Source organism: Caldimonas brevitalea, from assembly GCF_001017435.1.
Lineage (GTDB): Bacteria > Pseudomonadota > Gammaproteobacteria > Burkholderiales > Burkholderiaceae_C > Caldimonas > Caldimonas brevitalea.
Map to the genome: position 1 here is coordinate 56322 of NZ_CP011371.1, position 55890 is coordinate 112211.

At 68.5% G+C, this 55890-nt stretch carries 50 protein-coding genes and 1 riboswitch (2 of these 51 running past the window's edge); of the genes, 23 read left to right on the forward strand and 27 right to left on the reverse strand.

Going from position 1 to position 55890, the window contains the following annotated elements; all coding sequences use genetic code 11:
- On the forward strand, positions 1-865 hold the 3' portion of the coding sequence (locus AAW51_RS00260; RefSeq protein WP_047193017.1) for a Bug family tripartite tricarboxylate transporter substrate binding protein. Its footprint begins 104 nt before the window's first position; 865 of the gene's 969 nt are visible here — the last part of the coding sequence; its start codon lies off the left edge, out of view; the stop codon is at positions 863-865.
- Between the two features lie 94 nt (positions 866-959).
- Here AAW51_RS00260 and AAW51_RS00265 read toward each other — a convergent pair whose 3' ends face one another.
- On the reverse strand, positions 960-1967 hold the full coding sequence (locus tag AAW51_RS00265) for a Bug family tripartite tricarboxylate transporter substrate binding protein (RefSeq protein ID WP_083437960.1): 1008 nt from the start codon (positions 1965-1967) through the stop codon (positions 960-962).
- Between the two features lie 266 nt (positions 1968-2233).
- Between AAW51_RS00265 and AAW51_RS00270 the strand changes: the two genes are divergently transcribed.
- Positions 2234-3655 (forward strand): YbaY family lipoprotein, encoded by a 1422-nt coding sequence (locus AAW51_RS00270; protein ID WP_083437961.1) that lies wholly within the window; start codon positions 2234-2236, stop codon positions 3653-3655.
- Positions 3656-3679: 24 nt separating this feature from the next.
- Positions 3680-4300, forward strand: coding sequence for a GNAT family N-acetyltransferase (locus tag AAW51_RS00275; RefSeq protein WP_047193019.1), 621 nt, complete (start codon positions 3680-3682; stop codon positions 4298-4300).
- A gap of 34 nt (positions 4301-4334) precedes the next feature.
- Here AAW51_RS00275 and AAW51_RS00280 read toward each other — a convergent pair whose 3' ends face one another.
- On the reverse strand, positions 4335-5444 hold the full coding sequence (locus tag AAW51_RS00280; protein ID WP_047193020.1) for an alkene reductase: 1110 nt from the start codon (positions 5442-5444) through the stop codon (positions 4335-4337).
- 426 nt (positions 5445-5870) lie between these two features.
- Here AAW51_RS00280 and AAW51_RS27695 point away from each other — a divergent pair, with 426 nt between their 5' ends.
- Entirely contained in the window at positions 5871-9119 is a 3249-nt protein-coding gene (locus tag AAW51_RS27695; RefSeq protein ID WP_053013214.1) for a PAS domain S-box protein, read from the forward strand.
- Between the two features lie 23 nt (positions 9120-9142).
- Here AAW51_RS27695 and AAW51_RS00290 read toward each other — a convergent pair whose 3' ends face one another.
- From AAW51_RS00290 to AAW51_RS00300, 3 genes are all read right to left on the reverse strand, one after another.
- Positions 9143-10411 (reverse strand): solute carrier family 23 protein, encoded by a 1269-nt coding sequence (locus tag AAW51_RS00290; RefSeq protein ID WP_047193021.1) that lies wholly within the window; start codon positions 10409-10411, stop codon positions 9143-9145.
- Between the two features lie 633 nt (positions 10412-11044).
- The gene (locus tag AAW51_RS00295; RefSeq protein ID WP_047193022.1) at positions 11045-11248 is read right to left on the reverse strand and encodes a hypothetical protein; all 204 of its coding nucleotides are present in this window, start codon (positions 11246-11248) and stop codon (positions 11045-11047) included.
- Entirely contained in the window at positions 11245-11514 is a 270-nt protein-coding gene (locus tag AAW51_RS00300) for a hypothetical protein (RefSeq protein ID WP_047193023.1), read from the reverse strand. Before AAW51_RS00300 ends, AAW51_RS00295 begins: the two co-directional genes overlap by 4 nt.
- Positions 11515-11781: 267 nt before the next feature.
- On the opposite strand from AAW51_RS00300, the gene AAW51_RS00305 reads away from it, so the two are divergent.
- Positions 11782-12285 carry a DUF456 domain-containing protein gene (locus tag AAW51_RS00305; protein ID WP_238947712.1) on the forward strand — a complete coding sequence of 168 codons (504 nt, stop codon included), beginning with the start codon at positions 11782-11784 and terminating at the stop codon, positions 12283-12285.
- A 42-nt stretch (positions 12286-12327) separates the two neighbouring features.
- Here the strand turns inward: AAW51_RS00305 and AAW51_RS00310 are convergent, their stop codons facing one another.
- From AAW51_RS00310 to AAW51_RS00330, 5 genes are all read right to left on the reverse strand, one after another.
- Positions 12328-13224 (reverse strand): alpha/beta hydrolase, encoded by an 897-nt coding sequence (locus AAW51_RS00310; protein WP_053013216.1) that lies wholly within the window; start codon positions 13222-13224, stop codon positions 12328-12330.
- 226 nt (positions 13225-13450) lie between these two features.
- Entirely contained in the window at positions 13451-14074 is a 624-nt protein-coding gene (locus AAW51_RS00315; protein ID WP_047193024.1) for a TetR/AcrR family transcriptional regulator, read from the reverse strand.
- Between the two features lie 113 nt (positions 14075-14187).
- Positions 14188-15897 carry an ABC transporter ATP-binding protein gene (locus AAW51_RS00320; protein WP_047193025.1) on the reverse strand — a complete coding sequence of 570 codons (1710 nt, stop codon included), beginning with the start codon at positions 15895-15897 and terminating at the stop codon, positions 14188-14190.
- A gap of 46 nt (positions 15898-15943) precedes the next feature.
- Entirely contained in the window at positions 15944-16987 is a 1044-nt protein-coding gene (locus tag AAW51_RS00325; RefSeq protein WP_047193026.1) for an ABC transporter permease, read from the reverse strand.
- On the reverse strand, positions 16984-17922 hold the full coding sequence (locus AAW51_RS00330) for an ABC transporter permease (RefSeq protein WP_047193027.1): 939 nt from the start codon (positions 17920-17922) through the stop codon (positions 16984-16986). Before AAW51_RS00330 ends, AAW51_RS00325 begins: the two co-directional genes overlap by 4 nt.
- A 346-nt stretch (positions 17923-18268) precedes the next feature.
- On the opposite strand from AAW51_RS00330, the gene AAW51_RS00335 reads away from it, so the two are divergent.
- On the forward strand, positions 18269-20104 hold the full coding sequence (locus AAW51_RS00335; protein ID WP_238947713.1) for an ABC transporter substrate-binding protein: 1836 nt from the start codon (positions 18269-18271) through the stop codon (positions 20102-20104).
- Between the two features lie 109 nt (positions 20105-20213).
- Positions 20214-20723, forward strand: coding sequence for a flavin reductase family protein (locus tag AAW51_RS00340; RefSeq protein WP_047193029.1), 510 nt, complete (start codon positions 20214-20216; stop codon positions 20721-20723).
- Here AAW51_RS00340 and AAW51_RS00345 read toward each other — a convergent pair.
- Positions 20704-21174: a tautomerase family protein gene (locus tag AAW51_RS00345; RefSeq protein ID WP_047193030.1), complete on the reverse strand. Its 471-nt coding sequence runs from the start codon at positions 21172-21174 to the stop codon at positions 20704-20706. The two genes, AAW51_RS00340 and AAW51_RS00345, sit on opposite strands and share 20 nt — an antisense overlap.
- 132 nt (positions 21175-21306) lie before the next feature.
- Between AAW51_RS00345 and AAW51_RS00350 the strand changes: the two genes are divergently transcribed.
- From AAW51_RS00350 to AAW51_RS00375, 6 genes are all read left to right on the forward strand, one after another.
- Positions 21307-22236 (forward strand): LysR family transcriptional regulator, encoded by a 930-nt coding sequence (locus AAW51_RS00350; RefSeq protein ID WP_047193031.1) that lies wholly within the window; start codon positions 21307-21309, stop codon positions 22234-22236.
- Between the two features lie 32 nt (positions 22237-22268).
- A riboswitch (FMN riboswitch) is annotated at positions 22269-22428 on the forward strand.
- A 146-nt stretch (positions 22429-22574) separates the two neighbouring features.
- Complete coding sequence (gene ribB / locus AAW51_RS00355) at positions 22575-23258, forward strand: 3,4-dihydroxy-2-butanone-4-phosphate synthase (protein ID WP_047193032.1); 684 nt, start codon at positions 22575-22577, stop codon at positions 23256-23258.
- Positions 23259-23350: 92 nt separating this feature from the next.
- Complete coding sequence (trxC, locus tag AAW51_RS00360; RefSeq protein WP_047193033.1) at positions 23351-23770, forward strand: thioredoxin TrxC; 420 nt, start codon at positions 23351-23353, stop codon at positions 23768-23770.
- Positions 23771-23884: 114 nt separating this feature from the next.
- Positions 23885-24784, forward strand: coding sequence for a DMT family transporter (locus AAW51_RS00365; RefSeq protein WP_047197213.1), 900 nt, complete (start codon positions 23885-23887; stop codon positions 24782-24784).
- Positions 24785-24821: 37 nt separating this feature from the next.
- Positions 24822-26444: an MFS transporter gene (locus AAW51_RS00370; protein ID WP_047193034.1), complete on the forward strand. Its 1623-nt coding sequence runs from the start codon at positions 24822-24824 to the stop codon at positions 26442-26444.
- A 6-nt stretch (positions 26445-26450) separates the two neighbouring features.
- Positions 26451-27365 carry a M48 family metallopeptidase gene (locus tag AAW51_RS00375; RefSeq protein WP_417903591.1) on the forward strand — a complete coding sequence of 305 codons (915 nt, stop codon included), beginning with the start codon at positions 26451-26453 and terminating at the stop codon, positions 27363-27365.
- A 131-nt stretch (positions 27366-27496) separates the two neighbouring features.
- Here the strand turns inward: AAW51_RS00375 and AAW51_RS00380 are convergent, their stop codons facing one another.
- Both AAW51_RS00380 and AAW51_RS28695 read right to left on the reverse strand, forming a co-directional pair.
- Positions 27497-28135, reverse strand: a complete 639-nt coding sequence (locus AAW51_RS00380) for an MBL fold metallo-hydrolase (RefSeq protein WP_047193036.1) — start codon at positions 28133-28135, stop codon at positions 27497-27499.
- Between the two features lie 103 nt (positions 28136-28238).
- The gene (locus AAW51_RS28695) at positions 28239-28709 is read right to left on the reverse strand and encodes an SWIB/MDM2 domain-containing protein (RefSeq protein ID WP_083438635.1); all 471 of its coding nucleotides are present in this window, start codon (positions 28707-28709) and stop codon (positions 28239-28241) included.
- 571 nt (positions 28710-29280) lie between these two features.
- On the opposite strand from AAW51_RS28695, the gene AAW51_RS00395 reads away from it, so the two are divergent.
- Both AAW51_RS00395 and AAW51_RS00400 read left to right on the forward strand, forming a co-directional pair.
- Positions 29281-29859, forward strand: coding sequence for a DJ-1/PfpI family protein (locus tag AAW51_RS00395; protein ID WP_047193039.1), 579 nt, complete (start codon positions 29281-29283; stop codon positions 29857-29859).
- A gap of 169 nt (positions 29860-30028) precedes the next feature.
- Entirely contained in the window at positions 30029-30400 is a 372-nt protein-coding gene (locus AAW51_RS00400; RefSeq protein ID WP_047193040.1) for a ribbon-helix-helix domain-containing protein, read from the forward strand.
- Positions 30401-30436: 36 nt separating this feature from the next.
- Here the strand turns inward: AAW51_RS00400 and AAW51_RS00405 are convergent, their stop codons facing one another.
- Both AAW51_RS00405 and AAW51_RS00410 read right to left on the reverse strand, forming a co-directional pair.
- Entirely contained in the window at positions 30437-31120 is a 684-nt protein-coding gene (locus AAW51_RS00405) for a Fe2+-dependent dioxygenase (protein ID WP_047193041.1), read from the reverse strand.
- Positions 31121-31206: 86 nt separating this feature from the next.
- Positions 31207-33468 (reverse strand): TonB-dependent receptor, encoded by a 2262-nt coding sequence (locus AAW51_RS00410; protein ID WP_238947714.1) that lies wholly within the window; start codon positions 33466-33468, stop codon positions 31207-31209.
- A gap of 317 nt (positions 33469-33785) precedes the next feature.
- Here AAW51_RS00410 and AAW51_RS00415 point away from each other — a divergent pair, with 317 nt between their 5' ends.
- Complete coding sequence (locus AAW51_RS00415) at positions 33786-34265, forward strand: DUF2846 domain-containing protein (protein WP_083437962.1); 480 nt, start codon at positions 33786-33788, stop codon at positions 34263-34265.
- Between the two features lie 84 nt (positions 34266-34349).
- On the opposite strand, the gene AAW51_RS00420 is transcribed toward AAW51_RS00415, so the two are convergent.
- The 3 genes from AAW51_RS00420 to AAW51_RS00430 are packed head-to-tail and all read right to left on the reverse strand — an operon-like array spanning position 34350 to position 37958.
- The gene (locus AAW51_RS00420) at positions 34350-35894 is read right to left on the reverse strand and encodes an ATP-binding protein (RefSeq protein WP_083437963.1); all 1545 of its coding nucleotides are present in this window, start codon (positions 35892-35894) and stop codon (positions 34350-34352) included.
- A 43-nt stretch (positions 35895-35937) separates the two neighbouring features.
- Positions 35938-36648, reverse strand: coding sequence for a response regulator (locus tag AAW51_RS00425; protein ID WP_047193043.1), 711 nt, complete (start codon positions 36646-36648; stop codon positions 35938-35940).
- The gene (locus AAW51_RS00430) at positions 36645-37958 is read right to left on the reverse strand and encodes an ABC transporter substrate-binding protein (RefSeq protein WP_083437964.1); all 1314 of its coding nucleotides are present in this window, start codon (positions 37956-37958) and stop codon (positions 36645-36647) included. Before AAW51_RS00430 ends, AAW51_RS00425 begins: the two co-directional genes overlap by 4 nt.
- Before the next feature lie 299 nt (positions 37959-38257).
- Here AAW51_RS00430 and AAW51_RS00435 point away from each other — a divergent pair, with 299 nt between their 5' ends.
- From AAW51_RS00435 to AAW51_RS00450, 4 genes are all read left to right on the forward strand, one after another.
- Positions 38258-39520 (forward strand): ABC transporter substrate-binding protein, encoded by a 1263-nt coding sequence (locus AAW51_RS00435; protein ID WP_083437965.1) that lies wholly within the window; start codon positions 38258-38260, stop codon positions 39518-39520.
- A gap of 138 nt (positions 39521-39658) precedes the next feature.
- Entirely contained in the window at positions 39659-40573 is a 915-nt protein-coding gene (locus tag AAW51_RS00440; protein ID WP_047193044.1) for a carbohydrate ABC transporter permease, read from the forward strand.
- A gap of 11 nt (positions 40574-40584) precedes the next feature.
- On the forward strand, positions 40585-41436 hold the full coding sequence (locus tag AAW51_RS00445) for a carbohydrate ABC transporter permease (protein WP_047193045.1): 852 nt from the start codon (positions 40585-40587) through the stop codon (positions 41434-41436).
- A gap of 16 nt (positions 41437-41452) precedes the next feature.
- The gene (locus AAW51_RS00450; protein ID WP_047193046.1) at positions 41453-42559 is read left to right on the forward strand and encodes an ABC transporter ATP-binding protein; all 1107 of its coding nucleotides are present in this window, start codon (positions 41453-41455) and stop codon (positions 42557-42559) included.
- A 25-nt stretch (positions 42560-42584) separates the two neighbouring features.
- Here AAW51_RS00450 and AAW51_RS00455 read toward each other — a convergent pair whose 3' ends face one another.
- Positions 42585-43547 carry a TerC family protein gene (locus tag AAW51_RS00455; protein WP_047193047.1) on the reverse strand — a complete coding sequence of 321 codons (963 nt, stop codon included), beginning with the start codon at positions 43545-43547 and terminating at the stop codon, positions 42585-42587.
- A gap of 278 nt (positions 43548-43825) precedes the next feature.
- Between AAW51_RS00455 and AAW51_RS27700 the strand changes: the two genes are divergently transcribed.
- Together AAW51_RS27700 and AAW51_RS00465 are read left to right on the forward strand one after the other, a co-directional pair.
- On the forward strand, positions 43826-44338 hold the full coding sequence (locus tag AAW51_RS27700) for a hypothetical protein (protein WP_053013218.1): 513 nt from the start codon (positions 43826-43828) through the stop codon (positions 44336-44338).
- Positions 44339-44384: 46 nt separating this feature from the next.
- Entirely contained in the window at positions 44385-44732 is a 348-nt protein-coding gene (locus AAW51_RS00465; protein WP_047193048.1) for a phage holin family protein, read from the forward strand.
- Between the two features lie 143 nt (positions 44733-44875).
- On the opposite strand, the gene AAW51_RS00470 is transcribed toward AAW51_RS00465, so the two are convergent.
- Complete coding sequence (locus AAW51_RS00470) at positions 44876-46555, reverse strand: M48 family metalloprotease (protein WP_083437966.1); 1680 nt, start codon at positions 46553-46555, stop codon at positions 44876-44878.
- Between the two features lie 9 nt (positions 46556-46564).
- Here AAW51_RS00470 and moaC point away from each other — a divergent pair, with 9 nt between their 5' ends.
- On the forward strand, positions 46565-47083 hold the full coding sequence (moaC, locus tag AAW51_RS00475; RefSeq protein ID WP_047193049.1) for a cyclic pyranopterin monophosphate synthase MoaC: 519 nt from the start codon (positions 46565-46567) through the stop codon (positions 47081-47083).
- A gap of 37 nt (positions 47084-47120) precedes the next feature.
- Here the strand turns inward: moaC and AAW51_RS00480 are convergent, their stop codons facing one another.
- From AAW51_RS00480 to AAW51_RS00510, 7 genes are all read right to left on the reverse strand, one after another.
- Positions 47121-48872 (reverse strand): PglL family O-oligosaccharyltransferase, encoded by a 1752-nt coding sequence (locus tag AAW51_RS00480; protein ID WP_047193050.1) that lies wholly within the window; start codon positions 48870-48872, stop codon positions 47121-47123.
- A gap of 187 nt (positions 48873-49059) precedes the next feature.
- The gene (locus AAW51_RS00485) at positions 49060-49596 is read right to left on the reverse strand and encodes a pilin (protein WP_053013973.1); all 537 of its coding nucleotides are present in this window, start codon (positions 49594-49596) and stop codon (positions 49060-49062) included.
- 191 nt (positions 49597-49787) lie between these two features.
- Entirely contained in the window at positions 49788-50549 is a 762-nt protein-coding gene (locus AAW51_RS00490; RefSeq protein ID WP_047193052.1) for an MBL fold metallo-hydrolase, read from the reverse strand.
- A gap of 27 nt (positions 50550-50576) precedes the next feature.
- Complete coding sequence (locus AAW51_RS00495; RefSeq protein WP_238947715.1) at positions 50577-52826, reverse strand: CHASE2 domain-containing protein; 2250 nt, start codon at positions 52824-52826, stop codon at positions 50577-50579.
- Positions 52827-53061: 235 nt separating this feature from the next.
- Positions 53062-53745, reverse strand: a complete 684-nt coding sequence (locus tag AAW51_RS00500) for an FHA domain-containing protein (RefSeq protein WP_047193053.1) — start codon at positions 53743-53745, stop codon at positions 53062-53064.
- Between the two features lie 46 nt (positions 53746-53791).
- Positions 53792-54574 (reverse strand): Stp1/IreP family PP2C-type Ser/Thr phosphatase, encoded by a 783-nt coding sequence (locus tag AAW51_RS00505; protein WP_047193054.1) that lies wholly within the window; start codon positions 54572-54574, stop codon positions 53792-53794.
- 30 nt (positions 54575-54604) lie between these two features.
- Positions 54605-55890, reverse strand: partial view of a CHASE2 domain-containing serine/threonine-protein kinase gene (locus AAW51_RS00510; protein WP_083437967.1) — the 3' end only. Its footprint extends 1459 nt past the window's final position; only the last 1286 of its 2745 coding nucleotides appear in the window; its start codon lies off the right edge, out of view; its stop codon occupies positions 54605-54607.

Consider the following 55890-nt stretch of genomic DNA (forward strand, 5'->3'; position numbering starts at 1 on the left):
GATCATCGCCTTCCCGGCCGGTGGCCCGACCGACATCACGATGCGCGTGCTGGCCGAGAACGCCGGCAAGATCCTGGGCCAGACCGTGGTGGTCGAGAACCGTCCCGGCGCCGGCGGCACGCTGCCGGCGACTGCGCTGCAGAACGCCCAGCCCGATGGCTACACCATCGGCCAGACGCCGCTGGGGGTGTTCCGCCTGCCCTACACCACCAAGATCAACTGGGACCCGGTCAAGGACCTGACCTATCTGCTGTGCGTCACCGGCTATTCGTTCGGCATCGTCGTGCCGGCCGAGTCGCCGCTGCAGTCGTGGACCCACTTCGTCGCCTGGGCCAAGGCCAACCCCGGCCGCCTCACCTACGGCTCGACCGGCCAGCTGACCAGCCCGCACCTGACGATGGAAGACATCGCCCGCCGTGTCGGCATCAAGCTCAACCACGTGCCGTATCGCGGCAGCGCGCAGCTGATGCCGGCCCTGCTCGGTGGCGAGATCATGGCCGCAGCCGACTCCACCGGCTTCGCGCCGCACGTCCAGGCGGGCAAGCTCAAGGTGCTCAACACCTGGGGCGCCAAGCGTTTGCCGACCTTCCCGAACGTGCCGACGTTGAAGGAGCTGGGCATCGACATCGTGCAGACCTCGCCTTATGGCCTGGCCGCGCCCAAGGGCATGAACCCCAAGCTGGTGAAGACGCTGCACGACGCCTTCAAGAAGGCCATGGAGATGCCCAACCACAAGGAAGCGTTGGCGAAGTTCGACCAGGAACTGATCTACATGAGCTCGGCGCAATACAGCAAGTTCGCCGAAGAGACCTTCAAGAAGGAAAAGGCGATCATCGAGTCGCTGGGGCTGGCCAAGGCCACCTGAAGGCGGCGCTCGCGCCACGACAAAAAGGCCGCTCTCGCGGCCTTTTTTCTTTTCTTGCGCCCGAGGTGCCGAGGGCCGGCCCTGCGCGGCTGGTTCAATCGACCTTGGCGCCCGACACCTTCACCACCTCGGCCCACTTGCGGGTTTCGCTGCCGATCAGCTTGGCGAACTCGGCCGGCCCGATGCCGCTCGGGATCGCGCCTTGTGCGAGCAACCGCTCCTTGAGGGCTGGCGAAGCGAGCGCCTTTGCGGTCTCCTGGTGCAGCCGCTGCACCACCTCGGCGGGCGTGCCGGCCGGCACCAGCAGCCCGAACCAGGAGCTGGCTTCATATCCTTTCACCGGGCCGGCTTCCTCGACCGTCGGCACGTCGGGCAGCACCTCCGAACGTTTGCCGCTGGTCACCGCCAGTGCCTTGAGCTTGCCGGCCTTGATATGCGGCAAGGCCGAGGGCAGGTTGTCGAACATCACGTCGACATTGCCGCCGATCAGATCCATCAAGGCCGGGCCCGAGCCGCGATACGGGAAGTGCAGCATATAGGTCCCGGTCATCGACTTGAACAACTCGCCCGACAGGTGGATCGAGGTGCCGTTGCCGCTCGAGGCCATGTTGAGCTTGCCCGGGTGGGCGCGCGCGTAGCGGATCAAGTCGGGCACGCCGTTGATCTTGTAGGCCTGTGCCTTGGCCGGGTTGATCACCAGCACGTTGGGCACGCCGGCCACCAGCGTCACCGGTGCGAAGTCCTTGATCGGGTCGTAGGGCAGCTTGGGGTAGAGCGACTGGTTGATGCCGTGGGTGCCCACCGTGCCCATCAACAAGGTATGCCCGTCGTTCGGCGCCCGGGCCACATCAGCGGCACCGAGGTTGCCGCCGGCGCCGGGCTTGTTCTCGACCACCACCGGTTGCCCGAGCGACTTGCTCAGCTCGGGCGCGAGCGCTCGTGCCAGCAAGTCGGTGGTGCCGCCGGGCGCAAAGGGCACGACGAGGCGGATCGGTTTGGCGGGCCATGCGGCGGTCTGGCTCCAACCGAAGCCGGGCGCGAGCAGGCTGGCCATACCGCACAAGCTGGCCTGCAACCAGTGGCGTCTGCGTCGGATCTGCATCGTAGAACTCTCCTGATCGGCAAAGGGTTGTGGTCCAGTGTGCGCAGACCGCGCGCCGACGACCACTCGGGCTATCCCCGCGCACGACGGAAATGGGTGCGCATCGCGCGCGGCGGTTTTGCAGGGCGGGCCGCGAGTGCCGCCGGGCCCGCCTGGCGGTGGCGCACCGAACAGCCCTCGGGCGAGCCTGCCTGTCGGATCGCGACTTGCAGAGGTGACGGTTTTCGCCGAAAGTGCCCGCGGTTCTAGCCCTTCAACCTGCTCCGATGTCCCGATCCCGACGCGCTGCCAGCCGGTGGATGGCGGGCGCTGCTTTGGCGAGCGCTGCCGTGATGGCCGCCCCGTTGACGCCGCCTCCCTCGTGGCGCATGAGTTATCGCTGCGACGATGGCTCGCGTCTGGTGGCCAGCTTCGACCATGCCGGCGCACCTTCCCGTGCCTGGGTCAGCCGGCTCGATCAACGCTGGGAACTGCCGAGTCTCGACAGCGCGGAAGGCGCGCTGTTTGGCGACGGCCGGCGGCGCCTGCGCACCCGCGGCAACGAGGCCTGGCTCGAAGAGGGCGACGGGCCGTCGTTGACCTGTCGCGGCGAGGCCGCACCGCAGCGCTTGATGATCGACCGCGAGGCCGGCGTGCGTCTCGCTTTGCCGCCCAGTTGGCTGCCGGACCGTTACGTCGTGTTGGCGGTGCGGGGTGAAGAGGCTGCGGTGCTGCAGCCGGGGGCCGAGTCGGTCTATGTCGTCGAATACCAGCCCCAGGCCGCCGGGCTCAGGTCGGCACCGCTGCTGGTCCTGGCCGTGCTGCCCCGGCGTGCCGGGTCTGACGGGCGGACGGCAGCGGTGCCACGCCAGGCGCCACTCGCCGCGACGGAAGAACGGCTGTACTTCGGGCGGCTGCCGGGCGAGCAGCCCTATCCGCCCGGCTCGCCGGACGCTCAGACACTCGAAGTGATGCGCGCGGCACTCGAGCGTACGCCGCACGGCCTGCGTGACTGGTTCTCCTTGCTGGGTGAGCCCGAGGGCCCGCAGGGACGCCTGTCGGTGGCGCTCGGCCTGCCGGCCGGTGCCCGCTGGCGCCAGGGCGACGAGGTCGAGGTGCAGTTGCTCGACCTGACGCAGAGCGAAACCGCCTCCGTGCCACAACGCCTGGGCCGCGCGCGGGCCACGGCGACGTCGGCGGCATGGCCGCCCCGGCTGCTGCTGCCGTTCGAGAGCGAGCGGATCGAAACGGGTCGGCCCTATGCGCTGACAGCGCGCGTGCTGCGCAACGGCCGGCTGGTGTATGCCGGCGAATCGACGCGCATTCCGCTGGCGCGGCCCGCTGCCAAGGTGGCGCTCACGCTCGTGTCCGTGCGGGGGGATGCCGGGCCGACCGAGTCCGGCTGGCTGTATTGCAGCGGGGTCGACAAGCGCGGGCCGTGGCGGCTGCAGATCGGCGATCTGAGCAGCCGGTTGGCCTGGCCGGGGCAGCGCGGCGCGACGCCTGCGGCGCGGGGGCAGTGGCACCGCCTCGACGCCGAGCAGCCGCCCGTGGCGGTGTGGCGCGGTGGCGGCGACCGGGACGGTCCGGTGGTCGCGATGGTGCGTGAGGACAGCTGCGCCGACCGTGCCGCCGATCTGCTGCCGTCGACCCACCGCGCGTGGGTCTCGCTGCCGGCGGGCCGTGTCCTGCAGGGCTGCTGCCGCTGAACCGCGTCGACCCCCTCCCCCCCGATGACCGCACCCTTGCAGGCCGCGCCGATCCGGCCCTACCGATCGGGCGACCTCGCCTCGCTGTATGAAATCTGCCTGCGCACCGGCTGGCATGGCGAGGACGCGACCGCCCATCATGCCGACCCGCGCTTGCTCGGAGACGTCTACGCGGCGCCCTATGCCGCACTGGAGCCTGCGCTGGTGTTCGTCGCCGAGGACGCGTCCGGCGTGGTGGGCTACGTGCTGGGCACGGCCGACAGCGTGCGTTATGCCCAGGCTTGTGAACGGCACTGGTGGCCGGCCCTGAGACGCCGGCATGCGCTCCCCGACCCCGACGATGAGCGAGGCGACGCCGCCCTGGTGCGCGTGATCCACCAGGGCTTGCCGACCGACCTGCCGTTTCTGGCCGATCACCCTGCGCATCTGCACATCGACTTGTTGCCCCGCGGCCAGGGGCAGGGGCTGGGGCGGGCACTGATGACACGGTTCATGCAGGCGCTGCGCGAGCGAGGCGTGCCGGGCGTGCACCTGGGGGTGTCGGCCCACAACCCGCGCGCGATCGCCTTCTATGAACGTTATGGGTTCAGCACCCTCGAGACCCATCCCTGGGGCCGCTGGATGGGGCTGCGGCTGGCCGGCTGACGGCGTCCGCGGGGGCGCGGCCGGCCTCGTCGGGTCACGCCGTCGCGTTCTCGAGCGTCGGATAGTCGGTGTAGCCCTCGGCGCCACCGCCGTACAGCGTGGCGTTGTCGACCGGGGTCAAGCTGACGTTGTCGCGCAGCCGGCGCCCGAGGTCGGGGTTGCTGATGAACGGGCGGCCGATCGCGACCAGGTCGGCACGTCCGCTCGCGACGGCATCGAGCGCCATCTGCCGGTCATAACCGTTGTTGACCATCCACGGGCCGTCGTAGCGCTGGCGCAGGGCCTCGTAGTCGAACCTGATGCCCTTGTCGCCGAGGTCGCGCGCCCCGCCGGTCTGGCCTTCGATGATGTGCAAATACATCAGCTTGAAGGCCGCCAGCCGTTCGACCACGTGGTTGAAGAGGGGCTGCGGGTGGCTGTCGTAGGCGTCGTTGGACGGCGTCACCGGCGACAAACGCAGCCCGGTGCGGCCGGCGCCGATCTCCGCTGTGACCGCCTGCACCACCTCGAGCAGCAGCCGGGCGCGGTTTTCGATCGAGCCGCCATACGCGTCGGTGCGGTGGTTGCTGCCGTCGCGCAGGAACTGGTCGAGCAAATAGCCGTTGGCACCGTGCACTTCGACACCGTCGAAGCCTGCCTCGAGCGCCAGCCGGGCGGCGCGGCGGTAGTCGGCAACGATGCCGGGCAGTTCTTCGAGGGCCAGCGCGCGCGGGGTCGAGACCGGCTCGAAACCATTGCGGGTGAAGGTCTTGGCCTTGGCGGCGATGGCCGAAGGCGCGACCGGCGCCTGACCGCCGGGCAACAGCGACACGTGCGAGATGCGGCCCACATGCCACAGCTGGATGACGATCTTGCCGCCTTCCGCATGGACCGCGTCGGTGACGCGCTTCCACGCCGCCACCTGCTCGGGCGTGTGGATCCCCGGCGTGTCGATATAACCCTGACCCATCGGCGTGACCTGGCTCGCCTCGGTGACGATCAGGCCCGCCCCGGTGGACGGGTTGGCACGCTGTCGGTAGTACTCGACCGTCAACGGGGTGACGGTCTGGCCCGCGCCCGCCCGGTTGCGGGTCAACGGGGCCATCACGAGGCGGTTGGCGAGTTGCAGCTCGCCGAGGCGGATCGGGTCGAACAGGGTCGGCATGACAGTCCTGAAGAGAGAGAAATGAAAAGGGATGGATGAGCCTGTCCGCAGGGCCGCATCGGCCGCCGGACGGCGCGGCGACGCGACCGGACTGCGGCGCCTGCTGCTCAGCATGCTAGGCAAGGGGGCGGGCGGGTGCTGGCCGCGGCGGCAACGCCCCGCCGTTGCGGCGGGGCAGCGCGCTGGCCGATGCAGACTTCGCACGAGTGTGCTAAATCGCGCGACCTTCGTCATTCCACAGGCGCCTCGCGCGCACCGACGCGGTGAGGGGGCCGGCCTAGCGGATCGGCCGCTTCACGGTGGCGGTGACCCGTCTGCCGATGACACAACGCTTCGTGACACGCCGCACACTCCCTAGGGTAGACGCGGGCGACGGGCCGCAAGGTCTGTTCCTAGAATCGCCGCTTGTCCCGCAGCAGGAATCCCGTGAGCAGTCAACGCCGCTTCGAATCGCTGCCGTCCTCGGTGGTCGATGGGCAGGTCGCGCGTTACTTCTTCATCGCCGGCGGTTTGCTGTGCCTGCTGGCCGCTGCTGCCGTCGGCCTGTTCTATGAAGGGTTCCTCCCTGGTCAGCGTGCCGTGACCGTGGGCACTGCCGCCGGCGCCTCGTTGCTGTTTGCGCTGGGCCTGGCCGCACCTCACCGGTACCGCCCCTGGTCCATGGGCGTTGCGCTGCTCGGCGTGATCGCGACCCTGGTGGTGGCCGCCGTCTCCACCGGCCAGGGTGTGCACACACCCGCGCTCGGCATGATGGGGCTGCTGGTGATGGTGTCCGGTCTGCTGCTCGGGTTGCGGGTGGGAGCGGCCCTGGCCGCGGTCGGTTTCGTCGCGCTGCTCCTGCTCGCGCAGTTCGAGCGTGTCGGGCTGTTGGCCGGCGCATCGGCCGCGGTGTCGCTGTCGTGGCGCAACCGCGTCGTGACGCAGACCGTCGTGCTGTGCTGCGGCCTCGGCTTCAGCTGGGCCCTGGGCACCCTGGTGCGCCGCATGCTGCTGGACGCCACCCGACAGCGGGAGCGATTTCGCACCTTGCTGGGCATTGCGGCCGACTGGTACTGGGAACAGGACGAGTCGTTTTGCTGCCACTACCTGTCGGACGCCTTCGAGCGTGTCACCGGTGTGACCCGCGCCGCCTGCCTCGCGCGGCCCTGGTGGGACATGCCCGGCCTCACCCTTGACGGTGACGCAGGCTGGGAAGCACACCAGAGCGCGCTGCGGGCCCACCTGCCGTTTCGCGACCTCACGGTCTGCCTGCGCAGCCCCGAGGGGCGCCGGCTCTACCTGTCGCTGAGCGGTGAGCCGGCCTTCGACGACGACGGCGTGTTCCGTGGCTACTGGGGGGTCGGGCAGGACATCACCGCACAGCGCGAAGCGCAACATGCGGTGGCGGCGAGCGAGCAGCGCTATCGCAACTTGTTCGCCCGTTCGCCGTCGGCGCTGGTGATCCATCGCGACGGCCGGGTGATGACCGCCAACGAGGCGGCGGCGCGTTTGTTCGGCTTTCCGGACCCGCTCGCGATGGTCGACCTCGACCTGTTCTCGCTCTACGACGAAGCGTCCGCCCGCATCGCCCAGGAGCGTCTGGTGCAGCTCGACACCCTGCCCTTCGGCGAAAGCCTGCCGCTGGTCGACCTCGCCATCACGCGGCGCGACGGCCGTCAGGTGCATGTGGCGGCCACCGGGTCGCGGGTCGAATGGCCCGACGGCCGGGCCATCGAGTCGATCTTTCTCGACAACACCGGCCGGCGCCAGGCCGAAACCGCCCTGCTCCGTTCGGAGGCCATGCTGTCGCGTCTGTTCTCGTCCAGCCCCGACGTGATCACGGTCACCGACCCGCAGACGGGCCGCTACGTGATGGTGAACCCGGGCTTCACCCGCGTCACCGGCTACAGCGCCGAAGAGGCGGTCGGCCGCACCGTGCTGGAGTTGGGGCTGCTGCGTCCCGAGCTGCGCGAGCGCATCCTTGCCGAGATGCGCCAGAAGGGCTCGGTGCAGGACATGCTGCTGCCCTACAACGTCAAGGGTGGGCAGGTGGTCTGGGTGCAGATCTCGGGCGCGATGTTCGAGGTCGAGTCGAACCGCTACCTGCTGGTGCTGGCACGCGACGTGACCGAGCGGGAGCGTTCACGCGCCGAATACAAGGCCATCCTCGACAACGCCTCGGTCGGCATCGCGCTGGTGCAGCACGGTCGCTTCCACCAGGCCAACACCCGCTTCGAAGCCATGCTGGGCTGGCCAGCCGGCACGCTGGTGGGCGAGCGGGTGCGGGCGATCTGGCCGTCCGACCTCGAGTTCGAGCGGTCTGCTTCCGTCACGCGCGAGGTGCTGGCACGCGGCGAGCCGCTCGACTTCGAGTGGGAGATGTTCCGCCGCGACGGTTCGCGCTTCTGGGCCCGCTGCCGCGCGCGTGTCGTGGCCGATCCCGACGTGGGGCGCGTCGCGACGATCTGGATCGTCGAAGACATCACCGAGCAGCGGCGCGTGGCGGACGACCTGGCGGCGGCCAAGGAGCAGGCCGAGGCGGCCAGCCAGGCCAAGAGCTCCTTCCTGGCCAACATGAGCCACGAGATCCGCACGCCGCTGCACGGCGTGCTCGGCCTGGCGCAGCTGGCCTTGTCGCCCGGCATCGAGCCGCAGCGGCGCGAAGACTATCTGCGCCGCATCGTCGACAGTGCCCAGACCTTGTCGGCCATCATCTCGGACATCCTCGACCTGTCCAAGATCGAGGCGGGCCGGGTGCAACTGGAAGCCATCCCCTTCGACCTCTGGAACCTGCTGCAGACCTTGCACAGTTCCTATGCGGAGCTGGCGCAAGAGCGCAGCCTGTCGCTCACGCTGCACGTCAGTGCCGAGGTGCAGCGGTGGGCGATCGGCGACCCGGTGCGCCTGCAACAGATCCTCGGCAACTTCGTCAGCAACGCGCTCAAGTTCACCGAGCACGGTGACATCGCGATCGAGGCGGCGCGGCTGCCGGGCGGCGAGCTGCGGTTTTCGGTGCGCGACAGCGGCCCCGGCATCCCGCCGGCCGTGCAGGAACGCCTGTTCCGCCCCTTCACGCAGGCCGACGAGTCCATCTCGCGTCGGTACGGCGGCACCGGGCTGGGCTTGTCGATCTGCCGTGAACTGGCGTACCTGATGGGCGGGCAGGTCGGTGTCGAAAGCCGGCCCGGGGTGGGCAGCGTGTTCTGGACCGAACTGCCCTTGCCGGTTGCCGATTCGCAACAGGTGGGCGCGCCCCCCGCGGCGGACGCGACCGACGGCCTGGCCGGCAGCCGCGTGCTGGTGGTCGAGGACAACCCGGTCAACATGATGATCGCCGTCGCCACGCTCGAGCAGTGGGGCGTCGAGGTGGTGCAGGCCTGCAACGGCCAGGAGGCGCTGGACTGCGTGGAGCGGCAGCCGGGCCATTTCGACGCCGTGCTGATGGACGTGCACATGCCGGGCATGAGCGGCTACGAGGTGGCGCAGGCGCTGCGGCGCGACTACGACGCCGAGCGCCTGCCCATCATCGCCCTCACCGCGGCCGCCCTCGTCTCGGAGCAGGAGCGCACGCGGGCCTGTGGCATGAACGACTTCGTCGCCAAGCCGATCGACCTGGGGCGGCTGCATGCGACGCTGTGCCGGTGGATCATGGCCGGCAAGCGCGCGGTGCGCGACGACAGCCCGGACGTTCGCTGACCTGGCTGGTCGGCCGGGTCGCGTCAGCGCCGACGCAGCAGCGCGTAGAGCAGGATCGCGCCGAAGGTGGCTGTGCCGATGCCGCCCAGCTTGAACTGGCCGAGCGTCAAGGTGTAGTCGCCGGTGCCGAGGATCAAGGTCACGGCTGCGACGATCAGGTTGGTGTTGTCGGAGAAATCGACCCGGTTGTCGACCCAGATCTTCGCGCCGGCCACCGCGATCAGCCCGAACACGACGATCGAGACCCCGCCCATCACCGCGGTGGGCACGGTCTGGATCAACGCACCGAACTTGGGGCTGAAGCCCAGCACCACGGCGATCAACGCGGCCACCACGAACATCGCGGTCGAGTAGATCTTGGTGGCGGCCATCACGCCGATGTTCTCGGCGTAGGTGGTCACACCCGTGCCGCCGCCGGCGCCCGAGACCATGGTCGCGAGGCCGTCGCCGATGAAGGCCCGCCCCATGTAGCGGTCCAGGTCTTGCCCGGTCATTGCGCTGACCGCTTTCAGGTGGCCCAGGTTTTCAGCCACCAGGATCACCGCGACCGGCGCGATCAGCAGCATCGCACCCGGCTCGAACACCGGCGCCGCGAAGGCTGGCAGGCCGAACCATGCGGCCTTGGCCACTGGCGCGAGGTCGATCGGCTGGCCCAGCCCAAAGCCGTTGGTGAGCACCGCATAGACCACCGTCGAGACCACCAGGCCGACCAGGATCAGCAGGCGTTGCAGCATGCCGCGGGTGTAGACGGCCACCAGCGCGACGGACACGAAGGTGACGGCCTGCATCCAGGCGTCGAAAGCCGTCGGTGTCATGTTCTTGATCGGCACTGCCGCCAGGTTGAGCCCGATCACCGCCACCACGGCGCCGGTGACCACCGGCGGCATGAAACGCTCGATCCAGCGCGTGCCGGTGGCCGCGACGGCGCACCCGATCAGCGTGTAGAGCGCGCCGCAGGCGATGATGCCGCCGAGCGCGACGCCCAGGTTCGCATTGCTGCCCGGCCCTTGGTGGCCGGTGGCGGCGAGGACGACACCGATGAACGCGAAGCTCGACCCGAGGTAGCTCGGCACGCGGCCACCGACGACCACAAAGAAGATCAGCGTGCCGATGCCACTCATCAGGATGGCCACGTTGGGGTTGAAGCCCATCAACAACGGCGCCAGCACGGTCGCGCCGAACATCGCAATCACGTGCTGCACCCCCATCGCCACGGTTTGTGGCCAGGGCAGGCGTTCGTCGGGCCCGACGACACCCTCGGTCTTCTCGCGCCAGTGCGGAAACAGGCTCATGGATCAAGCTCCTCTCGGTCTGTACACCGCGGGACGAGCGCCCGGCGGCGCGCGCAGTGTAGAGCGCGGTAGCAAGTTGCACACCGGGACGTGCCGGGCGGGCATGCTCCGCAGCGGTGCGATGTGAGGTTCTCGGTTCCGCGGTGGCCCGTCGTGCACGAGAGCCGCGCGCGAGCGGCACCTAGCGGGAAGGTGGTCAGAGGTGGTGGCCGTTGGGCAAGCGGCCCTGAGGCGAAGGACGAGCTGGGTGCGAGAGGGTGCGGTGCGGGTGCCGTCTGCAAGGTCGGCCCGCGCGCTTGTGGTCGCCGTGATGTTGGATCAGGGCGGCCAGCGTGCGGTACGGCGTGATCTGGCGATGGGGGAAAGGGTCGCGTCGCCCGAGGCGACGTAAAGGAATTCACGGCATGCGCCGTGGGGCGATCGCGATGAAACGCATCACGACGATGCGATGACCGTCGGACGATCACGATGGAACAACCACCGTGAACGGGGTTAGGCGGCCGGGGCTCTCTCGCTCTCTCTCACCCCGGCCGCCGCCCTCTCCCTCGACGTCCCAGAAGTGTTGCAAGTCTCTGGGTAATAGGGACGGTGGCGCAGACCCGCATGCTGCGGACCTGCTGCTGATCTGGCCGCTCAGCGCATCTTGAACGCGAGCGTGCGCTGGGCGGGTTCGCTGCGCGACTGCAGCACCTGGTATTGCCGCAGGCCGGCAGGGCTGCCGTTCGGACTCAAGGCCTCGGCCGGCGCGGTACTGCCGGTACGACCTGACTCACGCTGCGCGGCGAAATGCTGCGCGAGCACGGTGGAAGCGATGGCGGAGGCGGCGACAGTTTTCATGGCTTGAACCACTGGCTGGGGGCAAAGTCGGTGCACAGGAATGCAGGGGCAGCGCTGGGCTTGCGGCACAGACGTGCCAGCGAAGGCCAGGGGCTGCGACGGCCCGATTCTTCGTTGCAAGGCGTCAGGCGGATCAGCGACGACCAGCCGCCACGGCCACGTGCCGGCTGCTGCGGTGCGGCGGGGGCATGGGCGCGACTGCGGCGTGCCATTTCGCCGGCGAGCGACAGCGAGCCGAAGCGTCGTTTGGGAGCCTGTTGCGACATGGTGTGTCCGCCTTGCGTGAAGATGCCTTGTTGAGCGCATCTTCTGTGCCAACCTCGGCTTCGTAACCGCGGCCGCGCCATCTCGTTGTTTTGTCTCAGGCTCGACTTACAACGCGACGAATTCTGTTACACCATTGGCGTGTTTCGTCATGCACGAGGTGCCAGTAGCCGTCTTCTGTCAAGCGTGGGGCGACATACTGTGGGTGTCAGCAGGGGCAAGGCCGCACAGCGGGTGTTGCCGTCTCCCGCTGTCGGGAAGGAGTTGCGGTGACAGAACTGGTACAGATTGCGCCGCCTGCCGTCTGGTGGGGGCTGGCGGTCGTCTTGATGGGCCTGGGCGTGCTTGGCACGGTGCTGCCGGTCTTGCCCGGCACGATATTGGTATTGGCCGGCATCGTGATCGGGGCCTGGATCGACGGCTTCGAACGCGTCTCGCCGTGGACCGTCGGTGCCATCACGGTGCTGGCGCTGTTGGCCTGGCTGACGGATTACGTCGCAGCCCTGCTGGGGGCGCGCAAGGCCGGCGCCAGCCCGCTGGCCCTGATCGGGGCCGCGCTGGGCACGGTCGCCGGCATCTTCACCGGCCTGGTCGGGCTGCTGTTCCTGCCGCTGGTCGGCGCGATGGCCGGCGAGTACTGGGCACGCCGCGACAGCGGGCGCGCGGCGCATGTCGGCCTCGCCACCTGGATCGGCCTGTTGATCGGCACCGTGGTCAAGGTGGTGCTGTCCTTCGTGATGATCGGCATCTTCGCGGTCGCCTGGTGGGTGTAGGGCCGGCGCCCGGCCGGAGAGGGTCTGCGGCCCGGCGCGCCCTCAGCCGGCGATGAACCGGCCGACTTGCTCGACCACATCGGCATCCTGCAGCACACGCCGGTGCCCCAGGCCCTGGCTCAGCAGCAACCGGGCATCCGGCAGCAAGGCATTGAGCTTCAAGCTCTCCTCGACCGGCACCACCCGGTCGTCGCGATCGTGCACCAGCAAGGTCGGCAGGACCACCCGGCGGGCCTGGTGCGCGGCGCTCATTTGTTCGAACACGATGGCTTCACGCGATTCGATGTGCTGCACCATCGCCCCCCGGGTGGCCTCGGCCAGGCCGAACGCCGCGGCATAGTCGCGCGTCACCTGCACCAGGTCCGTCGGTGACGCGGCCGTGACGAGCGAGCGCGCCACGAGGCCGCGGGCGATGGCGTTGAGCGCGGCGGCCCCGCCCATCGAGTGCCCGACCACGGCGTGCAGCGGCCCGAGCCGAGCCCCCAGGTAGCCGACGGCCCGCGTGAACTGGGCCAGCGTGCTCTGCCAGCCCTCGCTGCGCCCGTGCCCCGGCTGGTCGACGGCCACCGGCGCCAGGCCGCGCTGCTGCAAGGCCGTCGCCAGGGCCGCCATCTGCAGGCCCCAGCCGCCCCAACCGTGGGTCAGCAGCACGACCGGCGCGTCGGTTGCGGCCGGCCAGCGGTACAGGGTGAGCGTCACGTTCTCGAACGGCAAGGTCTCGACGCGCACCCCCGCGGGGGGCCGCAGGTGCCGTACGGCCAGCTTGGTGGGCAAAGGTGTGCAGAACACGCCGGCCGCCACGCGGGCTGCGCGGTGGGGGCCGAGGCGCTGGGCCCAGCGCAGGCTGAGCCGTAGCACCGGGAACAGCCGGTGGGCGGCAAAACTGCGTCCGGTGGCGACGGGTTGCGAGGGCAGGGTCGAGGAAGTCGAGGAGGTCATCGAGGGCCTTTCGTTTCAACAGCAGGGTGGCACGGCAAGCACATCCGGAAGTTCGCCTGCATTTCGCACGATCGTGCGAAATGGTGGGAAATGCAGACGACGGCGCACCGTCGTCACATCCATCGTTCACGTCGGGGCCGCCTGGCCGGCCGGCCATCTGGACGCATCGGCGTGGACTCGCCCGAACCGTTACGCCATCTGCAGTGGTTGCAGGGGCGCCGCGCGATCAGCAGCGCGAGGGGTCGGCGCCGGCGCGGTAGCTGGCAATCATCCTTTCGTAAGAGTTCCAGGCACGGTCGACCGCGCGCGGGTCGCGCAGAAAGCGCGCGTCGCGCATCAAAGCGATGAACAGGCCGTCGATCTCGAAGACCAGTTGCTCGACATCGGTGTCGGGGCGCAGATGACCCGCGTCGATGGCCTGGATCGCGGTGCGTTTGAGCGTGGTGCGCCAGCGCATCACGCCGTCGAGCAACAGGTCGCGCAGCGGGCCTTCGCGGTCGTCGAACTCGAAGGCGCCGGCGCAATAGATGCAGCCGGTGCGCATCTCGACGTCTTTGGCACGCTGCAGCCACAGCCGCATGATGGCATTGAGGCGCGGCAAGCCGCGCGGCTCCCGCATCGCCGGCACGAAAACATCCTGGAGGAAGCGGCGGTCGTATTCCTCGATCACCGCACGTTGCAGCGCCTCGCGGGAACCCACGCGCGAAAACACGCCGCTCTTGGACATGCCCAGGCGTTTGGCGACTTCGCCGATCGTCAGGCTCTCCAACCCTTCTTCGGCGGCCATCAGCAAGGCGGTGTCCAGAATGGCCGCGAGCGTCAGTTCACTGCGGCCGGTTTTTGCTTCCATGGTTTTCAATTTAGCACGATCGTGCGAAGTTGCAAGAGTGGGGCTGGCCGGCCCGGCGCCGACCTCCTGGCGCCGGGGGGACGAGAGGGCGCGGGTGGCGGGCCGGCCCCGCTTCACGCGGGCACCAGCCGATGCGCCACGCCGCGTGGCACCGACGCCACCAGGCGCTGGGTATAGGGTTCGCGCGGGTGGGCCAGCAGCTGGTCGGGCGTGGCCCGCTCGACCACTTCGCCGTCTTTCATCACCAGCACCTCGTCGGCCATGAAGCGCACCACCGCCAGATCGTGGCTGATAAAGAGATAGGCGAGGCCCAGCTCGTCTTGCAAGTCTTTCAGCAGGTTGAGCACCTGCGCCTGCACCGAAACGTCGAGCGCCGAGACGGCTTCGTCGAGCACCAGCACTTCGGGCTCCAGCGTGAGGCAGCGGGCGATCGCGATGCGTTGCCGTTGGCCACCCGAGAACTCGTGCGGATATTTGTCGAAGGCGCTCTCGTCGAGGCCCACCTTGACCAACAGGCTGCGGGCGCGCGCTTCACGTTCGGTGCCGCTGCCACCCAGGCGGTGGATGTTCATCGGTTCGACCAAGGTCTGGCCGACCGTGAAGCGCGGGTTCAGCGACGCATACGGGTTCTGGAACACGATCTGCAGCCGGCGTCGCATCGGTTGCCAGGCGGCGTCGCCGAGCCGCAGCAGGTCGAGCTGGGCGGTGTCGGTGTCGCGGTACAGCGCCGACCCAGACACAGGGCCGCTGGCGGGGTCATGCAGACGCAACAATGCGAGGCCCAGCGTGCTTTTGCCCGAGCCCGATTCGCCGACGATGCCCAGCGTGTGCCCCTTGCGCAACGCGAAGCTGACGTCGCGCACCGCACGGAACTCGCGCTTGCGCCACCAGCCCTGGCGCAGCCAGAAACTCTTGGCCAGCGAGCTCACCTGCAGCACGATCGGTGCGTCAGGGTCTTTGCGTGCCGGCGCAGGGGCTGCTGGCGGCGGCGCCGGAGCATCGTCCACCATGGCGAGGCGCCGGGGCGGCGCCGCCAGGCTGGGCCGGCACGCCAGCAAGGCGCGCGTGTAGGCGTCCTGCGGAGCCTTGAAGATGGTCTCGACCGGCCCGCGCTCGCGCACGCTGCCGTGCCGCATCACCACCACCTGGTCGGCGATCTCGCCCACCACGCCCAGGTCATGGCTGATGAACAGCATGCTCATCCGATGCTGCTCCTTCAGGCGCGCCAACAGCTCCAGGATCTGCCGTTGCACAGTCACGTCGAGCGCGGTGGTCGGCTCGTCGGCGATCAGCAGCTGCGGCTCGCAGGCCAGCGCCATCGCGATCATCACCCGTTGCTGCTGGCCGCCCGACAGCTCGTGCGGATAGGCCGACAGCCGGCGTCGCGGATCGGGCAGGCCGACCTCGTGCAGCAGGTGCTCGGCCTTGGCCAGCGCTTCCCGACGCCCCAGGCCCAGGTGACGGCGCAGCGGCTCGACGATCTGGCGCCCCACCGTGAACACCGGGTTCAGCGAGGTCATCGGTTCCTGGAACACGCAGGCGATCTGGCGGCCGCGCAGGGCTTGCAGCTCGGGCAGGCTGGCTTGCAGCAGGTCGCGGCCCTGGAACTGCACCCGGCCGCGCCGTTCGGCGTTGTCGGGCAGCAGGTTGAGGATGGACATCGCCGTGACACTCTTGCCCGAGCCCGATTCGCCCACCAGCGCCACCGTGGTGTGCTCGGGCACTTCGAAGCTGACGCCCTTGACCGCGGCGATCCGCTTCGCTTCGGCGCCGCCGCGCCCGAGCCGGAAGCTCACGTGCAGGTCTTCGATGCTCAACAGCATGGGCGGCTCCTCAGGGCGGCACGAGGTGGTGGGCCGGGTCGGCGTGTCATTCGAGCCCCCTCAGCTTGGGGTCCAGCGCGTCACGCAGCGCGTCCGTCATCAGCGAGAACGCGGTGACGAACACGGCCATGAAGGTGGTCGCGGCGGCCAGCTGCCACCAATAGCCCAGGATCAGCTCGCTTTGCGCCTCGCCCAGCAGCGTGCCCCACGACACCTGGTCGACCGGCACACCCAGGCCCAGGTAGGACAGGATCACTTCGGCCTTGATGAAACCCACCACCAGGATGGACAGCTGCACCAGGATCACATGGCTGACGTTGGGCAAGATGTGCCGGAACATGCGCGACATGCGGCTCGCCCCGATGGCCCGCGCCGCCCGCACATAGTCGCGCACCGCGTGCTTCATGAACTCCGCGCGCACCTGGCGGTAGACGCCGGTCCACCCGGTCAAGCCCAGGATCAGCACCACGGTGAGCAGGCCGCGGCCGAACACCGCCGCGAAAGCGAAGATCAGCAAGATGCCGGGGATGGACGTGAAGACGTTGTAGACCCATTCGAGGAAGTCGCCGACACGCCCGCCCAAGAAACCGGCCAGCGCGCCCAGCAAGGTGCCGATCGCAGTGGCCACCAAAGCCGACATCACCCCGACCAGGATGGACACCTGGGCCCCCTTGATGGCTTTGGACAGCACGTCGCGGCCTAGGCGGTCGCCGCCCAGCGGCAGGGTGGCGGCACGGTCGGGCTCGGCCTCTTCGAGCCGGGCGGCACGCTCGGCCCACTCGGCATAGCGGGGTGCCAGCGGGTCGACGACCGACAGGTCGGCGAGCGGGCCGCGCGGCGGCGGCGCCACCTTGGGCGCCGGGGGCGGGCCCGCGCCGATGAAACTGGGCGGCGCATACGGCACCCCGGTCTCCCGTTGCCAGTCGCGTGCCACCAGGCCCAGTGCCGACATCAGCACCATCAAGCCGAACAGCAGCACGATCAACAGCGACACCATGCCCACCCGGTCCTGCCGGAAGCGTTGCCAGGCCAGGCGCCAGACGCCGCGGGCCGGCGCCGGTGCGGCGGCGGTTGCGCTGCGCGCGCTCATTTCAGCACCACCCGGGGGTCGACCCATTGGTACAACACATCGGTCACCAGGTTGATCACCATCGTCAGCACCGCCAGGTAGATCGTGACCGCCTGGATCACCGGGTAGTCACTGCGGTTGACGGCCAGCAGCACCTCGCGGCCCAGCCCGGGGATCGAGAAGAACACCTCGATCAGGAACGAGCCGACGAACACGCCGGGCAAGCCGGCACCGATGTTGGTGAGGATGGGGATCATCGCGTTGCGCAGCACATGACGCAGCAGGATGGCCGGTTCGGTCAGGCCTTTGGCGCGCGCGGTGCGCACGTAGTCCTGGCCGATCTCATCGAGGAAGAAGCTGCGGTAGAGCCGGGTCTGCGGCGCCAGCGAGACGGTCACGGCCAGCAGCACCGGCAGCGGCGCGTAGGTGACCAGGTTGCTCCACAGCGATTCGCTCCAGCCTTGCACCGGGAACCAGCCGAGCCGGAACGCGAACAGCCATTGCCCGACGATCACATAGACCAGAAAGGAGATCGACAGTGCCACCGTGGTGAGCACCATGATGGCCCGGTCGGTGAGGCTGCCGCGCACGGCGGCGACGGCGAGCGCCAGCGGGATCGCGAGCGCTACCTCGAGCACGAGGATGGGCACCATCACGGTCAACGTGGCCGGCAAACGGCTGGCAAAGAGCGACGCGACCGACTCGTTGGTGGCCCAGCTGCGGCCCCAGTCGAAGCTGAGGACCTGCTTGACGAAGAGCAGCAACTGCTCGACCACCGGACGGTCCAGGCCGAGCTGCTGGCGGATCGCCGCGATCTGCTCGGGCGTCGCCGCAAGGCCGGCCAGGATCTCGGCCGGGTCGCCGCCGAAGGCCTTGAACAGGAAGAACACCAGCAGGATCACGCCCGCGAGCGTGGGCACCATCTGCCACAGGCGCCGGATCACATAGCCCGTCATGCGGCAGGCCCTCGCGCCCGGCGGCACCCGAGTGCCCGCTGAAGGGGTGACAACACACTGAGGCGCTTGCGCGGCTCAAACCAGGATGCGTGCGCGAGCGCGGGGGCACGGCGGGCCGGGGCCCTCCGGGAGCACGCGAGCGACACGGCGAGTTGTTCGAGGTCTTGCACTGCACTTTCCTGACCAGAACCGGCTGCGGGCCGGCGCTCGGCGCGGCAGGGCCGCGCCCACGAGACAGCCGCGAGTCTAGCCCGGCAAGCCCCATGCCGCTTCGGCAATGGCCCGCCTACTCAAGCTCCCCCGGGGGACGTAGACTTGCTGCGGCAAAGATGGCGCGGAGATGTGAATGTTCCAAGTAGTACGGCGCTGGCGATCGCAAGCCCGGTGGTGCGGGATGGCGAGCCTCGGGATCGCGCTGTGGTCGTCGCCTCTGTCGATGGCCCAGCCCCCGGCACAGCCGCCCAAGGTGCTGACCTATGCCTTCAACGTGGCCGAGACCGGGTTCGACCCGGCGCAGATCTCCGATCTCTATTCGCGCATCATCGCGGCCAACATCTTCGAGGCCCCGCTCACCTATGACTATCTGGCCCGCCCTGCCCGCTTGAAGCCGCAGACGGCGGCGGCGATGCCGGAGATTTCGTCGGACTTCAAGACCTTCACCTTCCGCATCCGCCCGGGCATCTATTTCGCCGACGACCCGGCGTTCAAGGGACGCAAGCGCGAGCTGACGGCGCACGACTACGTCTATTCGATCAAGCGTGTCTTCGACCCGCGTTGGAAGAGTCCGAACATCTACGGGCTGGAAAACGCCAAGTTGCTCGGCATGAACGAACTGCGGGCGCAAGTGATCAAGGAGAAGCAAGCTTTTCCTTATGACACCGAGGTCGAGGGGCTGCGGGCGCTGGACCGCTACACCTTCCGCATTCGGCTCGCCGAGCCGTCGCCCCGCTTCCATTTCATGCTGGCCGACCCGTCCATCATGGGCGCCGTCGCCCGCGAAGTGGTCGAGGCATACGGCGACAACATCATGGAGCACCCGGTCGGCACGGGCCCGTTCCGGCTGGCGCAATGGCGGCGTTCGTCGCGCATGGTGCTGGAGCGCAACCCGAATTTCCGGGAGGAGTACTACCAGGCCGACCCGGCCCCGGACGACCGCCTGGGCCAAAACATCCTGGCGCGCCAGAAGGGCAAGCGGCTGCCGATGATCGACCGGGTGGAGATCTCCATCATCGCCGAGTCGCAACCGCGCTGGCTGGCCTTCCTGAACGGCGAGATCGACCTCACCGGCGTGCCGCTCGAGTTTGCCGACGTCGCCGTGCCCAACGGGCAGCTGGCCGCCAACCTGGCCAAGCGGGGCGTCCAGATGGACCGCCAGCTCGCGTCCGACATCACCTTGTTCTACTTCCAGATGGAACACCCGGTGGTGGGCGGCTACAGCGCCGACAAGGTGGCGCTGCGGCGTGCCATCGCGCTGGCGGTGAATGCCGAAGAGGAGATCCGCCTGGTGCGCCGCCACCAGGGCATCGTCGCGCACTCCCCGATACCGCCGCTGACGTTCGGCTACGACCCCGACTTCCGCAGCGAGATGGGCGAATTCAGCCGCGCCAAGGCGCGCGCCTTGCTCGACATGTACGGCTATGTCGACAAGAACGGCGACGGCTGGCGCGATCTGCCCGACGGCTCGCCGCTGGTGCTCGAATACGCTACCGGTTCCGACCTGCTGGCGCGCCAGTTCAACGAGCTGTGGAAGAAGAACATGGACGCGGTGCAGCTGCGCACCCGCTTCCTCGTGGCGCAATGGCCCGAACAACTGAAGATGTCGCGCGCCGGCAAGCTGATGATGTGGGGCCTGGGCTTCAGCGCCACCGGGCCCGATGGCGACGACTTCCTGGCGATGGGCTATGGTCCCAACAAGGGGTCGGGCAACCATGCCCGCTTCGACCTGCCGGCGTTCAACAAGCTCTATGAGCAGCAGCAGGTGATGCCCGACAGCCCGGAACGTCTGGCCGTGATGACCGAGGCCAAGAAGCTGATGATCGCCTACATGCCCTACAAGGTGCTGACCCACCGTGTCGCGACCGACCTGACTCAGCCCTGGGTGGTGGGCTACCGGCGCCACCCCTTCATCCGCGACTTCTGGCGTTACGTCGACATCGACCTGGAGCGCAAGGCGCGCCCTTGATCGAGCCGGGCGGCTGCGCCCTGCAGCTTGCGGCAGGGCGTTGCAAGACGGCCGCCTGGGGCCGGCGGCTTTTGGGAATAATGCAGCTTGCACTTCGCCCTCTTCCGCCGTGAACCATCCCCCCCGGGCCGCCGCGCCCACCTTCTCGCTGCCCGAATTCCGCCAGGCCCTGGGCATGTTTGCCACCGGGGTGACGGTGGTCACCGCGCGGGATGCCGACGGCCGACTGGTGGGGTTGACCGCGAACTCCTTCAATTCGGTGTCGCTGGCGCCGCCCCTGGTGTTGTGGAGCCTGTCCAAGCGTGCCGGCTCGATGCCGGTGTTTGCCAGCGGCCGTCACTACGCCATCAACATCCTGTCCGCCGACCAGCGCAGCCTGGCCGAGCAGTTCGCGACCAAGGACATCGATCGCTGGGCGGGCGTCGCCTTCCGCGAGGGTGTTGCCGGCGCGCCGGTGCTGGAGGGGGCGGTTGCGGTGTTCGAATGTTTCAACCGCAGCCGCTATGAAGAAGGCGATCACGTCATCTTCGTCGGTGAAGTCGAGCGATGTGAACGCCAAGTCGGTGCGACGCCGCTGATCTTCCACGGCGGCCGCTACTTCACCGAGCTGCCGCTGTAGGGGGGCTGAGGGCTCGCTCGCTGCCGCGCTGCGACACGGACGACACCGCCAGCCGCGCCGCGACATAGCGGTGCTCTTGCGTCAGGCCGCCATAGCCGTAGGCATCGGCGGCGGGCTCGTCGATCAGCACGTAGCTGACCGGATGCAGGTTGCCCAGTTCGTCGTGCAGGCCGGCGAACACGGCCGCGATGTAACGCGCCTTTTCGTCCTTGGTGTTGGTCCCTTCGGTGATGCTGATGCGCAGCTGGAAGCTGCTGCAATGCTGCCGGCTCAGCGCGACACCGCCGATCGACCAGGCCTGCGGCTCGACCTCGTCGATCTGCACCGCGGTCAGTTCGGGTTGCTTGTGCAAGTGCTCGGCGGTCAGCGCGACCAGGCGAGACGTCAGGCGGTCGGATGGCAGAGGACCCTCGGGCGATGGCCGGCACACGCGCAGGTGAAGAAAGGGCATCGAAAACTCCTGGTGCAAGAGGTTGGAAGGACACCGGCGGCCGCTGCGGTGGATGCCTCACTTTAGAAAAGCGTCCGCGCACATACAACGCGTCCAGCTGCACACGGACTTTGCATTCACGCACAATGCAACATGCCTCGCCCACCTGCTGCCGCCACCGCGGCCAATGCCGCTGCTGCCTTCGACTGGGATGACCTGCGGTATGCGCTGGCCGTTGCCGATGCCGGGTCCTTGCTCGGCGCAGCCCGACAGCTCGGCGTCCAGCATTCCACCGTGTTGCGGCGTCTCGATGCGTTGGAGCGCCGGCTCGGCGCCCGGCTGTTCGAGCGCCACCGCAGCGGCTACACCACCACCGACGCGGGCGAGCTGATGGCCGAACAGGCGCGCCGCGTGCAGCCGGGCATCGACGATCTGCAGCGGCGCATCCTCGGGCGCGACCTGCGCTTGAGCGGCTCGCTGCGCTTCAACACTTCCTATATTGCGATGCTGTACCTGCTGGCGGCACCGCTGGCGTCGTTCACGCGCGCCCACCCGGGGATTGAGGTCGAGGTGACCGAGGGCTCGGCGATGGTCGATCTGTCGCGGCGCGATGCCGATGTGGCGCTGCGCATGAGCCTGGAGGTGCCCGAGCACCTGGTGGGACGCGAGCTGGGCCCGGTGCCGCTGCGGGTCTATGCGCGCCGCGGCGCCCCAGGCCTGCCCCGGCGGCCGCTGCCGCTGGCCGAGCTGCTGGCGCTGCCGTGGATCGGCTTCGAGCGCGACCGGGCGACCACCGTCTATGAACGCTGGATGCGCCGGTACGTGCCCGACGCACGGGTCGTGCTGCGCGTCGATTTGCTTCACTCGATGGTGGCGATGCTGCGCACCGGGCTCGGTGTCGGCCTGTTGCCCAGCTTCGTCGCACGGCAGGAGCCCGAGCTCGTCGCGGTGTCCGAAGCGTTGCCCGACGCCACCACCCGGCTGTGGCTGCTGACCCACGCCGACCTGCGGCGCACCGCGCGCGTGCGGGCCTTCATGCAGCACATCGGCGATGCGGTGGCGGCAAGCCTGTCCGCTGCGTGACGTGCAAGGTGTGCGAGTCACTTCTATGATGCGCGGGTCTTCAGGGCGGGGTGGAAGTCCCCACCGGCGGTAGGAACCAGGGTCAGGTCGGCCCCGGTTCGAGCCCGCGAGCGCCCAGGGTCCACCCCTGGGGTCAGCAGATCCGGTTCAAGCCGGAGCCGACGGTCACAGTCCGGATGAAAGAAGACAACGGTCGTGCCGACCCGTGCACGCCTGCGCCTGTCTGTCTGCGCATGCCTCGCTTCGCCGCGGCATGGGCGGAGGGCCCGCTGGCGTGCGCGCGGCGGTCCGACCGCGCCCTGAAACGCCCTTAGTCCATCTCTTATCAGGAGCGTTTCATGAGTTCAACCGTCTTGTCCCCTTCTGCGCCGGACACTGCCGCCGGCCACCCCGAACCCGCCGCCTGGCAGCCGCTGCCGGCCCACTGGCGGGCCGCCCTGCACGCCTTGCGGCGCGGCGACCCGCTGCTCGTCACCGACGACGAGGACCGCGAGAACGAGGCCGACTTGATCGCTGCCGCCGACACCCTGCGCGAGGACACCATGGTGCGCATGATCCGCGACGGCAGCGGCATCGTGTGCCTGTGCCTCGACCCGGACACCGTCGACCGGCTCGGCCTGCCGCCCATGAGCTTGCACAACGAGAGCCGCTACGGCACTGCGTTCACCGTCTCGATCGAGGCGCGGCTGGGGGTCAGCACCGGCGTCAGCGCGCGCGACCGCATGACCACCATCGCCGCGGCGCTGGGCCGTGCGCCGGGCGGAGTCGCCAGCCCGGGCCATGTGTTCCCGCTGCGAGCCGCGCGTGGTGGGTTGGTGGAGCGCCGCGGCCACACCGAGGCCGCCGTCGACTTGGCGCGTGCCGCCGGCCTGTCGCCCGCGGGCGTGCTGTGCGAGTTGATGAACCCGGACGGCACGATGGCCAAGGGCGAGCAGGTGCGCCAGTACGCGGTGGCACAGGGCCTGGTGCTGCTGTCGATGGACGAGGCGGTGGCCTTGGCCGCCGCGCTATTGCCCGGCTGAGCGGTTCGGCGCGGCAGGGGCTTGAAGCGGGCGCGGGGCGACACCATGTCTTGTCACGTGGCGCCACCCGACGCCCCGAAAGGATCTCGCCCATGCTGATTGCGTGCCCTCACTGCCAGACGCAGAACCGCGTGCCCGACGCCCGCCTGGCGGAAGACCCGCAGTGCGGCCGCTGCAAGCGGGCGTTGTTGCCGGGCGTGCCGCTCGATGTCACCGATGCGAGCTTCGACACGGTGGTCGGCAAGACCGAGCTGCCGGTGCTGGTCGACATCTGGGCGCCCTGGTGCGGCCCGTGCCGGGCGATGGCCCCGCAGTTCGAGCAGGCGGCGCGCGACCTGAAGGGTCGGGCGCTGCTGCTCAAGCTGAACAGCGACGACAACCCGCACACGTCGGCGCGCCTGGGCATCCGCAGCATCCCCACGCTGCTGTTGTTCGAGCAGGGTCAGGAGCGCCGACGCAGCAGCGGCGCCTTGCCGGCGCGCGACCTGGTGCGCTGGGTGCTCGGCCGCTGACGGCGCGCGCTGCCGACGCGAGACGCGGGCCGCGGCACAGCCGTCGCCGTGCACGGCAAGGCGGCCCTCGGTGCGGCCCTGCAGCCCGGCCGGCACCCCGGCACAATCGCGGCGATGACCGAACGCCGTACCCATCTCGACCCCCGTGCCGTCGTCCTGTTGCTGTTGTGTTGCGTGCTCTGGGGGCTGCAGCAGATCGTCGCCAAGGCCACGCTGCCGTTGATGGCCCCGCTCGCCTTTGCCGCGCTGCGTTCTGCACTCGCGGCGCTGCTCGTCTGGGCCTGGGCCGGGTGGCGTGGGACGCCGATGTGGCGGGCCGACGGCACGCTGCCCGGCGGGCTGCTGGCCGGAGTGGTGTTCGGCCTCGAGTTCATCTGCATCTACCTCGGGCTCGGCTACACCGACGCGTCGCGGCTGGTGGTGCTGGTGTATCTGGCGCCGTTTGTCGTCGCAATCGGGATGCCCTTCATCACGCCGACCGAGAAGCTGTCGCCGCGCCAGGTCGGCGGCCTGGCGCTCGGCTTCGCGGCGGTGGCCCTGGCGTTCAGCGACGGACTGGGCGGCCACCCGGCCGGCAGTCAGCGCTGGGTCGGCGATGCGCTGGCCGTGTTGGCCGCGCTGTTGTGGGGCGCGACCACCTTGACGATACGCGCCAGCCGACTGAGCGTCGCCCCGCCCGAGAAGACGCTGTTCTACCAACTGGCGGTGTCGGCCGTCGTGCTCGCGGTCGCGAGCGCGGTGCGCGGCGAAGCGTGGCCGTCGGTGTGGCCGCCGGCCTTGTGGGCGTCGTTGTTCTTTCAATCGGTGGTGGTGGCCTTCGCCAGCTACCTCGCCTGGTTCTGGTTGGTGCGCCACTATCCGGCCACGCAGTTGTCGGCCTTCACCTTCCTGACGCCGCTGTTCGGCCTGCTGTTCGGGTGGGTCCTGCTGGACGAGGTCGTCACGCCCGAGCTGTTGCTGGCGCTGGGCGGCGTGGCCGCCGGTATCTGGCTGGTGAACCGGCCGCGCACCTGATGGGCGGCCGGCGGCGCGGGCTCCCTAGAATGCCGGCATGACCGCACCCGACACCGCGACGCCTCCCGTGCCCGTCTACCGACGTAAGCTGTTCTGGGTCGCGCTGCTCTACTTCTCGGAAGGCTTGCCGCTCGGCATCTTCTACGACATCTTCCCGGTCTATTTCCGCCAGCGCGGCGTCGACCTGGCCGACATCGGGCTGCTGAGCCTGCTCGGGCTCGCCTGGACGGTCAAGTTCCTGTGGGCCCCGGCGGTCGACTGGACCCGTCACCACCGCTGGTGGATCAGCGCCGCCAACCTCGGCATGGCGCTGGTGATGTGGGGGTTTGCCGGCAGCTTCGGCTTCGGGCCGCTGGTGTGGGTGGCGATCGGCCTGTTCACGGTGCTGTCGGCCACCAACGACATCGCCACCGACGGCTACACCATCGAGCTGCTCGACAAGCGCGAGTACGGCCTCGCCAACGGCCTGCGCATCGGCTTCTACCGCGTCGGCATGCTGGCCGCCGGGGTGGTGCTGATGGTGTCGGGCTGGTTCGGCTGGGCCGAGGCCTATCTGGTGGGCGGCGCCGTGTTCGCCCTCAACGGCCTGCTGGTGCTTGCGGCGCCGCGCGAGGCACCGCGGGAGCGGCCGGCCGGGGCCGGGGTCGGCAAAGAGTTCGCGTTGTTGAAAGACCAGCCGCAGTGGGTGCTCGCCTTGGCGCTGGTGCTGGTCGGGCTGCTGTGGCCCGCCTTGCCGCCACTGGCAGGGGCGTTGGACTGGCACGGCCTCGAGCAGGTGGGCAAGGCCTGGTGGTTCCGTGGTGCGATCCCGGTGGCGTTGATGTTCGCCGGCGCCGGGCTGATGGTGCATGCCGCGCAAGGCCCGCGCGCGGACGCAATGCGCGAGGGCCCGGTGTTCGGCGCCTGGGTCGAGCTGCTGTCGCGCCCCGGCATGCTGGCGATGCTGTTGTTCATCCTGCTGTTCAAGCTGGGCGACGCCGCGATGGGGTTCATGGTCAAGCCCTTCTGGGTCGACGCCGGCTTCTCCAATCAGCAGATCGGCCTGGTCAGCGTGATGTTCGGGCTGGTGCTGTCGATCGCCGGCGGTCTGCTGGGCGGCTGGTATGTCGACCGCGTCGGCATCTTCCGCGGGCTGTGGGTGCTGGGGCTGTGGCAGGCCGCGTCCAACCTCGGCTATGCGCTGGCGGCCTGGAAAGTGAACGAGATGACGGCGCAGGGGGTGGGACCGAGCGCCAGCATGGCCGCCGATTACTCGCTGTGGTGGCAGGCGACCACGGCCGGCGGCTGGCGCGAGTGGGGCGACCAGGCACGCGCGCTGGCAGGGCTGCTGGGGGCGTCGCTGACCAGCCTGAACCCGGTGGATGGGTCGGTCTACGCTGCCAGTGCGCTCGAGAGTTTCACCGGAGGCTTGGGCACCGGGGCCTTCCTGGCGTTCCTGATGTCGTTGACGCACCGCGCCAAGGCGACCACCGAATATGCGATCCTCTCGTCGATTTTTGCCTTCTCGCGGGCGGTGGCGGGATGGGCGGGCGGTATCGGGGCGCAGGAGATCGGCTTCGCGGCCTATTTCTTCCTGACCTTCTGGCTGTCCTTCCCGGCTTACCTGTTGTTGCCGCAAGTGCGGCGCATGCTGGAACAACAAGACATCAAGGAGGTCTGAGCTGCCATGAGATTCCAACCCGTCCACCACTGTGCGATGTGTGCGGCCCTCGCTGCCGTGAACGCCGAGGCGGTGCCCGATGCACCCGTCCAGCCGGCTCGCCGGCTGTTCACCGGGGCCTTGCTGGCCGCCGGTGCGAGCGCAGCGCTGCCGGCCTTCGCGCAGGGCATCGACGTCGGCAAGCAATCGCAGTTCTCGAAGCTGGTGCCGGCCGAGGACGTCGAGGCGGCCGCGACGCAGCAATACGGCGAGATGCTGAAGCAGGCCCGGGCGCAGAACGCGCTCGGCCCCGACAACCATCCGCAGGTGGTGCGGCTGCGCGAGATCGCCAAGCGTTTGGTGCCGTTCTCGGACGAATGGAACCCGCGCGCGCGCCAGTGGAAGTGGGAGGTCAACCTGATCGGCTCCAAGCAGCTGAACGCGTTCTGCATGCCGGGCGGCAAGATCGCCTTCTACAGCGGCATCCTGCAGCAGCTCAAGCTCAACGACGACGAGGTGGCGCAGATCATGGGCCACGAGATCGCGCACGCGCTGCGCGAACATGCGCGCGAGCGCATGGGCAAGACCGCGGCGACCCGCATCGGTGCCGGGCTGCTGAGCAGCCTGCTCGGGCTGGGCAACACCGGCGACGCGCTGCTCAACATGGGTGGGCAGTTGCTGACGCTGAAATTCAGCCGCGAAGACGAGTCCGAGGCCGACCTGGTCGGCATGGACGTGGCGGCGCGCGGCGGCTACAACCCCCACGCCGGTGTGTCGCTATGGCGCAAGATGATGGCCGCCAGCAAAGGCGCGCCGCCGCAGTTCCTCTCGACCCACCCGGCCGGCGACACCCGCATCCGCGACATCGAAAGCAACATGCCGCGCGTGTTGCCGCTGTATGAGCGCGCCCCGAAACCGGAACGGCGCTTCGACCCCGCGTGACGGGCTGCGCCGCAGGGGCACGCTCACGCACGGTGATCAGGGTGCAGCGACGGCCGCACGTCGTGGCGTCGCGGTCACCCACCTGAAACCAACCCCTGCGGCCCCGCACTGATGGATCAGGCCCTCGCCGTTCAGGTCCCACGCACGAAGGGGTTGGTGCGCCGCTCGGCGCCGAAGCTGCTTTCGGGCCCGTGGCCCGGCACGAACACGACGTCGTCGCCCATCGGCCACAGCCTCTGCGTGATCGAGTCGATCAGCGTCTGGTGGTCGCCGCCGGGGAAGTCGGTGCGCCCGATGCTGCCTTCGAACAGCACGTCGCCGACGAAGGCGCGCCCCGCTTCGGGCGAGAAGAACACCACGTGGCCTGGCGTGTGGCCGGGACAGTGACGCACCTGCAGGCTGCACTCGCCGACGTTCACCGTGTCGCCGTCGTGCAGCCAGCGCGTCGGCGTGAACCCTTCGCTGACCGGAAAGCCGAACATCTTGGACTGCTGCGGCAACGCGTCGATCCAGAACCGGTCGCCCTCGTGCGGCCCGACGATGGGCAGGCCCAGCTCGCGCGCGAGCTGCCCGGCACCCCCGGCGTGGTCGATGTGGGCGTGGGTCAGCCAGATTTGTTCGAGCTGCAGGCCGAGGCGCTCAACCTCGGCCCGCAAACGGGGCAAATCGCCCCCAGGATCGACGATCGCGGCGCGGTGGGTGGTGTCACACCAGACGATGGAACAGTTCTGCTGGAAGGCCGTGACGGGGACGGTGTGGTAGCGCAGCATGGGCAAGCGATTGAAGCGAGACGGGCGAAGCATGCCACGCCGCGCCCAAGAAAAAAGCCCGGCGGGAGCACCGCCGGGCTTTTGAGAGAGCGTCTCGAGCGACTTACGACAGCTGAGCGCTGATCAGCTTGGTCATCTCGAACATCGACACCTGGCCCTTCTTGAAGACTTCCTTGAGCTTGCCGTCGGCGTTGATCATGCGCTTGTTCTCTGCGTCTTGCAGCTTGTTCTTCTTGATGTAGTCCCAGACCTTCTTGGTCACTTCGGTGCGAGGCAGCGGCTTGTCGCCGATGATCGCGGCCAGCGCGGGGCTCGGGGTCATCGCCTTCATGAAGGCGGCGTTCGGCGTGCGCTTGGTCTTGGGCTTTGCGGTCTTGGTGGCGGCCTTCTTGGCGGGGGCTGCCTTCTTCGCGGCGGCCTTCTTGGCCGGAGCCGCTGCCTTCTTCGCCGGAGCCGCCTTCTTTGCGGGGGCTGCCTTCTTCGCGACCGGTGCCTTCTTTGCCGGAGCGGCCTTCTTGGCCGGGGCCTTCTTCGCTGCCGCCTTTTTGGCGGGAGCTTTCTTCGCAGTTGCCATGTCGAATTTCTCCATCAAATGAACGGTTGATGTGCCGGGTCGGGGCAAGGGCCGCATGAGCTCTCGTTCTCTACCAACACCCGCGTCGCGAATGGTACTGCGAGAGTGCTGCATTGAGAAGCACGTTTCCCAGGGAAATCAAGCGTTTGTCCCAGGGCACACACGGTTTTGTCGCTGCCCGGCATCACTCGATCGTGCACAGGGACCGTCATGCTGCTCATGGAGCGCTTCGGGGCAGTGGTCACACCCCACATTGATGGGGTCGCACCGGGCCGCGCGACCCCCTCGATAGGGTGCAAGACGAGGTGCCGGCGAGCTGGTTGCCTCACTCGAGGGACGTGGGTGCCGACAGTCCTCGGCACGCCGACATCCGTGATGCAGTAGCGGGCTACTACCCGCTGCGACCCGCGTGTTTCGACAATGGATCAGGCGCGTGAGCACCCACGGCCGCCCGAAGGGGGCCGCACCGCAGTGCGTCGCATGGCGGTTCCCCCATGAGCGCCGTCAGACCCGCCCATCGCGCCGCCTTCCCCTCCCTTCCCCTCTGCTCTCTCTCGATCAGGAGACTCTCATGGCAAAGAAGATCCTCATGCTCGTCGGCGATTTCGTCGAGGACTACGAGACCATGGTGCCCTTCCAGGCGCTCACGATGGTCGGCCACCTGGTACACGCGGCGTGCCCCGACAAGAAGGCCGGCGACTGGGTGATGACCGCAGTGCACGACTTCGACGGCTACCAGACCTACTCCGAGAAGCCCGGCCACCGCTTCGCACTCAACGCCAGCTTCGACGAGATCGACCCCGAGGACTACGACGCGCTGGTCGTGCCGGGCGGGCGCTCGCCCGAATACCTGCGCATGAACCCCAAGGTCATCGCCTGCGTGCAGCACTTCGCCAAGGCCGGCAAGCCGATCGCGTCGATCTGCCACGGCCCTCAGCTGCTGGCAGCCGCAGGCGTGCTGCGCGGCAAGCGCGTGTCGGCCTACCCTGCTTGTGCGGCCGAGGTCGAACTGGCCGGCGGCAGCTATGCGTCGATTGAAGTGAACCAGGCTGTCACCGACGGCCAGCTGGTCACCGCGCCGGCCTGGCCCGCCCACCCCGCGTGGCTAGCGCAGTTCCTCGCGGTGCTCGGAACGCGGATCGAGGTGTGAAAGCGGTGCGCGGCTGTGCCGCCGCGGCGCGCAGGGTCACCACTCGGGTGCCCGGCGCTGCCGCGTCGTGATGCCGGGCACCACGCCGTCGGCCCCTTTTCATCACCGGCACCTGCGGTTATGGTGAGCACCCGGCGCCGCAAGGCGCCGTGACAGCAGGAGCAGGCGCATGTGCGAGATCTTCACCCGGGCCCACCCGGAGTCCTACGAGTCCAGGACGCGGTCGGTGCGTCTGCACGGCGTGGTCACCAGCATCCGGCTCGAGAACCTGTATTGGGAAGTGCTGGACGAAATCGGCCGCCGCGACGGGCTCAGCGTGGCCCAGCTGCTGGAGCGGCTCTACGACGAGCTGGTGAGGGCGCGCGGCGAGGTCGGCAATTTCACGTCCTTCCTGCGCGTGTGCGCGCTGCGCTACATGGCGCTGCAGGTGCAGCAGCGCATACCGAACGACCTGGCGGTGCCGCTCGCCTCGCTCGATGCGCGGCGCGTGCTCGAGCACCTGCCTGAAAGCTGGGCCAGCCCCGAACACGTGACGTCGTGAGACCCGCGGGCCGCCACAGGACGGCGGCCGTGGGCGTCAGGCGTCGGCCCACATCCGCAACAGGTTGTGATAGGTGCCGGTGAGGCGCACCACGGCGGGTGTGTCGCCGTGCGCCTCGCGCAGGTTGAGGATGCTCATGTCGAGGTCGAACAGCAAACGCCGCTGTTCGTCGCTGCGCACCATGCTCTGCACCCAGAAGAAACTGGCCAGGCGCGCGCCCCGCGTGACCGGCTCGACCCGGTGCACGCTGGACGACGGATAGATCACCATGTCGCCAGCCGGCAGCTTCACGGCCTGGGTGCCGTAGGTGTCCTCGATCACCAGTTCACCACCGTCGTACTCCGCCGGGTCGGACAGGAACAGCGTGCAGGAGACGTCGGTACGCAAGCGCTCACCGCTGCCGTGGATGAAGCGCACCGCGTTGTCGATGTGGTTGCCGAAGGCGTTGGCTTCGCCCGCATAGCGGTTGAACAGCGGCGGAAACACGTGCTGCGGCAGCGCGGCGGTGAAGAACAGCTTATGCCGCTTGAGGCCCTCCAGCACCATTGCCTGCAGCTCGCGGGTGATCGTGTGATCCTGCGGCAGTTGCCGGTTGTTCTTCACCTGGGCCGACTGGGTGCCGGCCGTGACCCGGCCATCGTCCCAGGGAGCGTTGTCGAGCAAGGTGCGCGCATGGCGGACTTCATCGGAGGTCAGGACGGTGGGGAGGCGCAGCAGCATGATGGGACGTCCGGAAACAGAATGCAGGCCGGGAGGCGGGTGCCCCCCGGCATCACACGGGCCCGCGCGAACGGGCCCGACGACCGTCAGAACTTGGCCGCCAGGGTCAGCTGGGCGCTGCGGGTCGTGCCCGGCACCACGTGGCCGCGGTAGATGCCGTCGGCATACACCTTGTCGGTCAGGTTCATGACGTTCAGTTTGACGGTGTACGGGCCGGTCACGTACTCGACCATGGCGTCGGCCTTCACATAGCCGGGCGCCACGTTCAGCGCGGTCTCGCCTTGTGCCGGCTTGCGGTCGCTCATGCCGTCCGCGCCGATGCCCACGCGCCATTTTGGGGTCAGGCGGTAGGTGGCCCAGACGTTGCCGGTCCAACGCGGCGTCAGGCCGCTGTCCATGCCCACCGACGCGGCGTTGTTCTGGCCCGCCTTGTCGATGTTGCCCCGCATGTAGGCCACGCCGCCGAAGATTTCGAGGGCGGGCAGCGGCCGGCCGGCGGCTTCGAACTCGATGCCGTCGGTGTGGCGCTTGCCGTTGAGCAGGTAGTTGTCGGGGCCGGCCTCGGCGGCGTCGGTGTTGCGCTCGTTGTACTTCTCGGTACGGAACAGCGAGGAGCGCAGCGACAGGTTGCCGTCGTAGAGGTCCCACTTGGCGCCGATTTCGAAGTTGCGGCTCTTCTCGGGGGCGGTGTTCGCGGTGCGGTCGTCGAATTGGTAGAGATCGCCCGACGCATTGAACGAGGTGCCGTAGGACACGTAGTAGCTGGAATACAGGTCCGGCTGATAGATCGCGCCGATCCGGTGGCTCCACATGTTGTCGGTGCGGGACAGCGGGCCGCCGTTGGCGCGCTCATAGTCGCCCGAGAAGTGGTCGAAGCGCAGCCCGCCGATCAGTTTCCATTGGGGTGCCAGCTGGAGTGTGTCCTGCGCGTAGAGGCCGACGGTGTCCGAGGTGAAGTCGTTGGCCCTGGCCTTGACACGCGTGTCCGGCACACCGGCGTACGGCCCGACCGCGCCCCAGGTGGTGTTGGTCTTGGGGTTGCCGGCCGGGAACGAGTAGGTGTAGGTGGTCGTCTCTTCCCGGGCGTACTCGGCCCCGGCGAGCAGGTTGTGCTGCAGGCCGAACCAGTTCGCCTTGCCCGAGTAGTCGGTCTGCAGGAAGCGATGGCGGTCCTTGGCCGCGCGTGTCTGGTTGCCGCGGCAGACCACGCTGGCGTCGGAGTAGGACGTCTGCGAGATGGTCGCGGTGCCTTGTGGGTAGGAGCAGGCGAGCGGAAGCGCCGGGTTCACCGCGACTGCCTGGAAGCGCGAGGTCGTGGCCCACAGGTCGCGCTTGTAGCGGCCGTCACGGTAGGTGGTCCTGATCTCGCCGCCGTTGTCGAAGCGGTGCAGCCAGCTGAAGAAGCCGTAGTTGGCCGAGTCCTTCTGGTAGTCGGACTCGTAGCCGTACCAGCGGTCGACCGCCGCTTCCACCGGGCGGCCGTCCAGCCAGCCGAAGCCGTAGTCGGGCACGTCGTCGTAGCTGAGGTGGTAGAAGCCGACCGAAAACTCGTCGGCGGTGCCGATGCCCCAGCGGTAGGTCGGGGCAATGCCCTGACGGTCGGTTTCCGGGCCGTCCCGGAAGCTCTTCGCGTCGGTCTTCATCACGTTGACGCGCAGCGCCGCGTCTTCGCCGGTCTTCAGGTTGAAGTCGCCGGTCAGGCGGTAGTAGTCGTCGCTGCCCGCCGTGAGCGCCACTTCATGCTCAGTCATCAAGAAGGGCTGCTTGCTGACCTGGTTGATGATGCCGCCGGTCGAGCCGCGGCCGTAGAGCATCGAGGCCGAGCCGCGCAGCACCTCGATGCGGTCCTGATTGAAGGTGTCGCGGTTGTACTGCGCGATGTCGCGCATGCCGTCCTGGAAGATGTCGCCACGCGCCGAAAAGCCGCGGATGCGGATCAGGTCGCCGATCGCGCCGCCCTCGCCCGCTTCGAAGGCGATGCCGGTCACGGTGTGCATGGCCGACTTCAGCGTGTCGTAGTTCTTGTCGTCCATCAGCTTCTCGGTCACCACGGTGAGCGATTGCGGGATGTCGCGCAGCTCCTGCTTGCCCTTGCCCGCCGTCGTGGTGGTCGCCTGGTAGCTCTCCTTGCCGGTGCGCTCGGCGGTGCCCTTCACCGTCACCTGCGGCAGCGCTGCGGCCTTCGGCTCGGCCGCCGGCGTGGACGCTTGTGCAAAGGCCAGGCTGGCAAAGCCGAAGCCGGCCGCGAGCGCGCCGAGGGGCGCCAGCGTGCGCGCCATCGGGGCGGGGTGAGAAGAAGCAGCCGAGGCCACGGGCGCCTTGCGCGACGAACCTTTACGACGGGTCATGTGCCAACTCCGAGAAATGCTTTAGATGTGAAGGACAAGGTCGACCGCCGTCGTTGGCTGGCACAAAAAAGGCGCACGAGAACGCGCGCCGGTCGCTGGCTAGGACAAAAAGCGGTAACAGCCGCAATGATAACCATTCTCATCTGATCTCGCCGCCAACCGTGCCGAACCTCACGGGGGGCTGTGGTGCGGCTCCCACAATGGGCGAAGGTGCCATTCACATTTCTTTACGTCGTCGACAATCGCGAGGTCCCGAGGGTTCGGGGACGCGGCCCAAAGAGAGGCCCGCGGTTCACAACGAGATGGAGTATCGAGAGATGAGAGTCGGAGCAATCAAGGCGGCACTGGCCGCCGTCACCTTTGCCGTGCTGTCGGGTTGCGCAAGCTTGCCCTCCCCTGAAGTGATGAAGGCGGAAGCGGCCACCTTCCAACTGCCCAAGCTGCCGGAAGAAGGCAAGGCCATTGTTTATGTGGTGCGCCCCTCGATCCTGGGGACCATGATCCGCTTCAACGTCTTCGTCGACGACCAGGAGGCGGCCTCCGAGATGGGGTTCACCCGCGGCTCGCAGTACATCTATTTCAACCTGAAGCCGGGCACCCATCGCATCTACTCGAAGGCCGAGAACTGGGCGGAGACCGAGGTCAAGGCGAACGCCGGCGACATCATCTTCCTGCAGCAGGAACCGGCAATGGGCGTGATGATGGCTCGCAACAACCTCTTCACCTTGCCCGAGTTCGAAGGCAAGTACCACGTGAAGACGCTCAAGGTCGGCACCATCCACAAGACCGACAAGTGAGACCGCCGGAAGGTGCAGGCCGTGATCGGTCTGCACCTTCCGGTCCGCCCCCGTGCCGCCCGAGGCACGGTGGGCGCCCCTTCATCAGCCCGGCGGCAGCCACACCGTGGCGACCAAACCGCCCTCGGGATGGTTGGCGAGCCGCAGCTGCCCGCCGTGCGCCTGCACCACACTGCGGGCGATGCCCAGGCCCAGCCCCATGCCTTCGCGCCGCGTGCGGCGGCCGTGCTCGAGACGCACATAGGGCTGCCCCAGCTTGTCGAGCGCCGCTTCCGGCACACCCGGGCCGTGGTCTCGGATCTCGATGCCCACACCCTCGTCCTGTCCCCAGGCGCGTATGTCGGCGCGTTCGCCGTACTGCAGTGCGTTGTCCAGCAGGTTGGTGAGCGCCCGCTTGAGGGCGAAGGGTTTGACGCTGGCGGTCAGCGCGGTCGTCTGCAGGCTCACTTCGCGGCCGCCCATGCGGGCGTCGCGCGCGAGGCGTTCGAGCATCTGGTCGAGGCGCACCAAGACCCGGTTCTCGTGGATGTCGGTGTCCTTCACGCTCTGCAGCGCACCCTTGACCATCATGTCCAGGTCATCCAGGTCTTCGTGGAAATCCGCCTGCAGGGTTTCGTCGTCGAGCAGCTCGGTGCGCAGCTTCAAGCGCGTGATCGGCGTGCGCAAGTCGTGCGAGATCGACGCGAACAGACGTTCGCGGTCGAGCAGATAGCGCTGGATGCGCTCTTGCATGTCGTTGAAGGCACGGATGGTGCGCTGCACCTCGCGGGTGCCGGCCACCGGCAACGGCTCGGCGCTGATGCCCTCGCCGAAGGCGGTGGCGGCACGCCCGAGCCGCGCCAGCGGCCGCGTCAACGTGCGCACGACGGCGACCGACAGCAGCAGCACGCTGACCAGCGTCACCACCTGCGGCATCAACCGGTCGAGCGCATAGGGGTTGGCGTTCTCGAGGAAATACGGGTCGGGCATCGACGACGCCAGGTAGAGCCAGCTGCCTGCTTCGATCTCGGCCTGGATCACGACGATGGGAGCCGGCCGCGACGGCGCCAGCAGGGCGGTGTCGATCCAGCCTTCGGGCAGGTCTTGCAGGTTCACGCCGTCGGGCGAGACGTGTAGGTTGTGCGGCCAGGCAAGCGCGACGCGCAAGGCGCCATCGACCGGCGCCTGCTCGCGCAAGGTGTTGGCGATCGTCTGCGCCACCCGCTGGGCCAGTGGCTCGCCCTGCACCGGCTCGACCTTGACCGGCTCGCGGTTCATGAAGACGAAAAACCGGGTGCCGCCCATCGTGCGCAGCTGCTCGATCAGCAGGGGCCGGAAGTTCACCGGCAGCTCCCGGAACGACCGGATCGCGCCGCCCGCCCCGATCGCCACATGGTGCGCCGCCTGCTCGGCCTCTTCGTGCGCGCGGGCCTGCAGCTGCCGCGCCCACAAGACGTTGCTGGCCAGTTGGGCCAGCAGCACACCGACCACCATCACCAACGTGAAACGGCCCTGCAAGGTGTTGCCGAACAGATCGCCCAGCCGGCGCCAGTTGACGCGGCCGGCGGGCCGCGTGGCATCGTGCAGATCGCGGTCGGTGGCGCTTTGGTCGGGGCCCGGGGCTGCCGTGGTCAATTGCCCTGCCTTCATCGGTTGGCACCGCAGACAGCGCCCGTGCCGCTCGCGCCCCCCCTCACGAGCCGACCTCGACCGTCGTGCTGAGCACGTAGCCGGTGCCGCGCACCGTCTTGATCAGGGTCGGCTGCTTGCCGTCGTCGTGCAGACGTTGACGCAGCCGGCTGACCTGCACGTCGAGCGCGCGGTCGAGCGGCCCGAGGTCGCGGCCCCGGGTCGCCTCGGCCAGGCGGTTGCGGTCGAGCACTTCGCCCGGGTGGTCGAGGAACAGCTTGAGCAGCTGATAGTCCATGCCGGTGAGGTCGGACGAGACGCCCTGCGGGTCGATCAGCACCCGCTCGAGGGCGTCGAGCACAAAGCCGCTGAAGCGGTAGTAGCGCGGCACGCTGCTGCGCTCCAGGCCGGCGCGGCGGTGGATGGCCTTGATGCGGGCCAGCAGCTCGCGTGGGCTGAAGGGCTTGCCGATGTAGTCATCGGCGCCCAGCTCCAGGCCCACGACACGGTCGGTCTCGTCGGCGCTGGCGGTCAGCATGATGACCGGCACCTCCGAGCGGCGCCGCACCTGCTGGCACAGCGCAAAGCCGTCGGTGTCGGGCAGCATGACGTCGAGCACACACAGGCTGAGCTGGTCGGAGAAGCGCTCGAACTCGGACAGAAAGCTGCCGCCGTCGTGGGCCAGCCGCACGTCGTACTGGTTCTTTTCGAGATAGGTTTTGAGCAGCGTGCGGATCTTCTGGTCGTCGTCGACGACGAGGATGGTGCGTTTCATGGCGTGGCGGTGACGGGGGTCTTGTGGGCCAGCGCGCGCACGAGCGTGGCGAGCCGGCGCTGGGTGGCTGCCGTGCTTTGGCGTTCGTCGACGGCGTAGCGGTGCACGGCGGCCATCAGCGCGTCTTTCATCGCCTCGTCGGCCGCCATCCGGTGGGCCAGGCTGGGCAGCCGGGGGGCCGATTCGCGGGCAAACGTTTGCCAGGAGTCGCGGGCGCAGGCGTCCAGCGTGTGCGGATCGATGTCGCGCCGCACCGGCACCGAGCCCTTCAGGCGGTTGTAGCCGAGCTGCACGGTGGGCGTGAAGAGCTGTGCCGCCATACGTTCCTGCGCGGCCTGGTGCGCATAGTCGCCGGTCAGCATGGCCAGCGTGTCGATGCTGTAGAGGTGGGTGCCGGCGGTGCCGGGCACCGGCAGGCAGTCGAAGCCGTTGCCCAGTTGCGAGCCCAGCGCCAGCAGTTCGCCCTTGACCCAATCGCCCATGATCAGCATGCCGGCGCGGTCGTGTGCGACTTCACGCGCCGCGTCGGTCCAGGCGCGTTCGGCGCGGCGCCCGCCGGCGGGTGCCAGGCTGCGCCACCAGCGCAAGCGTTCGAGGGCGCGGCCGACGGCGGCATCGGCATACGCTTGCGGGTCGCGCGCGACCAGCAGTTGCTGGTACAGCTGCGGGCCACCTTCGGCCAGCAGCATCGCCTCGAACACCGTCGCGACCTGCCACGGCTCGTCGCTCCAGGCCACCGGGGTGTGGCCGGCGCGCTGCAATGCGACCGCGGCGCGCTCGGCGGCGGCCCAGTCGGCGGGCGGCGCGAGCTTGAGACGCTCGAACAGCCGGCGGTTGTAGAACAGCACGTTGATGCGGTGCACGCCCAGCGGGGCGGCGACGACGTGGCCACGATGGGTGACATGCGCCTGCACCACCGGGAACAAGGTTTTGGCCCACTCGCCCTGACGCGCGACGGCGTCGAGTTCGAGCACCAGGCCGAGGTCGGCCCAGTCGCGCAGCACCTCGCCGATCAGTTGTGACACCGCCGGCGGGCGTCCTGACAGCAAACGCCCCTTCATGACCTTGGCCGCTGCCATGCCCGCGCCGCCGGCAATGGCGGTGTCGCGCCACTGGATGCCGACGTCGGCGAGCCGGGCGTCGAGATGGTCGGCGGCGCGCCGTTCACTGACCGAGGTCCACCAGTGCAACACGTCCAGCGCCTGCGGCGCATCGCCCGGCGGCGCCGCGGTCGCCGCCTGGGCGGCGAACAGGCTCAGCACCGCCAACAGGCGGCGGCCGGACGGCAAACGCAGAGAGGGCGGAACCATGAGGCGAGTCTGTGAAAGAAGTGTCCGTCTTTGGTGATTTATCGTAAGGCGTCCTGGACGCCGCCGCCCTTGGGTTTTGCACCCTGGTCACGGACGGTGTGCGAGGCAAGACGGCCGGTGCGACGGCCGGTCCAACGTAAAGTTGCGTAAGGCCGGGAGGGGCGTTCGGGCCCGGCGAGGCCAGCAAATTCAAGGGTTTCGGGCGCTGCCGCCGGGCGGGGTCAGCGGGTTTGTGTCACACGGGGGCCGCCGATAAGGTGCACGCCATCACAACACACACACCGGCTCAGGAGACGACCATGACCCGCCCCACCCCCTTGTTCCGCCCCCTGGCGCTGGCCGCCGCGACCTTGATGATCTTCCCGCTCGCCGCACAGGCGGGCCCCCTGGTGATCGAGAGCTGGCGGGTCGACGACAAGACGCTGTGGGAGGAGGAGATCATCCCTGCCTTCCAGCGCAAGCACCCCGGCGTGACGGTCAAGTTCGCGCCGACCGCGCCCACCGAATACGACTCCAGCCTGACGGCCCGGATGACCGCCGGCACGGCCGGGGACCTGGTCGCCTGCCGGGCGTTCGACGTGTCGCTCAACCTTTACAAGAAGGGCCAGCTGGAGAAGCTCGACGGCAAGCCGGGCCTGGAGAACTTCCCCGATTCGGCCAAGGTGGCGTGGCAGACCGACGACGGCCGCGAAACCTACTGCATGCCGATGGCGTCCGTGATCCACGGCTTCTTCTACAACAAGAAGATCTTCAATGAGCTGAAGCTGGCGCCGCCGGCCACGCAGCAGGACTTCTTCAAGGTGCTGGAGGCGCTGAAGGCCAGCGGCAAGTACACGCCGCTCGCACTCGGCACCGCCGACCAGTGGGAGGCCCACCAGGTCGTCTACACCGGCATCGGCCCCAACCACTGGAAGGGCGAAGAGGGCCGCAAGGCCTTGCTCAACGGCAAGAAGAAGTTCACCGACCCGGAGTTCGTCAGCGTCTGGGAGAGCATGGCGAAGTGGACGCCCTACCTCGGCAAGGGCGCGTCGTCGCAGACCTATGCCGACTCGCAAAACCTGTTTGCGCTTGGCCGCGCGGCGATCTTCCCGGCCGGCTCCTGGGACATCGCCTACTTCCGGCAGCAGGGCAAGCTCGACTTCGCCGCCTTCCCGCCGCCGGTGACGGCGCCCGGTGCCCGCTGCCACATCTCGGACCACACCGACATCGGCATGGGCGTGAACGCGAAGTCGAAGAACAAGGAAGACGCCTACAAGTTCCTCGCCTGGCTCGGCTCCCAGGAGTTCGCCGACCTCTATACCAACCGCGTCACCGGCTTCTTCTCGCTGTCGAACCACCTGGTCGCCGTCAAGGACCCGGTGGCCAAGCAGATGATGGACTGGCGCAAGAGCTGCAGCTCGACGATCCGCCTCAACGCCCAGGTGATGAACCGCGGCGAGCCGAACATGGAGACCGAGTTCTGGAACGTCGACAGCCAGGTGCTGAACGGCAAGATGACGCCGAAGCAGGCCGCCGAGCGCATGCAGGCCGGCTTCGCGAAATGGTACGCACCGCAGAAGTGAAGCCGCGGCTGCAGCGCGCGTAGCCCGGCACGGCGCGCGACCGCCAAGACACTTCGGCCCCGGCGCCGCCGGCATGCAAACCTACAGGCATGCCGGCCGCGTCCGGCCTGCCTCCACGTTCGCCTTCGTCAGACCTCCATGAAACGAGTTTCTTCCTGGCAGGTGTGGGCCTTTTTGCTGCCCGCGCTCGCCGTCTACAGCGTGTTCAGCGCAGGGCCGCTGATCGACACGCTGCGGCTGGGCCTGTACATCACCGACGAGACCGGCGCGAAGCACTACGCCGGCCTGGCCAACTTCCACACGCTGCTGACCGACCCGGGCTGGTCGGACGGCTTCTGGAACGCGATGGGCAACAACGTCGAGTTCTTCCTGATCCACATGGCGGCGCAGAACCCGATCGGCCTGTTGCTTGCGGCACTGTTGTCGCAGCGGGGGGTCAAGGGCGCCGCGGCCTACCGGACGGTGCTGTTCCTGCCCACCTTGCTGTCGGTGGTGATCATCGGCTTCGTCTGGCAGTTGATCCTGTCGCCGCTGTGGGGCGTGGCCGAGCGCATGCTCGGCTGGGTCGGCCTCGAGGGCCTGTTCCAGCCGTGGCTGGGCGAGGAAGGCAGTGCGTTGGCCACCTTGTCGCTGGTGTCGGTGTGGCAGTTCATCGGCATCCCGATGATGCTGATCTATGCGGCGCTGATCGCCATTCCCGACGAGATCGTCGAGGCGGCGGTGGTCGACGGTGCCGGCCCTTGGCGGGTGTTCTGGTCGGTGCGCTTGCCGTTGATTTTGCCGACGCTCGGGCTGGTGACCATCCTGACCTTCGTCGCCAACTTCAACGCCTTCGACCTGATCTACGCGGTGAAGGGGGCGGTGGCCGGGCCCAACTACAGCACCGACATCCTCGGCACCTTCTTCTACCGGACCTTTTTCGGCTACCAGTCGCAAGTCGGCAGCCCGACGATGGGGGCGGCGGTGGCGACGCTGATGTTCCTTGTCATCCTGAGCGGGGTCGGCGTCTATTTCTATGCGGTGCAGCGCCGGCTGCAACGCTACACCTTCTGAGGCCGAGCACGATGTATCCCTCTTTGTCGTCCCCCGGCCGGCCGGCGCTGCGGGCCAGCCTGATCCATTTCGTGCTGGCCGGCTACACGCTGTTGGCGCTGTTTCCGATCGTGCTGGTGCTGATCAATGCCTTCAAGGACCGCCCCGCCATCTTCGACGACCCGCTCGCCTTGCCGACACCCGACACCTGGTCGTTGATCGGCTTCGAGCGCGTGCTGTCGAAGACGGCCGTGCCGATGTTCTTCGGCAACAGTCTGATCGTCACGGTGGTGTCGCTGGCGCTGATTCTGCTGTTCGGCGCGATGGCTGCCTGGGCGCTGACCGAATACCGCTTCCGCGCCCGTCGTGTCATCACCTTGTATCTGGCGTTCGGGATCATGGTGCCGATCCGTTTGGGCACCGTCAGCATCCTCGAGTTGATGGTCGAGCTGGAGCTGGTCAACACGCTGGCGGCCCTGGTGCTGGTCTACACCGCGCAGGGTCTGCCGCTGGCGGTGTTCATCTTGAGCGAGTTCATCGCACAAATCCCGCAAGACCTGAAGGACGCGGCGCGCTGCGACGGCGTCGGCGAGTTCAAGATCTTCTTCCAGGTGGTGCTGCCGCTGGTGCGGCCCGCGGTGGCGACGGTGGGCGTGTTCACGATGGTGCCGATTTGGAACGACTTGTGGTTCCCGCTGATCCTGGCGCCCGGCGAGTCGACCCAGACCATCACGCTGGGCGTCCAGCAGTTCATCGGGCAGTACGCCACCGACTGGAACGCGGTGCTGGCGGCGCTCACGCTCGCCATCGTGCCCGTGCTGGTCCTCTATGCGCTGTTTTCCCGTCAACTGATACGCGGCATCACCGCCGGCGCCGTCAAATAACAGGAGGTTCTTTGCCATGGCCCAAGTCACCCTCAACGGCATCACCAAGCGCTACGACCCCCAGCAAACGGTGTTGCAGGACATCGACCTGACCATCGAAGACGGCGAGTTCGTCGTGCTGGTGGGCCCGTCAGGCTGCGGCAAGTCGACCTTGTTGCGGATGCTGAGCGGCCTGGAGGACATCAGCGAAGGCGAACTGCGCATCGGCGAGCGCCGCGTCAACGAGCTGCCGCCGGCGGAGCGCGGCATCGCGATGGTGTTCCAGTCGTACGCGCTGTATCCGCACATGAGCGTCTACCGCAACATGGCGTTCGGCTTGTCGCGTCGTGTCGGCGGGCGCGACGAGGTCGAGCGGCGCATTCGCGATGCGGCCCGGGTGCTGCAGATCGACCACTTGCTCGAGCGGCTGCCGCGTGACCTGTCGGGCGGGCAGCGCCAACGGGTCGCGATCGGGCGCGCGATCGTGCGGCAGCCCGAGCTGTTTCTGTTCGACGAGCCGCTGTCCAACCTCGATGCCGCCTTGCGCGCGATGACGCGCGTCGAGATCGCGCGGCTGCACCGCGAGCTGGGCGTGACCATCGTCTACGTGACCCACGACCAGGTCGAGGCGATGACGCTGGGCGACAAGATCGTCGTGCTGCACGAGGGCCGCATCCAGCAGGCCGGCACGCCGCTGCAGCTCTACCGCCAGCCGGCCAACCGCTTCGTCGCGGGCTTCATCGGCACCCCCGCGATGAATCTGCTGCCGGCCCGCGTGATGCGCGCCGACGAGCGAGAGGTGCATTGGGTCAGCCCGCGCGGCCCGCAAGGCGAGGCGGCGGTGGACGGCAGCGGCCTCAAGGCCGGCGATGCGATCGAGGTGGGCGTGCGGCCGGAACACCTGAGCCTGGGGCCCAAGGACGGCCCGGGCCTGCGCTGGCGCGGCCGGGTGGAGCTGGTCGAGTACCTGGGCGATTGCTACCTGGCCCATGTCCGGCTGATGTGCGAGGACACCGTGCTGGTGGCCAAGCTCACCGGCGGCGCGCCGCCCGAACCGGAAGCCGAGGTGACCTTGTCGGCACCGAGCGACGCGCTGCATCTGTTCCGGCGCGACGGCAGCGCCTGTCCTCGCGTCACGCGCTGAGCCAGGCGCCGCCGGCCCGCCCGCCTCAACCGTGCTCGCGCGGCAGCGCGGGCGCGGTCTTCACGCTCCACACCATCGTCACGGCGAGGATGCCGATCACCACGGCGAGCGACGCGAGCACGGGGATCTTCACGACATCGATCAACAGCATCTTGGTGCCGATGAAGGTGAGGATGACGGCCAGGCCGTAGCTCAGCAGGTGGAAGCGGGTCGCCATCGCGGCGAGCAGGAAGTACATCGCGCGCAGGCCCAGGATGGCAAAGACGTTGGACGTCAGCACGATGAAGGGGTCGGTCGTGATCGCGAAGATGGCCGGGATCGAGTCGACCGCGAAGATCACGTCGATCACGCCCACCAGCAACACCACCAGCAGCAAGGGCGTCGCCAGGCGCCGGCCCTGCTGCACCGTGGTGAACTTCTCGCCGTCGAAACCCTGCGACACCGGGACCAGACGGCGCAGCAGCCGCAGCGCCGGGTTGCGCTCGAGGTCGGGCTCTTCGCCCGAGGCGCGCCACATCTTGATGCCAGTGATCACGAGGAAGGCGCCGAACAGATACAGCAGCCAGTGGAACTCGCTGATCAGCCAGCTGCCGACCAGGATCATCACGGTGCGCAGCACGATCGCACCGATGATGCCGATCATCAGCACCCGCTTCTGGAAGGCCGGTGGCACACCGAAGTAGGTGAAGATCATCAGGAACACGAAGATGTTGTCGACCGCCAGCGACTTCTCGATCAGGTAGCCGGTCAGGAACTCCATCGAACGTGTGTTGGCCACGGCCGCGCCATGGTCCTGGTAGAGCGCCCACCAGAACAAGCCGTTGAACGCGAAACTCAGGGCGACCCAGACGATCGACCAGTTGAGGGCCTCCTTGACGGAGACCTCGTGCGAGCCCTGCTTCTTCAAGACGACGAAGTCGATGAACAGTGCCGCAAGCACCGACACGACAAAAAATGCCCACAGCCAATTGGGCGCAATGCTGTCCATGAACACACTCCAGTGAGGTGGATTGAGGATTGCGCCGAAAGGTCTTGCGGGGAAGCGCTGCCCAAGAAGCGGGCTGGCTCTGCGGGACCCGGGGTGCGCCAGAGGCCTGGAGCATCCGTATTGACGGGTGGCCGCCGCGGTGGGGAACCGCGTGCTACTCCCCTTTCGACAGCAGGGAGTATGCCTGGCCGCGCATGTCCCGGCATCTCCGGGGGCTTTTGCATGCACTGCGATGGCGAGGCAGACTGTCCGCAGGCCAAGCTGATGATGGGGCTGACATGAAGAAGATCGTCGTGCTGTTGGACGATGCGGCTCACGCGCAGCAGCACCTGGTGTCGCGCCTGTGCGAGGTGCAGGGCGAGCGCTGCATCCTGGTGGCGTGTGCACCGCGGCTCACGCACCGCGCCTCGAAATGGATGTCGCATGGCTCGCGTGAACACTGGCGCAGCAAATGGGCGGCCAAGCTGTTCGGGCAGATGCGCCCCTGGCTGGAGCGCCAGGGTGTGGAGGCCGAAGCCCACCTTGCCAAGGGCCCCTTGCAAGAGCTGATGCAGGAGCTGGAGCCCGATGAACTGATCGATGTGCGGCGCCCCAAGCTCGAGACGGCCGCTGAGCCGGCGGTAGACCTGCCGCAGCGGCTCGACACACCTGCCGATGCCGAGCCGCAGAACGACGACTCCTCACAACCCTTGCCGGGCCCTGGCGTGCCCAGTGCCGGGCCGCGTCCCACCACCTTGCGCTGCGTGCTGCTGGCCGGTCTCAGCGTGGGCCTCGCGATGCACGACCTTTGATCCTGGATGCCCTGGGCCTGCAGAGGGCGGTGATATTCTCCCCGCCATGAAGATCCTGGCCCGTTGGTTTTTGCTCGCCGCGGCGCTGCTGCTGGTGACCCATCTCTACCCTGGCGTCGAGGTTCGCAGCTTCACGGCGGCGCTGATTGCGGCCCTGGTGCTCGGCTTGCTCAACGCGGTGGTGCGGCCGGTGTTGTTCGTGTTGACACTGCCGGTGACGCTGATGACGCTGGGCTTGTTCCTGTTCGTGATCAACGCGCTGATGTTCTACTTCGCCGCCAACATCCTGGGCGGCCTCAACGTCACGGGCTTCACTGCGGCATTGATCGGCTCGTTGATCTACAGCGCCTGCGGCATCGTCATCGAAGCGGCGCTCGACAGGGTGTTCGACTGAGCACATCGCGGCAGGTTGATGCGCACAGCGCACGCGGGATGCGCAGCACGAGCAGCGGCCGGCCCTGCCGGGTCCGACGCGTTTTGCGGGCACTCTGCTGACGACGGATCGCCAAGACCAACACCGTGGCCGGCGCTGTGCCGTCAGCCGCCCATCTCCTCCCGCACGCGCCGCCGCCATTCGGCTTCGAGCTGCTTCAGGCGTGCATCGACCACCGACGCTTCGATGAAATCACCCCGGCCCGGCTCGCGGGCCAGCTTCTGTGCCGCCCGCAGCCGGTCCATCGCGCCTTGCAGGTCGCCGGTGGCATAGCGTGCCTCGGCCTGCGCCCGCACCGCGCGCAAGGGCTGGCCGAGGCGCTCCCAGGCCTGTGCCAGCAGTTCCCAGGCCTGTGTGTCGGCCGCCTGCATGGACACCCAGGTCTGCAACTCCTCTGCCGTGCGCTTCAAGGCCGGGCTGGCCGCCGGGTGCGCCAGGCCGACCCGCGCCGCGAGCAGCTCGCTGGCACGCGAGCCATCGCCGCGCCAAGGCGCCAGCGCTGTTTCGGCCTGCTGCACGTCGCCGCGTGCCAGCGCCGCTTCGGTGCGCACGAAGGCGAGGCCGCGGCTCGCCCGGCTGTCACCCTTGGCGAGCTGCTCCGCGCGCGCGAGCGCGGTCTCGGCGGTGGGCCAGTCGCGCAGTTCGAGGGCGGCGTGGGCGCGGGTGGCCTCGGCCAACAAGCGCTCGGCGGGCTGTTGGGGCGCGACGTCGGGTGGGCGCAGCCAGGCGCGCCAGGCGTCGGGGCGCGGGTCCATGCGCACGCGCGCCCGGGCCTGCATCACCGCGTGCTCGAACGCCGATCGTGTCCCCAACCCGGCCGCTTTGGCGCTGCTGCTGCCACTGTTGCTGCGCGCGCGCGCCTCGCCGATCCGCTCGCTGGTGAGCGGGTGGGTGCGCAGATAGGGGTAGGCGCCGCTGTCGTTCAGCCGGGAGGTCTGCTGCAGACGCTCGAACATGCTGGCCATGCCGGCCGGTGAGAAACCGGCCTGCTCGAGCACGCCGAAGCCGATGCGGTCGGCCTCGCGTTCCATGTCGCGCGAGAAGTTGAGCTGGCCCTGCAGGGCCACCGCCTGGCCGCCGGTCATCAAGGCGTTGGCAGCCTCGGGGCTGCGGCTCGCGGCCAGCATGCCGACGATCATCGACGCCAGCGCCACCAGCGATTGCTGCTTGCTCTTGGCCAGGCTGCGCGCGATGTGGCGCTGGGTCACGTGCGACAACTCGTGGGCCAGCACCGAGGCGAGTTCGTCGCGGCTGCCGGTGGTGGCGATCAGCCCCAGGTGGACGCCGACATAGCCGCCGGGCAGCGCGAAGGCGTTGACGGTGCGGTCGCGCACCAGGAATGCCTGCCACGCGAAGCGGTCTTCCAGCTCGTTCGACAGCTCGCCACGGGCCCGGGCCGCGCCGAGCAGCGGCTGCCACAGCGACTGCAGGTAGTCGCCCAGCAAGGGGTCGTCGTGGTAGAGCGGGTCGCGCCGGATCTCCGCCATGATGCGGTCGCCCAGTTGGCGCTCGGCGGCGACGCCGAATTCGCCGGAAACACTGTCGCCGAGGGCGGGGAGGTCGTTCTGGGCCTGGGCGGCGGGTGTCAACGCGGGTGCGGCGGGGAACAGCAGCGCGAAGGAGAGAGCCAGCGGGCCCCAGGTGGGGCGCCGGTGGGGGCGTGCAGCGATGGTGGCTTCGGCAATGTGGCGTGGCAACTCGGTCTTCCCTGTGGCAACGAACTCCTTGGAGCCGCGCAGCGGCGCCGCGTTCAATCGGCGACGACGGCCGGCAGGCCCTATCATGCCAAAGCCATGCAAGCCACCGACCCGCCCACCCCGCCGACTGGCGCCCTCACCCACTTCGACGCGCAGGGCCAGGCCCATATGGTGGACGTGGCGTCCAAGGACGTGACGCACCGCGTCGCGCTGGCGCAGGGTTACATCGAGATGGAGCCCGCCACCTTGCAGCTGGTGACGTCCGGCACCGCGAAGAAGGGCGACGTGCTGGGGGTGGCCCGTATCGCCGCGATCCAGGCGGCCAAGCGCACGGCCGACTTGATCCCCTTGTGCCATCCGCTGCCGCTGACGCGGGTCGCGGTGGAGTTCGTCGTCGATGCCTTGGGCGCGCGCGTCGAGTGCCGCGCCCAGGTGGAGACGCTGGGGCGCACCGGCGTCGAGATGGAAGCCCTCACCGCGGTGCAGATCGGGCTGCTGACGATCTACGACATGTGCAAGGCGGTGGACCGCGGCATGACCATCACCGGCGTGCGGGTGCTGGAGAAGCACGGCGGCAAGTCGGGCAGCTTCGTCGCTGCGACGGGCGGCGGCTGAGCGGCCCTGCAGGCCGCAGGCGGTCACGCCCGGTCCGTCACTCGAAGTCTTTCCAGGTCAGGCGGACCGGTGTCAGGTCGCACTGGAACGGGGGGTCGCTGCCCGCGGCTGGAGGCGCCTCGCAAGGCGCGAAAAATTCGTCGCCGAGGGGATGGCGAAACTCACGCAGCCGCTGGGCGACATACACCGCCTTGTCGCGCTCACCGCGCTCGGCCAGCGCTTTTGCATAGGCCACCATCAGGCGCGCGTCGATGAGCTTGTGCAAGGGGCGGTCGAAGGCGTCGAAGACGTCGGACGGCCGACTCGCGGTCGTCACCGCGGCGTAGTCGGCGTGGTGACCGAGCAAGGGGCTGCGCTGGCCGAGGCGGATGCGCTCGGTCAGCGGCCGCAGCCCTGCCGCGCCATGGGGGGCGAAGATCTGCACGATAGGCTCATACGACCACGCCGCGTAGGCCGCGCCGGCCACCATCATGGCAGCGACCATCCGGAACAGCGGCGCCTTGACACCCCGGTCATGCGGCTGTCCGTCCAGTTCCTCGTGCCGGGGGCCGCCGGCGCCGAGGTAGACCCCGAGCAGCAGCGCCGTCGGCAACAGGAAATAGGGATACCAGAGCGGGTATTCGAGCAGGCTGTGCACCAGCACCAGCCCCAGCATCGCCGCCGCCGTCGTCGAGCTGAGCGCATGTTGCGGGTGGGGGTGCACCAGCCCGCGCCGGGCTCGCCACACCAGCCAGCCGAACAGGACGACGAGCGCCGCCGTCGCCGGCAGGCCCAGCTCGACGGCCAGCTGCAGCACCAGGTTGTGGGTGTGGTCGAAGAAGGCGATGGGCCGGTCGGGGAAGGCCGTCAGCGTCCAGGCGAAGTTGAAATTGCCCCAGCCGACGCCGGTCCACGGGTTGTCGCGGATCAGCGCCAGCGTGTTGGACCAGATCGCGAAGCGCGAGCTGCTGATGTCGCTGCCGCTCGACAGACGGGCTTCGCCGAAGTAGACGACACCGCCCAGGTGGCCCCAGGCCCAGACTGCGGCGGTCCAGAACACGGCCGCGGGCAAGGTGGCCATGAGGGTGATCCGCACCGGCCACGGCAAGCGCCGGTCGACGAGGCCCCAGGCAGCGAGCATCACCAGCATCAGCAGGCCCATGCGCGAGCCGGTCAACACCAGGCCGAGCACCAGCACGGCTTGCAGGCTCAGCAGCGCCGTGAGCGGCCAGCGGCGGCCCTGCCCCAGCCAGGCCAGCGCGCAAAGGGCCAGGCTGAGCACGGTGGCGAGTTGGTTGGGTTGACGCAGGTTGCCCACGGCGCGGCCGGCGGTGGCCGGTGTTGCGATCAACCAGGGTGGGGCGAGGGTCGGGGCGAGGTATTGGAGCAAGCCGATCAGCGCGCCGGTGACGCCGGCGGCGAGCACCGCTGCGGCGATGCTGGTCATCAGGACGTCCGGGCAACGGCGTGCGCTGGAGGCCGCGGCGACGGTGAGCGCCAGTGCGGAGACGGCCAGCAGCACCGAGGCGGGGAGCAGGCCCGGCAGCACGGTGCCGATGAGGACGCCGGCGAGGGCGGGCAGCGCGGCGGTGGCCAGGGGCTGAGGAGGCTGCCGTGTGACGCCGTCAGTTCGCGCGCGGCTGAGGGGGCCGCTGCCCACGGCGGCAAGATGCCACAGCAGCAGGCCCATGCCCGCGACGCTGAAGATCGCGTTGTAGAAGACGGTGGAGGGAGCACGCGAGGCGGCCACCCAGGTGGGCGCCGCGATGGCCAGCAGATAGGGCCATGGGAGGCGGTTGAGAGACGGCACCGCGTGATTGTGCAGGAGAGCGAGGCCTAGCGCGGGGACGCGCTTCGCCGATGGCTTCTAGCTCGAACCGCTCAAAAGAAAAACGCCTGCGTCAGCAGGCGTTTTCAAGGCGGGAGCACCTTGTAATGCTCCCTAGAGGCGCAACGGCTGGTGAGGGGTCCTCATCTAGCCAGTCACACCCTTATGATTACTTGCACTCGTTAGGAGCAAAGCGGGCAGGCAGGGTACCGGCGACCGGGTTGAGCAGATCGCGAGTGGTGGCACTGCTGTTGGCGTCAGATGCGCAAGCCCAGTCCACCGAACCGGTGGCACCGGCGGCGGCGGCGCTCAAGCGGGTGATCGTGCCGGCTGCGTTGAGGTAAGGGGTCAGAACGATGGTGCGCGCATCCGCGATGGTGCCGATGTTTTCTTCGCGGTATTCGATCGTGATCACGCCAGTGGTGCCGTCGATGCGAATCTCTTCGACGTACTTGGACTCCGGGGGAGCGGCGGCCACTTGGGTCGCGTAGGCCGCAACGCCAGCCATGCCGTCCGAAGCGTACATGCTAGACATGTCAGCCTTCAGCGCGCTGGCCAGGCTGAGACCTTCCGTGATCTTCGCGCGCACGGTGTAGTCCTGGTACGCGGGCAGGGCCACGGCAGCCAGGATACCGATGATCGCCACGACGATCATCAGTTCGATCAGCGTGAAGCCCTTTTGGGCGGCGCGCTTCAGAGACTTCATCTGCTTCATATCGACTCCTTCAGTGTTAGGGGAAGCGCTTTAATCAATGCAGGCCGTGTGCCAGGTATCCAGGCCTGTAATCTTGTGACTTCCTGCACGTTTGTGACAGAGCGGGCCGCAAACGTAAGACGGGACCTGTCATCACGACAGACGGGATGACAATTCCCGTCACTCCGCTACAAACAAACGCGTCAGACGTCGAAGCGCTGGCCGGCTTGCAGATGGGCCAGACGGTGCCCGGTGCCGATGCAGCGCGTCTGCGCCTCGATGCCGGCGTGCTCGCCGGGTTTGGTGTGCGTGATGTAGACCGGCACCTCGGCCGGCACCTGGCGCAGTTCTTCGGCGAGCAGAGTGGGCGCCAGGTGTTTGCTCAGCCGGGCGAGCTCCAGTTCGCCGTCGGCGAACGCGGTTTCGATCACCAGCATCTCGATGCGGCGGTCGGCGAGCAGCGGCCACAGCGCCGGGTTGGGCCCGGTGTCGCCGGTGTAGACCCACCAGCCGTTGTCGCCCTCGACGGCGTAGCCGACCGCGGGCACCGTGTGCTGCGCCGGCAGCACCTCGACCTGTTTGCCGCCCACCTCGAGCCGCTGGCCCACGTCGACGGGCACAAAGCGCAGCACGGGGTGTTCAGGCGTCGGCAACACCGTGAAATCGGGCCAGATGACCCAGTTGAGCACGTGCGCGCGCAGCGCGTCGATGGTCTGCTGTAGCGCGTAGACCGTGATGGGCTGGCGGCGCCGGCTCATCACGCTGTCGGCCAGCAGCGGAATCGAGACGATGTGATCCAGGTGCGAGTGGCTGAGCAGGATATGGTCGACGGCGGCCAGCTCGTCCAGCGTCAGGTCGCCCACCCCGGTGCCGGCGTCGACGAGCAAGTCGTGGTCGAGCAGGAACGACGTGGTCTTGCATCCTGCTGCAATGGCCCCCGAGCAACCTAATACTCGGACTTTCATCCCGAGAGAGCTTTCTTTCTTGGTGATCTATTTGGAATCGACGCTGAAAGCGCCGTCCCAGCCTGCCGGTGGCGGTTGCTTGCGCAAATGCGACACGCGGTAAGCAAACAGACTGTACAGCTGACGTCCCGGGTTCAAGCGTTGCAAATTCAACAGTTGAACGTCCGCCTGGTCCCAATCCTGTGCCCGGTAGGCTTTCAGTGCCATATGCCACGCTGCCAGCTCGCTGGCGAGCGCCTTGTCGTGCTCCGGCGAGGCGGCCAGCGGCGTGTAGAGCGTCAGCAGGCGCTCCTTGCCCTTGATCCGGACGCGGTCAACCTCTTGCCACGCCAGGTGGGGCGCGGCCTCGCGCGTGCCCTCACCCACCAGCACGTCGACGCCGTAGCTGCGCGTCAGCGCCTCCAGGCGCGACGCCACCTGCACGGTGTCGCCCAGCACCGTGTAGCTGGGCCGCTGCTCGGAGCCGAGGTCGCCGACACAGGCCATGCCGGTGTTCAGGCCGATGCCGAAGCCGACGTCGGGCAGCCCGCGCGCCCGCAGCGCCTGGTTCAGCGGCGCCAAGGCCAGCACCATGTCGCGTGCTGCGGCGACGGCGCGCTCGGCGTAGTCGGGTGCCGGCAGTGGCGCTCCCCAGAACGCCATCAGCCCGTCGCCGATGTATTTGTCGAGCGTGCCGCGGTGCTGGGCGACCACCTCGGTCATGCGGGTCAGGAACATCTGCATCAGCTCACGCACCTGTTCGGCTTCCAGCGGCGCCGACAGCTGCGAGAAGTTGCGCAGGTCGCAAAACAGCACGCTGACGGGCTGGCGAGCCGCAAGGGCCGGCGCCTGGCTCGGCGTGCTGGCGACCAGCTCGTCGAGTTGGTCCGGCGACAGATGGCGCCCGTAGACACGTTCGAGGGCGCGCCGCGGGCGGCCCTCGAGGCAGTAGGCACACAGCAGGTGGATGACGAACAGCAGCGTGGCGAGCCACAGCAGCGACGCCAGCGGCATCACCAGCCGCTGGCCGGCGTAGAGCCAGAAATTGAGGCCGACCAACGCGGCGACGACGGCCAGCACGGCGGCCGCGGCCGCGGCCGGCCGGAGCCGCGGCAACCACAGCGCCAGGCCCACGCCGGCCAGCAGCAGCATCAGCACCTCATAGCCGAGCGCGTAGTCGGGCCGCACCGGCAGGCGGCCGTCGAGCAGGCCGGACAGCAGGTTGGCGTGGGCCTCCACGCCGGGGTAGACCTCGCCGACCGGCGTGGTGCGCAGGTCGTACATGCCCGGGGCGGTCGTGCCGACCAGCACGATGCGCTCGCGCAGCTCGCCCGGCGCCAGCTTGCCCTGCAGCAGCTCAGACGCCGAGACATAGCGGAACGACCCGCCGGCGGGTCCTCCCGGGCCGCGATAAGGCACCAGGGCGCCGACGCGCGCGTCGACCGGGATCGCCAGGCGGCCGCCGGGCCGGCGCAGCTCCAGGCTCTCGAGCCCCTGGTAGCTGCGCGGCAGCCAGCGCTCCGGCGGGAACCCGGGGGCGACCTCGGTGTGGCCCAGCAGGCGTCGGAACATCGCCAACGGCAGAGATTCGTAGTAGCGGCCTTCGTGCTCCGCCAGCAGCGGGGCCGACCGCACCACCCCGTCGCCATCGGGCAGCGAATTGAAAAAGCCGGCCACCGGCGCCGCGGCGGCGAGCTCGGGCAGGTTGGCGCCATAACCTTCCCAGCGCGTGAAGCGCACCGGCCGGCCGGCGAGGTCGCTGCGGTCCATCACCGGCGCGGGCAGGCTGCCGTGGCGGCCGGCGCTGCCTTCGGCGTTGAAGTAATAACCCAGCACGACCGGCCGGCCGCGCAAGGCGTCGGCAAAGCGCGCGTCGTGGTCGAGCGGGCCGCGCAGTTCCTGGAGTTTGGCCAGAAACTGAGGCTGGTCCTTCAGTTCGCGGCGGGCGAGTTGCTCGAGCTGTTGCAGGCCCGAGCTGCGATCGGGCTCGGCGAACACGATGTCGAAGCCGACCAAACGGACTTGCTGGCGCTCGAACAGTTCGCGCACCAGCGCCGCCATGTGCTGCCGGCCCCATGGCCAGCGGCCGACCTCGGCCAGGCTTTTTTCGTCGATGTCGACGATGACGATGCGCTCGTCGAGGCTGCCCGGCAAGGTCGCACGCAAGCGCGTGTCGTAGATCAGGTGGTCGAGCCGGCTCACCCAACCCAGCGGCAGGACACCTGTCGCGTGGGCCAGCATCACCAGCAGGGCGGCCGCGGCGAGGGCCAGGCGCGGCCCATGCAGTTTCAGGAACACAACCCGGTCCTCGCGGTCGCGCCGGCCCGCAGCGAGGCGAGGGGCACCTGTGTCTCGATCCCCGCACGGGCTGCCACGTGCGAGGAGCGCCGTCGCCGGGTCGTCGGAAGCTGGGGGCGAATGGAGGACCGCAGGCGCGCGGAGCGCGGCGGGTGCGGGCGCGCCCACAACGGGCGGGAGCCGGCACGTCGGAAGGTTTCATCGCGGGCTGGAGGCTCAGCCGCTCAGCCCTCGCTCAGGACTGCACGAACTGCATCTGGGTGCCGGCCAGCTCGATGACGTCGCCGTTCTTCAGGTGCACCGGATCGTTGCCGACGGGGCTGCCATTGACGGTGGGCTTCATCGCACCTTCGACGTGAGCGAACACATAGCCGCCCGGGCGCTTGGTGATGGACGCGACCTGGACGCCGGGCTTGCCGACCGTGGTCACGACCTTGGTGAGGCTGACCTCGCGCCCCGCCGCCGCACCGTTGAGCACCTTGATCGACGCAGCGGGGACGCCCGAGGCCCCCAAACCACCGAAGTTTGACGGCGCACCCAGCGGGGAGGCGGCCGCCGGGCTGACGCCGCCCACCGGCAGGCCGGGCGTGCTGCCCGGCTTCATCACCATGGTCTTCTCGTACTCGTTGGCCTCGTCGGTCACGTACTTGATCTTGTACTTGCCGATCTCGACGGTGTCGTTGTGAGTGAGCAGTTGCTTCTTGACGGCCTTGCCGTTGATGTAGGTGCCGTTGGTGCTGTTGAGGTCTTCGATGAAGACGTCGGTGCCCACCATCTGCAGCACGGCGTGTTCACCGCTGACGGCCAGGTTGTCGATCACGATGTCGTTGTAGGGACGCCGACCCAAGGTGGTCTTGTCTTTGGTGAGCTGGACTTCCTTGATCACCACCCCGTCGAGCGAAACAACCAGTTTCCCCATGCTTGACCTCTATTGAATATGTCTTGTGACGCTGCTCGAACTGCCATCAGCGTCTGAACGGCCACCATGAACGGCCAGTTGTTGCGGTTCCCTGGGCACGCACCAGCACGACGGCGATATTATCCCGTCCGCCTGCTGCATTGGCGGCGGCCACCAGGCCAGTGCCGGCTTCCCTCAAGTCGTTGGCACTTTGCAACACGGCAGCGATCTGATCGTCGCTGATCATGTCCGACAGCCCATCCGAGCACAGCAGGATGAGGTCGCCGGACAACAAGTCGTGCAGATGCGTCTCCAGCAGCACGCTGTCTTCGACGCCCACCGCACGGGTCACGAGGTTCTTGTTGGAGGAAAACGCGGCCTGCTCGGGTGTGATCAGGCCGGCGTCGATCTGTTCCTGCAGCAGCGAGTGGTCTTTGGTGATCTGCGTCAGCCGGCCGTTGCGGAAACGATAGCCGCGCGAGTCGCCGATGTGGCCCATCAGCAGCCGCCCTTCCCGGCACACCGCCAGCACCAGCGTCGTGCCCATGCCCGAATACTGCGGGTTGGAGTTGGCGGCGTTGAAGATGGCGCGGTTGGCGTTCTCGACGCAGATGTCCATCGCGCGGCGCACGTCGGTGTCGCTCGCATTGCCCGAGGCTTCGGTCAGCCAGCGGCCCAACTCGGACTTGATGAAGGCGGTGGCCATGCCGCTGGCGATCTCGCCTGCGTTGTAGCCGCCCATGCCGTCGGCCAACACGGCGAGACCCGCTTGCTCGTCCACTGCCACCGAGTCTTCGTTGTTGTCGCGGGCGCGACCCGGGTCGGTCAGGCTGAAGAACTCGAAGGACATCGAAGCAGAACTCAAGGCCGGCACCTGTTGTTAGGTTTTGGAGCGGGTTGGGGTGGCCGGGTGGGCCGGATTGTGCCGCGGATCGACCGCCGGGGATTGCGCCGAGCCCCCCCGGTCCCGGGGGTTCAGGTGCAGCGTCGCGTCGTGGTTGTCAGCCCTGGCAGACGCTGCCCCGGGCGATGATGGGGTGTGGGCCCCTGCGAGCGCAGTGGCCGCTGCGCCGGCGGGCAGCACGGTGGTGGCGCCGTCGTCGACGGGCTCGGCTGCGGCCGGCGCGGGGCCCAGCGAGGCGGCCACCTTGAGCAGGTCGGCTGCCAGCTGCTCCCCGTCTGCATAGCGCACTTCAGGTCGCTTTTCCATCGCAAGCGCCACGATGTTGGCGAGCGCTTCGGGTAGCTCGGGCCGCAGGCCCCGGATGTCGGGCGTCGGCTCGTTGGCGATCTTATACATCAGCTCCGCCATCGACTCGCCCCGGAACGGCAATTGCCCCGTCAGCAACTGAAACAACGTGACGCCCAGCGAATAGAGGTCGCTGCGGCCGTCGATCTTCTTGCCCGCCATCTGTTCGGGCGACATGAAGGACGGCGTGCCGAGCACCATGCCGGTCTTGGTGCGCGAGGCATCGGTGATGCGCGCGATGCCGAAATCCGTGACCTTGACGGTGTTGCTCGCCGGGTCGTACATGATGTTGGCCGGCTTGATGTCGCGGTGCACCACACCTTGCTGGTGCGCATACGCCAGCGCCTGGGCCACGCGCGCGACGATGGACAGCACCTGGGCGGTGGGCAGCAGCGCGCCCGCGCGCGTGGCGGCCACGAGGTCCTGGCCGCGCAGGAATTCCATCGCGATGTAGGCCAGGTCGTTTTCCTCGCCGGCGTCGAAGATCGTCACGATGTGCGGGTGCTGCAAACGCCCTGCGGTCTCGGCTTCGCGGAAGAAGCGCTCGCGGGCATCGTCGAGTTCGGCACCTTCGAACTCCTGGCTGAGGGCCAGCGTCTTGATCGCCACCTGCCGCCCGATCTTGGGGTCGCGGCCAAGGTAGACCACCCCCATCGCGCCTTTGCCCAACTCCTTCTCGACCTGGTAGCGGCCCAGCATGGGCTTTTCCACCTGCCCCGCGCCCAGCAGGACGGTCGCGGCGGTGTTGGCCGCGCCGCCCAGCATCACAGTTTCGGAGAGGTTTTTGGCGCGCGCCAGTTTGGTCTGCAGGTCCTTGTAGCCCGGGTCGTAGCCGGCCATGTGCTCGTAGATCGCCTGCGCCTTGTTGAACTGCCGCTTGCGCTCGAAGTCGAGCGCGAGGTTGTACAGGTTGTCCA

Excerpts from the sequence above, each read along its gene's own strand:
- AAW51_RS00380 (WP_047193036.1), bottom strand. The coding sequence starts at position 28,135 with ATGCTGCGCTACCACACCGTCCCCGTCACGGCCTTCCAGCAGAACTGT.
- AAW51_RS00365 (WP_047197213.1), top strand. The coding sequence starts at position 23,885 with ATGACCGAACGCCGTACCCATCTCGACCCCCGTGCCGTCGTCCTGTTG.
- trxC (WP_047193033.1), top strand. The coding sequence starts at position 23,351 with ATGCTGATTGCGTGCCCTCACTGCCAGACGCAGAACCGCGTGCCCGAC.
- AAW51_RS00280 (WP_047193020.1), bottom strand. The coding sequence starts at position 5,444 with ATGCCGACCCTGTTCGACCCGATCCGCCTCGGCGAGCTGCAACTCGCC.
- AAW51_RS00420 (WP_083437963.1), bottom strand. The coding sequence starts at position 35,894 with ATGAAGGCAGGGCAATTGACCACGGCAGCCCCGGGCCCCGACCAAAGC.
- moaC (WP_047193049.1), top strand. The coding sequence starts at position 46,565 with ATGCAAGCCACCGACCCGCCCACCCCGCCGACTGGCGCCCTCACCCAC.
- AAW51_RS00435 (WP_083437965.1), top strand. The coding sequence starts at position 38,258 with ATGACCCGCCCCACCCCCTTGTTCCGCCCCCTGGCGCTGGCCGCCGCG.
- AAW51_RS00325 (WP_047193026.1), bottom strand. The coding sequence starts at position 16,987 with ATGAGCGCGCGCAGCGCAACCGCCGCCGCACCGGCGCCGGCCCGCGGC.
- AAW51_RS00425 (WP_047193043.1), bottom strand. The coding sequence starts at position 36,648 with ATGAAACGCACCATCCTCGTCGTCGACGACGACCAGAAGATCCGCACG.
- AAW51_RS00300 (WP_047193023.1), bottom strand. The coding sequence starts at position 11,514 with ATGTCGCAACAGGCTCCCAAACGACGCTTCGGCTCGCTGTCGCTCGCC.
- AAW51_RS00450 (WP_047193046.1), top strand. The coding sequence starts at position 41,453 with ATGGCCCAAGTCACCCTCAACGGCATCACCAAGCGCTACGACCCCCAG.
- AAW51_RS00500 (WP_047193053.1), bottom strand. The coding sequence starts at position 53,745 with ATGGGGAAACTGGTTGTTTCGCTCGACGGGGTGGTGATCAAGGAAGTC.
- AAW51_RS00370 (WP_047193034.1), top strand. The coding sequence starts at position 24,822 with ATGACCGCACCCGACACCGCGACGCCTCCCGTGCCCGTCTACCGACGT.
- AAW51_RS00290 (WP_047193021.1), bottom strand. The coding sequence starts at position 10,411 with ATGAGCCTGTTTCCGCACTGGCGCGAGAAGACCGAGGGTGTCGTCGGG.
- AAW51_RS00465 (WP_047193048.1), top strand. The coding sequence starts at position 44,385 with ATGAAGATCCTGGCCCGTTGGTTTTTGCTCGCCGCGGCGCTGCTGCTG.
- AAW51_RS00410 (WP_238947714.1), bottom strand. The coding sequence starts at position 33,468 with ATGACCCGTCGTAAAGGTTCGTCGCGCAAGGCGCCCGTGGCCTCGGCT.
- AAW51_RS00350 (WP_047193031.1), top strand. The coding sequence starts at position 21,307 with ATGCCTCGCCCACCTGCTGCCGCCACCGCGGCCAATGCCGCTGCTGCC.
- AAW51_RS00505 (WP_047193054.1), bottom strand. The coding sequence starts at position 54,574 with ATGTCCTTCGAGTTCTTCAGCCTGACCGACCCGGGTCGCGCCCGCGAC.
- AAW51_RS00320 (WP_047193025.1), bottom strand. The coding sequence starts at position 15,897 with ATGCTGTTGAGCATCGAAGACCTGCACGTGAGCTTCCGGCTCGGGCGC.
- AAW51_RS00310 (WP_053013216.1), bottom strand. The coding sequence starts at position 13,224 with ATGACCTCCTCGACTTCCTCGACCCTGCCCTCGCAACCCGTCGCCACC.
- AAW51_RS00345 (WP_047193030.1), bottom strand. The coding sequence starts at position 21,174 with ATGCCCTTTCTTCACCTGCGCGTGTGCCGGCCATCGCCCGAGGGTCCT.
- AAW51_RS00275 (WP_047193019.1), top strand. The coding sequence starts at position 3,680 with ATGACCGCACCCTTGCAGGCCGCGCCGATCCGGCCCTACCGATCGGGC.
- AAW51_RS00485 (WP_053013973.1), bottom strand. The coding sequence starts at position 49,596 with ATGAAGTCTCTGAAGCGCGCCGCCCAAAAGGGCTTCACGCTGATCGAA.
- AAW51_RS00375 (WP_417903591.1), top strand. The coding sequence starts at position 26,451 with ATGAGATTCCAACCCGTCCACCACTGTGCGATGTGTGCGGCCCTCGCT.
- AAW51_RS00415 (WP_083437962.1), top strand. The coding sequence starts at position 33,786 with ATGAGAGTCGGAGCAATCAAGGCGGCACTGGCCGCCGTCACCTTTGCC.
- AAW51_RS28695 (WP_083438635.1), bottom strand. The coding sequence starts at position 28,709 with ATGGCAACTGCGAAGAAAGCTCCCGCCAAAAAGGCGGCAGCGAAGAAG.
- ribB (WP_047193032.1), top strand. The coding sequence starts at position 22,575 with ATGAGTTCAACCGTCTTGTCCCCTTCTGCGCCGGACACTGCCGCCGGC.
- AAW51_RS00315 (WP_047193024.1), bottom strand. The coding sequence starts at position 14,074 with ATGGAAGCAAAAACCGGCCGCAGTGAACTGACGCTCGCGGCCATTCTG.
- AAW51_RS00490 (WP_047193052.1), bottom strand. The coding sequence starts at position 50,549 with ATGAAAGTCCGAGTATTAGGTTGCTCGGGGGCCATTGCAGCAGGATGC.
- AAW51_RS00265 (WP_083437960.1), bottom strand. The coding sequence starts at position 1,967 with ATGCAGATCCGACGCAGACGCCACTGGTTGCAGGCCAGCTTGTGCGGT.
- AAW51_RS00470 (WP_083437966.1), bottom strand. The coding sequence starts at position 46,555 with ATGATAGGGCCTGCCGGCCGTCGTCGCCGATTGAACGCGGCGCCGCTG.
- AAW51_RS00295 (WP_047193022.1), bottom strand. The coding sequence starts at position 11,248 with ATGAAAACTGTCGCCGCCTCCGCCATCGCTTCCACCGTGCTCGCGCAG.
- AAW51_RS00330 (WP_047193027.1), bottom strand. The coding sequence starts at position 17,922 with ATGACGGGCTATGTGATCCGGCGCCTGTGGCAGATGGTGCCCACGCTC.
- AAW51_RS00445 (WP_047193045.1), top strand. The coding sequence starts at position 40,585 with ATGTATCCCTCTTTGTCGTCCCCCGGCCGGCCGGCGCTGCGGGCCAGC.
- AAW51_RS27700 (WP_053013218.1), top strand. The coding sequence starts at position 43,826 with ATGAAGAAGATCGTCGTGCTGTTGGACGATGCGGCTCACGCGCAGCAG.
- AAW51_RS00405 (WP_047193041.1), bottom strand. The coding sequence starts at position 31,120 with ATGCTGCTGCGCCTCCCCACCGTCCTGACCTCCGATGAAGTCCGCCAT.
- AAW51_RS00270 (WP_083437961.1), top strand. The coding sequence starts at position 2,234 with ATGTCCCGATCCCGACGCGCTGCCAGCCGGTGGATGGCGGGCGCTGCT.
- AAW51_RS00455 (WP_047193047.1), bottom strand. The coding sequence starts at position 43,547 with ATGGACAGCATTGCGCCCAATTGGCTGTGGGCATTTTTTGTCGTGTCG.
- AAW51_RS00440 (WP_047193044.1), top strand. The coding sequence starts at position 39,659 with ATGAAACGAGTTTCTTCCTGGCAGGTGTGGGCCTTTTTGCTGCCCGCG.
- AAW51_RS00400 (WP_047193040.1), top strand. The coding sequence starts at position 30,029 with ATGTGCGAGATCTTCACCCGGGCCCACCCGGAGTCCTACGAGTCCAGG.
- AAW51_RS00430 (WP_083437964.1), bottom strand. The coding sequence starts at position 37,958 with ATGGTTCCGCCCTCTCTGCGTTTGCCGTCCGGCCGCCGCCTGTTGGCG.
- AAW51_RS00335 (WP_238947713.1), top strand. The coding sequence starts at position 18,269 with ATGTTCCAAGTAGTACGGCGCTGGCGATCGCAAGCCCGGTGGTGCGGG.
- AAW51_RS00395 (WP_047193039.1), top strand. The coding sequence starts at position 29,281 with ATGGCAAAGAAGATCCTCATGCTCGTCGGCGATTTCGTCGAGGACTAC.